30 protein-coding genes and 1 pseudogene are annotated in these 49,890 nt (G+C 40.1%); 3 read left to right on the top strand and 28 right to left on the bottom strand.

From position 1 onward, the window contains the following. The 3 genes from HMPREF9184_RS02085 to HMPREF9184_RS02075 all read right to left on the bottom strand — a co-directional run. Positions 1-7,798: SIALI-17 repeat-containing surface protein (locus tag HMPREF9184_RS02085; protein ID WP_232196693.1), on the bottom strand; the 7,798-nt coding region annotated here is incomplete at its 3' end. A 172-nt stretch (positions 7,799-7,970) separates the two neighbouring features. Further along, the gene (locus HMPREF9184_RS02080; RefSeq protein WP_001032522.1) at positions 7,971-14,426 is read right to left on the bottom strand and encodes a SpGH101 family endo-alpha-N-acetylgalactosaminidase; all 6,456 of its coding nucleotides are present in this window, start codon (positions 14,424-14,426) and stop codon (positions 7,971-7,973) included. Between the two features lie 283 nt (positions 14,427-14,709). Then, the gene (locus HMPREF9184_RS02075; protein WP_000842566.1) at positions 14,710-16,692 is read right to left on the bottom strand and encodes a peptide ABC transporter substrate-binding protein; all 1,983 of its coding nucleotides are present in this window, start codon (positions 16,690-16,692) and stop codon (positions 14,710-14,712) included. A gap of 245 nt (positions 16,693-16,937) precedes the next feature. Between HMPREF9184_RS02075 and rfbD the strand changes: the two genes are divergently transcribed. Then, positions 16,938-17,792, top strand: a complete 855-nt coding sequence (gene rfbD / locus HMPREF9184_RS02070; RefSeq protein WP_000600916.1) for a dTDP-4-dehydrorhamnose reductase — start codon at positions 16,938-16,940, stop codon at positions 17,790-17,792. A 60-nt stretch (positions 17,793-17,852) separates the two neighbouring features. Here rfbD and rfbB read toward each other — a convergent pair whose 3' ends face one another. The 20 genes and pseudogenes from rfbB to HMPREF9184_RS01970 all read right to left on the bottom strand — a co-directional run bounded on the left by rfbB (position 17,853) and on the right by HMPREF9184_RS01970 (position 43,320). Continuing rightward, positions 17,853-18,899, bottom strand: coding sequence for a dTDP-glucose 4,6-dehydratase (rfbB, locus tag HMPREF9184_RS02065; RefSeq protein WP_000141513.1), 1,047 nt, complete (start codon positions 18,897-18,899; stop codon positions 17,853-17,855). Between the two features lie 9 nt (positions 18,900-18,908). Next, positions 18,909-19,505 (bottom strand): dTDP-4-dehydrorhamnose 3,5-epimerase family protein, encoded by a 597-nt coding sequence (locus tag HMPREF9184_RS02060; protein ID WP_000131447.1) that lies wholly within the window; start codon positions 19,503-19,505, stop codon positions 18,909-18,911. Then, positions 19,506-20,375, bottom strand: a complete 870-nt coding sequence (rfbA, locus tag HMPREF9184_RS02055) for a glucose-1-phosphate thymidylyltransferase RfbA (RefSeq protein WP_000676119.1) — start codon at positions 20,373-20,375, stop codon at positions 19,506-19,508. 77 nt (positions 20,376-20,452) lie between these two features. Then, positions 20,453-20,987, bottom strand: a pseudogene (locus HMPREF9184_RS09885) (UDP-galactopyranose mutase). Positions 20,988-21,081: 94 nt separating this feature from the next. Next, positions 21,082-22,320: a nucleotide sugar dehydrogenase gene (locus tag HMPREF9184_RS02045; protein WP_000685093.1), complete on the bottom strand. Its 1,239-nt coding sequence runs from the start codon at positions 22,318-22,320 to the stop codon at positions 21,082-21,084. 35 nt (positions 22,321-22,355) lie between these two features. Further along, positions 22,356-23,765 carry a lipopolysaccharide biosynthesis protein gene (locus HMPREF9184_RS02040; RefSeq protein ID WP_000091277.1) on the bottom strand — a complete coding sequence of 470 codons (1,410 nt, stop codon included), beginning with the start codon at positions 23,763-23,765 and terminating at the stop codon, positions 22,356-22,358. Next, positions 23,762-24,919: a glycosyltransferase gene (locus HMPREF9184_RS02035; RefSeq protein WP_000167409.1), complete on the bottom strand. Its 1,158-nt coding sequence runs from the start codon at positions 24,917-24,919 to the stop codon at positions 23,762-23,764. Before HMPREF9184_RS02035 ends, HMPREF9184_RS02040 begins: the two co-directional genes overlap by 4 nt. 129 nt (positions 24,920-25,048) lie before the next feature. Continuing rightward, the gene (locus tag HMPREF9184_RS02030) at positions 25,049-26,269 is read right to left on the bottom strand and encodes an O-antigen ligase family protein (RefSeq protein ID WP_000859799.1); all 1,221 of its coding nucleotides are present in this window, start codon (positions 26,267-26,269) and stop codon (positions 25,049-25,051) included. Further along, positions 26,253-27,299 carry a glycosyltransferase family 4 protein gene (locus tag HMPREF9184_RS02025; protein ID WP_000700122.1) on the bottom strand — a complete coding sequence of 349 codons (1,047 nt, stop codon included), beginning with the start codon at positions 27,297-27,299 and terminating at the stop codon, positions 26,253-26,255. The genes HMPREF9184_RS02030 and HMPREF9184_RS02025 overlap by 17 nt, the downstream gene beginning before the upstream one ends. A gap of 15 nt (positions 27,300-27,314) precedes the next feature. Beyond that, positions 27,315-28,259 carry a glycosyltransferase family 2 protein gene (locus tag HMPREF9184_RS02020; RefSeq protein ID WP_152418609.1) on the bottom strand — a complete coding sequence of 315 codons (945 nt, stop codon included), beginning with the start codon at positions 28,257-28,259 and terminating at the stop codon, positions 27,315-27,317. Further along, on the bottom strand, positions 28,252-29,436 hold the full coding sequence (cps2T, locus tag HMPREF9184_RS02015; RefSeq protein ID WP_000750330.1) for a beta 1-4 rhamnosyltransferase Cps2T: 1,185 nt from the start codon (positions 29,434-29,436) through the stop codon (positions 28,252-28,254). Before cps2T ends, HMPREF9184_RS02020 begins: the two co-directional genes overlap by 8 nt. A gap of 31 nt (positions 29,437-29,467) precedes the next feature. Beyond that, positions 29,468-30,835, bottom strand: coding sequence for a sugar transferase (locus HMPREF9184_RS02010; protein WP_001013650.1), 1,368 nt, complete (start codon positions 30,833-30,835; stop codon positions 29,468-29,470). Positions 30,836-30,856: 21 nt separating this feature from the next. After that, positions 30,857-31,540 carry a tyrosine-protein kinase gene (locus tag HMPREF9184_RS02005; protein WP_001142535.1) on the bottom strand — a complete coding sequence of 228 codons (684 nt, stop codon included), beginning with the start codon at positions 31,538-31,540 and terminating at the stop codon, positions 30,857-30,859. Between the two features lie 9 nt (positions 31,541-31,549). Next, positions 31,550-32,242, bottom strand: coding sequence for a capsular polysaccharide biosynthesis protein CpsC (cpsC, locus tag HMPREF9184_RS02000; protein ID WP_000664158.1), 693 nt, complete (start codon positions 32,240-32,242; stop codon positions 31,550-31,552). An 8-nt stretch (positions 32,243-32,250) separates the two neighbouring features. Further along, positions 32,251-32,982: a capsular polysaccharide biosynthesis protein Cps4B gene (gene cps4B / locus HMPREF9184_RS01995; RefSeq protein WP_000565366.1), complete on the bottom strand. Its 732-nt coding sequence runs from the start codon at positions 32,980-32,982 to the stop codon at positions 32,251-32,253. 1 nt (position 32,983) lies between these two features. After that, positions 32,984-34,429 (bottom strand): LCP family glycopolymer transferase CpsA, encoded by a 1,446-nt coding sequence (cpsA, locus tag HMPREF9184_RS01990; RefSeq protein WP_000166972.1) that lies wholly within the window; start codon positions 34,427-34,429, stop codon positions 32,984-32,986. Between the two features lie 189 nt (positions 34,430-34,618). Continuing rightward, positions 34,619-36,580 carry a peptide ABC transporter substrate-binding protein gene (locus HMPREF9184_RS01985; RefSeq protein WP_033585907.1) on the bottom strand — a complete coding sequence of 654 codons (1,962 nt, stop codon included), beginning with the start codon at positions 36,578-36,580 and terminating at the stop codon, positions 34,619-34,621. A gap of 478 nt (positions 36,581-37,058) precedes the next feature. Then, on the bottom strand, positions 37,059-38,765 hold the full coding sequence (locus HMPREF9184_RS01980) for a CAP domain-containing protein (RefSeq protein ID WP_001080723.1): 1,707 nt from the start codon (positions 38,763-38,765) through the stop codon (positions 37,059-37,061). A gap of 808 nt (positions 38,766-39,573) precedes the next feature. Beyond that, positions 39,574-41,541: a peptide ABC transporter substrate-binding protein gene (locus HMPREF9184_RS01975; protein ID WP_001256756.1), complete on the bottom strand. Its 1,968-nt coding sequence runs from the start codon at positions 41,539-41,541 to the stop codon at positions 39,574-39,576. Positions 41,542-41,709: 168 nt separating this feature from the next. After that, positions 41,710-43,320, bottom strand: a complete 1,611-nt coding sequence (locus HMPREF9184_RS01970; protein ID WP_001156806.1) for a glycoside hydrolase family 13 protein — start codon at positions 43,318-43,320, stop codon at positions 41,710-41,712. 151 nt (positions 43,321-43,471) lie between these two features. Between HMPREF9184_RS01970 and HMPREF9184_RS01965 the strand changes: the two genes are divergently transcribed. Beyond that, positions 43,472-44,956, top strand: a complete 1,485-nt coding sequence (locus tag HMPREF9184_RS01965; RefSeq protein ID WP_000743584.1) for a DUF1846 domain-containing protein — start codon at positions 43,472-43,474, stop codon at positions 44,954-44,956. 134 nt (positions 44,957-45,090) lie between these two features. Here HMPREF9184_RS01965 and HMPREF9184_RS01960 read toward each other — a convergent pair whose 3' ends face one another. The 5 genes from HMPREF9184_RS01960 to HMPREF9184_RS01940 are packed head-to-tail and all read right to left on the bottom strand — an operon-like array spanning position 45,091 to position 49,019. Then, positions 45,091-46,122 (bottom strand): sensor histidine kinase, encoded by a 1,032-nt coding sequence (locus HMPREF9184_RS01960; protein WP_001007872.1) that lies wholly within the window; start codon positions 46,120-46,122, stop codon positions 45,091-45,093. Then, complete coding sequence (locus HMPREF9184_RS01955; protein WP_000404919.1) at positions 46,089-46,787, bottom strand: response regulator transcription factor; 699 nt, start codon at positions 46,785-46,787, stop codon at positions 46,089-46,091. The genes HMPREF9184_RS01960 and HMPREF9184_RS01955 overlap by 34 nt, the downstream gene beginning before the upstream one ends. A 12-nt stretch (positions 46,788-46,799) precedes the next feature. Further along, the gene (locus HMPREF9184_RS01950; RefSeq protein WP_000588333.1) at positions 46,800-47,522 is read right to left on the bottom strand and encodes a hypothetical protein; all 723 of its coding nucleotides are present in this window, start codon (positions 47,520-47,522) and stop codon (positions 46,800-46,802) included. Next, positions 47,522-48,310, bottom strand: a complete 789-nt coding sequence (locus tag HMPREF9184_RS01945; protein WP_000665369.1) for a lantibiotic ABC transporter permease — start codon at positions 48,308-48,310, stop codon at positions 47,522-47,524. Before HMPREF9184_RS01945 ends, HMPREF9184_RS01950 begins: the two co-directional genes overlap by 1 nt. Position 48,311: 1 nt before the next feature. Beyond that, positions 48,312-49,019, bottom strand: coding sequence for an ABC transporter ATP-binding protein (locus HMPREF9184_RS01940; protein WP_000400160.1), 708 nt, complete (start codon positions 49,017-49,019; stop codon positions 48,312-48,314). A gap of 296 nt (positions 49,020-49,315) precedes the next feature. On the opposite strand from HMPREF9184_RS01940, the gene HMPREF9184_RS01935 reads away from it, so the two are divergent. Beyond that, positions 49,316-49,798: an S-ribosylhomocysteine lyase gene (locus HMPREF9184_RS01935; protein ID WP_000032565.1), complete on the top strand. Its 483-nt coding sequence runs from the start codon at positions 49,316-49,318 to the stop codon at positions 49,796-49,798. The last annotated feature ends 92 nt before the right edge of the window (positions 49,799-49,890 follow it).

The raw sequence follows: 49,890 nt of genomic DNA, 5'->3' as shown, positions 1-49,890 counted from the left end.
TACCAAGTGGACCTGTGTACTCTGGTACTTCATGCACTGCTGCCTCAGCAGCATTCACACCACCTGTAAAGTCCGGTTTGCTCAAAACTGGTGGTTCTTCATCACCTTTGCTTGATTGAACAGATTCTTCTGTCAATTCTTGATAGAAGCTCGCCAATTCATAAAACTCAGCCTTGCCGCCTTCCCATACTAATTTGACGTCTAGAAGAGAGCCACCATTTCGGATAGCGAAGGTTTGGAGACTAGATGTAATGGCACCGAGGTCTGTCCAGCTGTCTTGACCATCCTTGAGTGTTCTAGCAAGAACACGTGCCTTCGCTCCTTCAGGAAGACTGGAAACGAGGCGAAGGTGGTTGGCATTGGTTGGCTCAGACAAGTGATACACCAACTCGCCCTTCTCTTTTTCAGACTTGTAGCTGGTCAAGACTTTTCCGTCTACCAGATTATTGTAGAGGTTGCCTTGGCTTTCTCCACCGTTTCCTTCTACTGTTGGATCATTGATTGGTTTGACAAATTCACCATCGTTGATGACCAATTCCGTAAATCCTACAAAACGGGCATCATAGTCTGCTGTATAGAGGACACGGAGATAGTTGGCTTTGACTGGTGTCGTCAATTCACCCTCGATGTAGCGATTTCCTGGCATCTTAGAATCATGAGTCCAGCCATCTGTCAGAGAATCATCGTGTTGGCTATTAGCCACACCATCTCCAACTGTGACAACATCTGTCCACGTTTTACCGTCTTGGCTGACTTGGATCTTACCATCACGAAGGTAGTTTTGAGTTCCGTCTTGGATATACGCTCTGATCTTCTTGATAGTGCGTTCGCTGCCAAGTTTCAAGGTCACGTGGCCATCTTTACGAGCATAGTCTGAAAACTCAACGAAGTTGTTGTAAACACCGTCAAATAATTGATCTAGATTGTTAATCTTACGAACGTCGTTGCTACCGTAAGCTGGGTGAATACCCATTGAGGTTGATTCCAATTTTGTTGGTTGCACTTCTTTGGTCGTCACAAGGAGAGAAGTCGCTGTAATAGCTTGTTCCTGATCTGTTTTGTTGACCAAACGCACATAACGAACCAAGTGAGTTGCGACAGATCTATCAGTCAACTGGCTAGCTGGCATCCATTCTTGCGCATTTGCAGAGTACTCAAGGCTAAGAGCTGGGTTGGCTTGGCCTTGGAGCTGGATGCTCTTGACCTGATGGATACGGTCAAGTTTCATACCTAGATAGCTATTTGCAGGAAGTTTGGTTCCAGCTGGAATTTGGAGCTCGTAACTGCCCAAGCTATCCACTACTGGCGTTTCCTTCAAAGCATCGACGTTGGTGTCCGTTAACTCACTATTTCCAGAGCGTGTCTCAACAGAGAAGTCTTGGATACGCCACCAGAGGTCGATTGCCTTAGTATTGCGTACTCGGATATAGCGAGCATTGATGGCTCTAGTCACTTCCTTGGTTTGCTCACCTGATAGGCGATCGAGTTCCTGCCAAGTAGTACCGTCTGTAGAATACTCAAGCACACCTGCAGCAAGTTTATCACCTGTTCCTTGACGAAGGCGAACTTTAGTGACTGACTTGACTTCACCGAGGTCAAGTTGTGCCCAGGCATCTACTGGTGTCGTATTGCTACCGTCAGCATTTGCCATCATGGCTTCTGTATTGTCCTTGCCATCAGTGATTTGACGAGCTGAGGTATTTAGTTTGTAAACTAAGTTTGAACTTAGACTAACTGTCGTTGCTTGTTGACTACGAGCTTTTTCAACTGGACGGTTAACTGCAATTTCCTGAACTGCAAACCAGGTATTTTCACGATCTGCTGTCGCAATCATACGAACTGCCTTAGCCTTGATATTGAGATTCTCAAACTTAAGAAGGGATTCATTTCCGACATAGCTTGGCTCTTTCAAGGTTACCCAGTTATCATTTTCATCTTGATACTGCACTTCTGCCTTACTAAAGGTATCACGTGGATTTGCCTGCGTTCCCATTGCAAAGGTCAAGGTTTGGATTGATACCGGCTTGTTGAACTTCATACCGATATAATCACCTGTCTTGATGCTGTTTGGTGATTTAATAATCGCATGGGTTGCCAAGTCGCCATCCGTTACTTCTGCCAAACCACCTTCTACACCTGTTCGATTGGTGATAAAGGTGCTGATGATTTGGTCTGGGTGCAAGACTTTTTGAACTTCAGACGCTAGAACTTCCTTCAAGGATAGGATAAATGGACGAATATGTTGAACACCCAATTCAGCTTTTTCCATATGATCTACATAATGGAAGGTATGAGTTTGAGACTGTTCGTAGAACTTCAAGCCTTTATAATAGCTGTTCCAAAGCTTAGCAGCATCGTTTGTAGCCATGGCTTCTGTTCCTGTAAGGAAGGCATCGAGGGCATTCATTTGGTCGATTGCATTATCCAACCAATAGTGGATTTGCGCAACCATCTTTTGATCGCCTGATGCCTTATAAAGCTCAGCTGCTTCTTTAATCTTGGCAAATTCAGCTCGCAGGGCTGCACGTTCGGCAGTCACATCCTGACCTGCTTTGAGCTTGGTCATGAAGTCTGTCAATTTTGGAGCCAAGTCTACAGATTCTTCTAGTTTAACGACACGGCCATCCATGTTTTGGTTGATCATGTGCTTACCAAGTTCACGGAAGGCTGCTGATACCTTGCTATCTTCAAAATGACCATTTTCAACAAAGTTGAAAGCAATGTCATTGATTTTCTTAGCTTCTTCTTCTGATTTCCACTGTTTCCATGAGTATTGAGCTCCTGAAAAGAGGGCAATCTTAGATGGTTCAGACTGTTGCATTGGGTTCAACATGATACCAGATAGCAAGCTTGGATCCACATTTGGATGAAGGAATTTCTCTCCACCACCTAGAATCAAGTGTTGTTTAGAGTTATCTGTTACAGGCCAGTTAATCCAAAGCGAAACTGGGCGATAGGTCTTACCACCTGCAGATAGATTGTTCTTGAGAGTTGAAAGGAAACTTTCAGAGACTTCACCCCAAATCTTACCACCCGTCAAGGTCATGGATGTTGAACTTGGGAGATTTTCATTGAGGGATTTCAACTCATCTTCACGTCCATTACCCCAATACTGACCAGGAACAAAGATCATTTCTTTGCGAAGACCACTGTAGGTTCCCTGCATTTCAGTCAACCACTTGGTCATATCTTGCATCAAGCGGTTGTAGCTATTGTAGCCTCCGACTGGGCTTGGAGCATCATCTGCAAGGATACCAAATTCGCGGACACCCACTTTCATCAACTGGGTAAATTTTGCCTTAATGGTTGCCAAATCTTCTTGATAATGCGCTTCATTGCCAAAGCGGATGCGGTTGTTCATGAATGGATGGATAGTCCAGACATAGCGGGTTTTACTTTGATTTCCGACACGAGCAAGTTCACGGATTTCAGCTAGTTTTTCTTCTGGATAGAGTTCACGCCATTTCTTGTTGTGGTATGGATCATCTTTTGGTGCAAAGAAGTATTGGTTCAATTTCAAATCGCCACCATAACGCATGAGCTCTGCACGATCGGCATTCGACCATGGATTTCCATAGTAACCTTCGATGAAACCACGGTTCTTGAGCTCTGCATAATCTTCTACTGTCACATTACGAAGGACTGGCACTTGGCTTTCCTTGAGCATGTGTTTCAAGGTTGTCAAACCATAGAAGACTGCATCTGTGTCTTTTCCGACGATGGAAATCGAGCTATCCTTGATGCTCAAGGCATAGGCGTCAATCTTGTCAAAGAGACCGGCTGAAACCTTGGGCAAGTTTTGCTCTGCTTGTGAGCCTTGTCCATGCACCCCAAGATAGATATTAGTTGCGCCAGCGATTGCCGCTTTACCAGTTGTATAAGATACTTGATTGTCCTGCAAGACACTCTTCAAGCGATTGCGAGTATAGATATCGAGTTGATCGCCCATGACCAGATTAACTTGCTTACGAAGGGCTGTGACTCCTTCTCCATAAGTCACTTTTTGTGGCGTTGGGAAGACCTTGTACTCTTTCTTGAGATAGTCTGCGCTCTTGCTGGCAGCTGCAATGCTGTCTTCGCTAGCTGGTTTACTTGCAGTAAATTGATCTGCCAATTCAACTGTTCCATCACCTGTTTGATCTACTTTTGGTTTTTCAGGTGTAGTTGGTTTTTCTGGTTGACTCGGTGCAGGCGTTTCTTGCTCTTCTTTGACAGGTTTCAATAGATGAACTTCAGCTGCACTTGCAAAACCACCAACGCCTTCCAATACTTTCAACTCAATCTTGTTGGTATGCACCGCCGCAAAGTTGACTGTTTTTTCTTGGGCGTTGTTGTCCCAGCTTCCTTCTGAAACCTTGACCATTTGGCCATCTTTTTGTGCGTAGATTTCGTAGCGCGTCACGACACCATTTCCACCACCTGGACGTGGAAGATAAGTCAAGCCATTGACTTTTTCTGCTTCTTTCAAGGTCATAGTAAGGGTGTATGGCGCAGTGTCACCAGTCCATTTAGTATGCCAGAATGTGCTCGGATCATTGTCAAAGGCTTTCTCAACAGCTCCTTCAGTCGCTGTTCCTGGCAATTCTTGGCTACTTGCAGTAGCAGTGAATTTGTCATTTGCAATCAAACGAGGATTTACAAATGGTTTGTCTGATAACTCTGCATTATGCAAGATTCCTTTGAAGCCACCGATGCTTTCAAGCGGTAGTACCAAGCTATTGTGGGCAAAACGAGGGTGTGCTGGATTTGCGATACGCTCAATCTTTTCACCATCCACATACACTTCAGTTGATTGTGGTTTGGTCACAATAGAGATTTGATAACGTTTGTTCTTTTCAAGTTTTTTCTTGAACTGGATATGGAACTGTTCAAATTGATAAGCAAGATAGCCATCTTTATCAGCTAGATAAAGACGATTGTCCCCACTTGTTGAGAAGGTTTGTTCACCGTCTCCAGTGACAGTCACATCAAACTTCAAGACATGACTTGGACCAACATCACCTGCTAAGCCTTCGATGCTGCTGTCTTTCTCAAAAGCCAATCCCTGCTCGCTTGTCTTCACTTTCTTACTTGCATAGTTCTTGATGGTTTCAGAATTGATGGTAAACAAGTCGCTTTGATCAATCTCTTTATCAGGATTTGACTGTGGCGCATAAGGGCTTGTTGGTAGGGTGCGTTCTGCAAAGGTCGCAGCTGCACGGTCAGATCCCCAAGTGCGCTCCGCAGTGGTTTGCATACTCTTGAAGAAGCGTTTAAAGATATCATAAGAGGTCAAACCTGTCTCATGAAGGTCGATATTGTCATTCCAAACTGCGTGCCCGCCACCAATAATGCTTGGATGAGAAGCTGCTAAAAGCGGACCTCCACCTGTTCTAAAATCATTCGGTGTCCAGCTATTGTACTGACGTTCGTAGTTAGCATAGTCCCCATAGGCTGCTTGACTATTGCTTCCACTTGGGACACTATATGTCGGAACATCCGTGATGTTGATAATCTTAGCTCCTTGGGCAATCGCTTCATTAGGACGTTGCCAATGAATACTCCAAATATCAACCTCAACACCTTTCCAGTCAACAGGGGTGCTTCCTCTTTTTGCACTGAGCGAACCCCAGATACGTGGTGTATAGCCCTTAGACTTTATATATTGAATCAAATCATTAACATAGCGACGATAGCTTTCTCTACTACCATAGTATTCATCCGTTCCGATATGAACAGTGGACACGCCATGCAAAGGAGCATCTGGTCCATCTAGGAGTTTGTCATAGACGGATTTGACAAAAGCGAGAGTTTCTTCGTACTTATTATCCAAGTCTAGCATGGCAACTCGTTCGACATTGTGCTTGCCTGCATAATCGCTCAAACTACCTTGATACATGAGGTCGGGACGAACTTTAACAAATGAAAGTGCGTGTCCTGGTGTGTCAATTTCAGGTACTAGGTTGATATGAAGAGCCTTGGCCAATTTAATCAGATTTTGCATTTCTTCCTTGGTATAATGCTCATCAGATGTTAATTTTTGACCATCCTTACCAACAATATCTGTCTCCAAACGGAAACCAGTCTTAGCGTGTTCAAGTACATACTTGAGTTGTTCTTCTGGTGTTAAATTCTTACCTGCCAAGTGTTCCTTGAGGAAGATATAGTTATCATTAAGGTGCAACTGCAAATCGTTCATCTTGTAGTAGGCCATGTTGAGCATGATGTCTACAAGGGTGTCATAAGGGATAAATTTACGACCTGTATCCAGCATAAAGCCACGGTGGCTGAAACTTGGAAAATCACGAATTTCGCCATTTTGTAGGTCTGTTTCTCCCATTTGAAGAAGAGTACGAGTTGCGTAGAAGGCTCCTGTGTTCGTTGCAGCTTCGATGGTAATGACACCATCTTGGATAGTGATGCCGTAGCCTTCCTTACCATAACCTTTGTTTTCAACCTTTTTAAATTCAATTCGTTTTTGAGCTTGCTTGTCACCTGTTGCAAGTTCCAATCCACGGCTTGCAAGGTCTGACTGGTAGAAGGTTGCAGCCTGATCAAATCCTGAATCACCTGTCGCAAGAACTGTATCTGAAGTGATAGAAGATTGGCCTTCTTTTCCATACCATTGTTGAACAGCTGGTGCTACTTTTGGTTTCACACCCACACCCTCGTCCTGATGTAGTCCCTTGATGACTACTTCAAATTCCTTAGTGAAAGTATGGCTGTCTTTGATTTGCTGCACCATAACCTTCACGCGTTGATCAGTAAGAGGTTGGTAGATGCGATTTTGAAGATCAATCACACCCTGCTTGTTACTGCCGATTAGACTAACCTGACCTGGTAAACTTGGTAGGACAAGAGACTTTCCATCTTCAGCTACATCCAACTGGTCTACTTGGCGGATATCCGTTACCTTACTATGGTCCGGAACGTTAGAATAAGCTCGAATTTCTTGGATTCCAACGTTTCTCCAGCCCATGGTTCCCGCTTGGTAATCAGTGACCTCAAGTTTGAGGTACTTCGCTTTGATACTTTCAGCTAGGTCTACTTTCTCGTCTAAAACTGGATCTCCAGTCTTGGTATGAGCTAGTTTCCATTGTTTTTCTCCATTAGCGCCCACGTCTTCTTGACCTGCGTAGTAGAGACTCCAAGATTTGATATTTGGGTCATTTTGCCCATTACGAAGACGACGATCCCAGTCAATTTCAACATGTTTGATAAGAGTTGTTTTAGGAAGAGTTAGTTCAAAAGTTGGTTTTACTGCGTCTCTATCTGTAGCCCAACGAGTATTGTCATCTCCGTCGATAGCTTTATCCGCAGTAAAGTTGGTACCAGTCTCATGATTGCTCGCCTGAGCAGTAGCACCTTCGAGATGGTTGACATCTTCTCTATCTTCGATTGGCTTTTCAGCTGGTTTTGGTGCGGGCGTAGCAGTTTCAGCTGGTTTATTGTCTGCCTTTGGTGTTTCAACCGGTTTCGGCGTTTCTACTGGCTTAGGACTTGCAGGACTTGTCTCTGGTTTTGCCTCTTCACTTGATGTAGGATTGCTTCCTTCGTCAGTCGCTGGAGTCTCTTCATGACTTGCTTCTGTTGCAGCTTCTGCATCCGCCTTTTCAAGCGCAGCTGCCAAATCATCTGGCAACTTATCCATTGGCTGAACCTGGGTGATGCTTCCCTCTGTTTCTGAAGGTGCTGCTGTTTCTGCTGCCTGAACCATATTGGCTCCAAAGATACTAGCACCAATCATGACTGAGGCTGCACCAACTGCAAATTTGCGGATACTATAATGACAGCGTTTCTCAAAAAAGTGTTTGTCCATATTTCTCCTATTTCCTTTCATCCGCTTACACCAGTAAGCGTTATCATTTCTCCTTTTAAAAAGGAGAGAACCAAGAGGTCCTCTCCAGGTGTTTGATTCATTTTCCGACTCTGACTCTCATAGCAGTCCAAGTCACTTATCCAAACAATGTAGTTGTGGAATAAATAAATATTTATTCTTTTTTACTTTTAATAGCAAAGAGGGCAGCTGACAATGCTAGGCTGATTCCTGCTAGGAAGAGGGCTGTATCAGACTGATCTTCTCCTGTTTCTGGGAGTGTCTTCTTGCTTTCTTCATTTTTCAGCCTATCTTTGATTTCTGATGTCTTTGTATCAGCTAGTGGAGCTGGTGTCAACTTATACTCTGGTTTCTCAACAGTTGGTGCGGGTTCATCACCTGCTGTACCTAGTGGGCCTGTGTACTCTGGTTTTTCATGTACGGCTGGCTCAACTCCATTCACACCACCAGTGTATTCTGGCAATTCGTGTACCAAGGCTTGAACTGCATTGACTCCACCCTTGAACTCTGGTAGGTTATGAACAGCTGCTTCAACCGCATTAACACCGCCTTTGAACTCTGGTACTTCATGTACAGCCACTTCTGCCGCATTGACACCGCCTTTGAACTCTGGTACTTCATGTATAGCCGCTTCTGCCGCATTGACACCGCCCTTAAATTCAGGAACTTCAAGAACTGGAGGTTGCTCTTCACCCTTGCTGCTTGTAGGAGCGTCTGGTTTAGCAACCTTATCTTGTAATTGGTTGAGATAGTCTGCGAAGTACTCGACCATTCTTTCAGTCAAGAGATGATTATCCGTCGCATATTTCATGCTCGCCTGAACTCCAGCCACTTCCTCTTGATTTTCTTTGTCTGTCAATTTCTGCGCCTTAGCTAAAGCTGCTTCATAGCCTGACAAGTCAAGAGGTTTTTCTGTTACCTGTGGACGATTAAAGATAAGTTCTGCTGCAGATTGGTATTTATCTCCACCATCTCCGTATGTCTTGGTACCAGTAAGGACAATCTTCTTAGCCTTGATTGTCCTACCAAAGTTAATGTCTTTTGGCTTATTGTTATCAGGCCAGTCCGTCGCAGTGAAAGTGTGCTCCTTGCCAGACTCATCTGTGACAACCAGTTTCACATCTCTCAGGTTACCGTTTGAACCTGAACCACGTGGTACATAGCGAAGTCCTGTGATTTCAGTAGGTTCTTTCAATACCATGGTGGCAGGCTTGCCTACATCTCCACCATTCCAAGATGTATGCCATAGACTAGACACATTACCATCAAAGGCATTCTCTAGACCTTCACCTGGTTGAGCTGGCGCATCCAAACTTTCAAAGTCTTCTGCTACCAAGGCTGTTTTCTTTTGAACCAAAGCATTCTTCAAAGATTCAATCTTGGCGATCTCTGCACGTGCTTCTTCGACACTGATATCATCATCGGCCTGACTGAGGTTAAAGACCGCTTCTTTCAATGCATCCATAGACTCTTTGGTGTAGTTGGTCATGGCAACCGTTGGCAAGTAGTTCTTCAGAGCATTTTCTGTCAACATCTTACCTGTTAGGGTAATTTCTTCGATTTGAAGATTATCCATCATGAAGTCGTTATATCCACGGAAGTTGGCATTTCCACCAGAATCACCACGAGTATTGCTTGCATTTCCAGTTGAGTAGATACCTACCCAAGTATCACCTGTTTCTGCACCAGTCACGAGGAAGGTTGCCTTCTTGGCTTTCTTAGAATCTGTCCAGGTATTTGGCAATTCATGCATTTCCAAGTTGCTTGCTTTCGTACCACGGTTACCAGATTGGAATTCTCCCTTACCAACTACAAAGGCGTAGGTATTATCTGATCCTGCTTCGTATTCAAAGGTTACACGGTAGGTCTTACCAGCTTCAAATCGGAAGTTTTGTGGGATGGTTTGGTAAACCAAGTTACGACGGCTCACTAGTCCATTTGTCTTCAATGACCAATTTCCTTCGATAACATCATCAACTTTCTTACCGTTCCAACCACGCTGTGTATATGGATCGTGTTTTTCAGACAAGTGAGTCCGGTTATCTTCAACACCTTCGACACCACCTACTACAAATGGAAAGATACCTTGAGCTACATTTTCAAAGTCTTGTTTGAAGGTTCCTTGACCTGTATCATGCTTGTCTCTGTACATGCTTGAATTGTTTTCGAAGGTACGAATTTCATCAAAGTATGTTGCTTCATCACCAGCTTCACGACTCAATGTCAGAGTGACATTTGATACGTCCGATCCAGTTGTAAAGAAGGCGTACATATTTTGGAAGTAACTTGTATCATCAACTGTAGCATTTTCACGGCGATTGTTATGAGCGTATGCTTTGATATAGTTGAGAGCCAGAGACTTATTGGTATAAGTAGTCACTTCTTTTTCACCAGTATTTACAGTGATACTTGCCTTGGCATTACTACGGTTATCGACACCAACATAAACGGCATATTTAGTATTTGGTTTCAAGCCAGTCAGTTTCTGAGTAAGACTGACCTTACTCTTATTACCTTGGATACGAAGCATTTCATTTGCGCCTTGTGATTTGACAATTTCTGCCTTGGAAGCATCACCAGAAATGGTCCAGTGTTTCAAGGTTCCACTGTTAAATCCTTGGTCATAGATATGCATGCCTTCGCTCCATGACATTTCAGGATTGGTTTGTTTTGAACGGTAGAGAACGTATGGTTGATTTGCTAGAAGGTCTAGGGTAATCTTGCCATCTTTTACAGTTAGTTCTTGCTCTTCTGTCTTACCTTGGTCAGTTAGCTTGTAAAGGTAAACCTTGCTATTTGCCCAATCGCTCGGAAGTGTCCAAGTTGTCGCACCAGCTTGCGTATTGAAGTAGTACATTTTTTCCTTATCAGTAGGAAGTTTCTTACCATTCGCATCCCAGTTCCAAGGAGTCAAGTAAGCTGAACCATCTTGGATGACACGTCCGTTGAGTGTTACTGTACGTTCGCGATATTGTGGGCTATTGACATCATTTGACTTACGAGTCACAACTACTTTATTCTTATCAGCATCTACCAATTCCACTCGCATTTCTGGAGTCCATTTATAGGTGCTACCGTTATCGGTCATGGTAACTGGTGTGCCATTTTCCCATTTGCTTACTGTGAAGTGTTGGAAGTACTTAGTCATGACATCATGGGCAAACAAGTTCGTTACATAGCCATTGTAGTCACTTCTTCCTTGCCAGCCTTCAAAGTCTTTCATGCTGTAGCCACCTAGAAGTGGATAATCTGCTGCACCACCGTAACTTCTGTAGTCCCCTACCCAAGCATCTTTTTGATGGTTACGGATAAATCGGGTGATGGCACTGTTGATACCTTTATTGGTGTAGCCACCGTAGGTCAAGTCAGCAGCCCAGTGATGGAAGGTAGAGTCGTACTCACCACCATGGCCCCACTCGATTGCAAAGCGCCAGCCTTGTTTATTGATTTCTTTGGCAAGAACGTGGGTAGCCCAGGCACCGTTATCACCTGATTGACCATTGCCCCAAACATCCACATAGATAAAGTCAAGGCCATCACCAAGTTTTTTCTTCAAGTCTTCCCAGCGAGCCAAACGTCCATGCGCCAAGTCATAGGCAGCATCAATGTTGATACCTTGGTCTAGCCAGTTCCAACCATAGCTATAGCTACCATCTGGATTCTTACGGAGGATTTTTTCATTGAAGTATTTAGACTCAGGATAAGTCTCAGAAGCGTTAACATGGATACCTAGATGAGCTCCATATTTCTTCGCTTTTGCAATCAAGGTCTTGAAGTCTTCAACACCACCAATACGTTTACCAATATCAGCATAGTTCAAGTGACCAGAGTCATGGCCTTCGCTACCATATCCTTTAAGGAGAACACCTTGTCCTAGACCATCTGTATGAAGATTGATCTTCTTGATACCATCCAACGTCATAAGGAATGGGTTTTGTGCTTGTGAACCAAAGTTCATCGCGATACGGTAAGCAGTGATATCCTTAACCTTTTCCCAACCTTGAGGGTTGTTCATGATGCTACGATAAGCAATGGCTCCATCTTGCCAATCGACCTTCTTATCCGCATTGGCATCTTCAGTAATAACAACCTTGGCACTTGGAAGTTCCTTGGTATACTCTGGGAAGACAATGCCCTTATAAGCTTTTTCCCATTGCCATTCAGAACTATGAATTCCGACATAGTTGGCATTTCCGACTGTTTCTTTGTAGGCTGTCAAGCGAGTCCAGTCATAAGACCCTCCACCGTAGCTGTTTTGAGAGTTACTCCAAACACCTGCAGCAAGTTTATCTGTAGAAACAAATCCATACATGTAACCCTTGGCTAGGTCTTTCATTGGATTGGTTACATCGATATGATCATCTCCGCTGACATGGGTATTGTTTGACATGGTTGCCCCATCAAACTTAGCACCAGCTTGATCACTCGAAACAGAGACTAAAGCATTGCCAAGGAAACTAATGGAAGAAAGCAGTTTTCTTTCATCATCAATCTTTTGACCTGGAGTAACTTGATTATGGTTGACAATCTTGGTCACATCAAAGTGCAATTGATTGTCCACAACTTGCAGACGAACTGTCATTTCCGCATTGATAAGATTAGCATCATCGCGAAGCTTCATCAAGTACTCTGCAGTTGTCTCATTGATTTTTTTGTAAGTAACTTCAGGTGTGACTTCATGTTTGTTGATAAATACTTTATTGAATTGTTGGACTTGTCCTGGCAAGGTATGCCCGTTCAAACTGTATTCTTTAATACGTGGGAAGGCTTGGTCAATCACTGCTTTGAGGACCTTAGACTGGATCGTGTCATAAGTCACCTTGCTATCATCAACTTCAGGACCTGTTTCTTTTTCAGCAGGGGTATCCTCTGTTTTTACCCCCTCTTGGTTATCCGTTTTAACGCTAACAACTGTTCGCTCATCGCCATAGGAGCCTGCCTTGAGAAGAATCTTCTTCTCATTTTTAAGATGATCATTGACCGCAGCTGGTAGAGTTACTGTATCAAAGAGCTTCACATCATTATTCGTTGCATTGAGCTGACCATCTGACTTAAGGGTAATTGATAGACGGTTGGTTAATCCTGTTTCAGGTGCAGCGACACGACTACCTCTATACCAAGTGCTAGTTGTTGGAGATTTATACTCCCAGAACCAGCCATCTTTGTCATAACCGACAAAAACATTATTATTGGTATCTTTAAATTTCAGGAAGACACCAAAGCGTGATTTGCCCTTTTCAGAATCTTCTTTGAAAGTTAAATCGACAGTCGCATTTCCATTGGCATCAACGGTCAAGCCCTTCTTTTCAAACAGGGCTGGTTTGCCTGCGTTATCATTTTGAGCAGTTGAGGATAGTTGGTTGTAGCGGACACCTTTTTCTTCTCGGATAGTGACTGTTCCCTGTTGTTCTTTTTTCGCTACCGTTTGCCATTCAGCTGTTACTTTTTCAGATGTTTCAGGTTTAGTAGCTGGTTTGTCCTCTTTTGGTTTGTCCTCTTTTGGTTTTTCTTCAGCTGGTTTTTCTTTCTCTTCCAAGTCTGCTGGTTTGACACTTGAAATTCCCTTCATATGATCTTGGATCCATTTCAATTGGGCAGGTGAGAAGAGAATACCACCACTACGTTGGCCAACAACTCCATTTTGATGAACACCGACGAGTTTTCCTTCTGTATCAAAGATACCGCCACCACTAGCACCTGGTTTTCCTCCTTGATAACCGATCCCTTGGACACCTTCTCCATATGGTTCTGCAAAATCAACTGTAGTATTGACAATCGGATTCAATTTCCCTTCTGGATAACCAAAGACATGGAGCTTATCTCCGATTTTCTTAACTACTGGCTTTTTGGTTACTTCAACAGGCGTATTTTCGAGAACTGTACGTAATCTCACAAGAGCCAAATCATTCTTGTAACCTTTTAGGAAACCTTCACGATCCCAGTGAATAATGTCTTTTTTACTAAATTTAACATCTGGTAGTCCTGGATAGGAAATGCTATAGATATCCCCATCACCCTTATCATTGTCAACAACCTTGCGATTATTGCCATCTGGAACGTCTTTTATAAAGTTATGGGAAACAGTTAAAACAAGATTTTCGCCAATGACAATCCCACTACCTTCACCTGATGGTGTCTTGATTTTGACAGTTGCTCCGTAGTTTAATTCACCATTCTTTGTTTTAGCTACATCTTCTGGAACGAGATTCTCAGTATCTTTAGCTAATTGATCCTTATCAACTTCTTTCCCTTTATCTTCAGCCTTATCTAATTTGCCCTCTAAGCCTTCTGGTAACTTATCTGAACTAGCTGATTTTTCTTTTTCAAGTGCTAATAGTTCTTCTTCTGTCTTAGGCCCATCCGTAACTTCTGGAGAACCTTGGTCTTCTCCTGCCTTAGGCGCTTCAAAATCACGCCCATCATTCTCTTTTGCTGTTGCAAGAGCAGTAGCTAAATCCGCTGGTAAGTTCGCCGTGGAGCCAGACTGCACGCTATCTGCAAGAACTGTACTTGTCCCAAAGAATGCAGCCCCAATCATAACAGAAGCAACACCTAATGAAAATTTCCGAATACTATATTTACAACGTTTTTCAAATAATCCTTTATTCATAAATTCCTAAATCCTTTCATTTTTGAGTAAGCGTTTACATTTCCTTTTTAAAAAATACTCCTTCCTCTGAAAGTGCAATGCTTAACCCTGATAAATAAAAAATAATTATGTTTTTAATATAACAAATAATATCTGAGAAAGCAATAGGAAACAAGTAAAATTAAGGAAAATTTTCTCTATTCTGACAAAAAGAGGCTCCAAATTTAGAATCTTTCTTTACAAATGTAAAAAAGGACTCAGCATCCAAGAGGAATACTAAATCCTTCCTTATATTTTGCAACAGTTATTTCACATGTTTTGCAAGATCTTCTTGAGCCTTTTTATTCGACTCTTCTTTTTCTTTCATCCATTTTTCTTGGGCTTTTTGGTATTCTTCTGTTGTTACTGGCTTATCTTGTACTTCTAGATATTTGTACAAAAGGGCTTCGCTCATACCTTTGTTACCTGAGTAAGCAAACGGAAGAGTAAATGGTACCATCTTAGACAACATTGGACGACCAGTTTGAGAAGTTGTTGGGATGATCAAGGCACTATCTGTCAACCAAGCTTGGGCAGCAGCATATTTTTCATAACGTTTTGAAACGTCAGTAGTTTCTTCCCCAGCTTCCACAACCATTTTTTCGTAGTCTTCCAAACCAACTTGCTTGGCAGCAGCGTTGTTGGTTCCAGAGTCAAATCCTAGGTAAGTCTTTGTATTTTCTCCTACAGATGGTTTGATAATATCAAGGTAGGTAGATGGATCCGCAAAGTCTGGAGACCAACCAACGTTATCTGAGATATCCCAATCTTCACCAGCAGCAGTCTCGGCAAAGTAGGTGATGTTCAAGACATCGTCTTTTTGAAGTTGTTGGATATCCACAACTACATTATCTGTTCCCAAAGTTGCTTCAAGTGACTGTTTCAAAGATTGCACACGTTGAACTTTCGTTGTGTTTGTTTGGTCTACAGGCATATCCAAGTGGATTGGGAATTTCACACCTTCTGCTTGAAGAGCTGTCTTAGCCTTGGCGAATTCTGCTTTGGCTTTTTCTGGATTGTAAAGTCCATCTTGAGCATCATCCAAGTTCACGTTGCTCCACTCGTCACCGTATGTCACCAATTTTTCTTTGACCAACTCACCAAAGTTTTTACCATCTGCTTGAACAAATGTAGGTGGGACAAACAAGTTGCGAAGCAGTTTAGTCGCACCACTTGCACCGTTTACTTGAGAGGCATAGGCAGTTCTATCAAAACCAAAGGCAAGTGCTTGACGGAAATCTTTATTTAGAAGAGCTTTCTTGGTAGATGTTTTTTGTTCATCAGCTGTCTTAGAAGTATGTTGATAAGACTGACGGTCGATATTGATACCAACTAAGAAAGTTGTTGAGTCTTGTTGTGTGTAAACAATATTGTCTTTAAAGGCTTTTTCAGTCTCTGGGTAGCTCGCGCTTGTTGGGAAGAGACGTGCCATTGTAAAGCTGCCATCTTTGAAGGCTTCAGTTGGTTTGTTGGTATCTTGGCCATCCCAGTATGACAATTTCACCTTGCCAATGTGGACATTATCTTTATCCCAATAGTTTGGATTCTTTTCAAACTCAACAGAAGATTTGGCTACGATTGATTTGAGCAAGAATGGTCCATTATAGAGAATACTACTAGGATCTGTCCCTTTGGCGAAGTCATCCCCTTTGGAGTTCAAGAACTCTTCATTTACTGGAGCCAAAACTCCCATCGTTGTCTTAGAATTCCAGAAGCTTTCTGGCTTGTTCAATGTGTACTGAACTGTATAATCATCAAGGGCCTTGATTCCTACTTGAGAGAAGTCTGTAATTTCTCCTTTAACATAGGCGTCCAATCCTTTGATTGATTCTTGAACTAAATAAAGACCATCAGATTTTTTATCAGCAGCATATTTAAGTCCTGTTACAAAGTCTTGGGCTTTGACTGCCGCGTATTCTTCACCTTCAGAAGTATACCATTTTGCATCCTTACGGATAGTATAAGTGTAAGTCAATCCATCCTTGGATACTGACCAATCCTCAGCCATAGACGGCACAAAGTTCCCGTAGCGGTCATTTTCTAGCAGACCATCAACCACGTTGCTGGTAATATTTGCTGTAGCTGCTTTATTAGTTGTCAAATAGTTCAGGTTATCAGGATCCGTCTCATAAATGTATGAGAATGTCTTCTCACCTTTGGCGCTTGAACCTGATCCAGAGCATGCAGCTAAAGTAGTCGCCGCCAATAATGTCACGCCCGCAAGGGCAAATAGTTTTGAACTTTTCATCATTTTCTCCTTTAAAACTTTCTCTCCATTATAGACTCTTTTCAAAAAGATGTCAACAGAATTTTCAGAATTTTTGTGTTAATTTGGTATATTCTGAAAAATAATTTTAAGGATATTCTAAAGTAATAATTATTCGTCTCTCTTGGGCTTCACTAACAAAGTTTATACCGAAAAAGGGGGCACTAAAAACCGATTTTTCTATATTTTTGATATAATTAAGTATAAGAACAATCAAGGAGAAAGATATGATCTTAATTACAGGTGCAAACGGTCAACTCGGTACCGAACTACGTTATTTACTAGATGAACGAAATGTGGACTATGTTGCAGTGGATGTGGCCGAAATGGATATCACTAATGCTGAAATGGTTGAAAAGGTTTTTGCTGAGGTTAAGCCAACTCTAGTCTATCATTGTGCAGCCTACACTGCTGTGGATGCAGCTGAAGATGAGGGGAAAGAACTGGATTTTGCCATCAACGTAACTGGAACTGAAAATGTAGCCAAGGCCTCTGAGAAATACGGAGCTACTCTCGTCTATATCTCGACAGACTATGTCTTTGATGGAAAGAAACCAGTCGGACAAGAGTGGGAAGTCGATGACCTACCTGACCCGCAAACAGAGTACGGACGAACCAAGCGAATGGGTGAAGAACTTGTTGAAAACCTTACGTCACAGCATTACATCATCCGGACTGCTTGGGTCTTTGGAAATTATGGAAAGAACTTTGTCTTTACCATGCAAAATCTTGCCAAAACCCATAAAACGCTCACCGTTGTCAACGACCAACACGGTCGCCCAACTTGGACACGTACCTTGGCCGAATTCATGACCTACTTGACTGAAAATCAAAAAGAGTATGGTTACTACCATTTGTCAAATGACGCATCTGAAGACACCACTTGGTATGACTTTGCTGTCGAGATTCTTAAGGACAGTGATGTTGAAGTGGTACCAGTAGACTCTAGCAAGTTCCCTGCTAAGGCTAAACGTCCCCTCAACTCAACCATGAGTTTGTCCAAAGCGAAGGCGACAGGTTTCGTCATCCCAACCTGGCAAGATGCCCTTAAAGAGTTTTATAAACAAGAAGTAAGAAAATAAAAGATTACTACATACATAAAAAGCGAGAGACCTTGGGGTCTCTTGCTTTTTAGTATCTGATTATTTAATCACTTGTTGCGTCTTAGCATAGTTAGCCTCTACCACCTCTTTCTCAGATTGCCACCAGTCTTGGTTGTCTGTGTACCACTTGATGGTCTCTTTTAGACCTGCTTCAAAGTTGGTGAACTCTGGCTTCCAACCTAGTTCATCACGAAGTTTGCTAGCATCGATTGCATAACGGAGGTCGTGACCAGCTCGATCTGTTACGTGGTCATAAGCATCAGCTGGCTGTCCCATTTCCTTGAGGATGAGTTCCAACACTTCCTTATTGTTCTTCTCACCGTCAGCACCGATCAAATAAGTTTCGCCGATTTGTCCCTTGGTCAGAATCGTCCAAACCCCTGATGAGTGGTCATTGGTATGGATCCAGTCACGGACGTTTTTACCTTCACCGTAGAGTTTTGGCTTGATACCGCTCAGGATATTGGTGATTTGGCGCGGAATGAACTTCTCAATGTGTTGGTAAGGACCATAGTTGTTTGAACAGTTAGAAATAGTCGCTTTAACACCAAATGAGCGCACCCAAGCTTTAACAATCAAGTCTGAAGCTGCCTTGGTTGATGAGTAAGGCGAACTTGGATTGTACTTGGTTTCAGCGGTAAATTTCTCACCTGGGCCTTCCCCATGACCTGGCAAATCTTCACGCAGAGGCAGATCGCCATAGACTTCATCAGTCGACACATGGTGGAAACGAATGTCGTATTTACGAGCCGCTTCCAAAAGTGTGTAGGTCCCAATGAAGTTGGTATGGATAAATGGACTCGGGTCGTTGAGCGAGTTGTCATTGTGGCTTTCTGCCGCATAGTGAACGATAGCATCAGCTTCGGAAGCCAGCTTATCTACCAAGGCTGCATCAGCAATATCTCCAACAACTAACTCAACACGGTCCCCCAAAATTTCTTCAATATTGGCACGATTACCTGCGTAAGTCAGCTTGTCCAGCACTGTCACATGGACATCTGGAAAGTTTTTGTAAACATAGTGGACAAAGTTGGAACCGATAAAACCAGCCCCACCTGTCACGATGATATTTTTGTATTCAGTCATATTATTTCCTTATTCCAAATCTTCTTTTTTCAAAGGCTTCACGTCCTTAAGCAATGGATGATTCTTGTCTGCCTCTGAAACCTCAGCTTCCGCTAGGTTTTCCCACTCAATTCCCAAGCCTGGGTCCGCATAGTTGACAAAGGCATATTTAGGCTTGAGTTCCAATGCCCAGTAGTCATTCACCAGATAGCTATAAGAAACTGTATCAGATAGGACTTGAAATCCGTTGGCTACGCCACGAGGAACAAAGATTCCCTTGCTCGCATCGATCACTGTCTGATAAATATTTCCAAAAGACTCACCTTCACGCAAGTCCACCCAAGACCCTAGGACCTTGCCATCATCTGCAACCGAGATATACTTGTCCCAAGGCTCAGCATGGAGACCTCGAAGAACATTTTTTCGAGAGAAGGATACATTGTTTTGTAATTTTCCTTCTGCAAAGAAAGACTCTGGAAAGCCAAGTGGCACCATCTTTTCCTTCTGGAAATTTTCCTTAAACCAACCACGATTGTCACCATGAACTGGAATATCAAACTCTAACATACCTGGAATGGCATCAATTTTACGCACCGCAAGTATTTTTCCGAAAAAATTATCTGTCATCTAGATTTCTCCAATCAAACGGAGCAAGTACTGCCCGTATTCATTCTTCTTAAGAGGTTGCGCTAACTCCAGCACATTTTCACGGCTAATATAACCCATTCGATAGGCAATTTCTTCAAGATTAGCTACCTGAAGATTTTGCATCCGTTGAACCGTTTCGATATACTGAGAAGCTTCTAGCAGGCTTTCATGGGTTCCCGTATCCAACCAAGCAAAGCCTCGGCCCATCAGCTCAACAGAAAGATCACCACGATCTAGGTAAGCCTTGTTGATATCTGTAATTTCTAACTCGCCACGTGCACTTGGTTTAATACCTTTAGCAATTTCTACAACATCATTATCATAGAAATAAAGACCTGTCACTGCATAGTTGGAGCGAGGATTCTCCGGTTTTTCTTCAATAGAAATAGCGTTCATATCCTTATCAAATTCTACGACTCCAAAACGCTCCGGATCCTTCACTTGATAGCCAAAAACAGTCGCACCTTTCTCTTTCTGGGCTGCCTTTTGAAGCATCTTGCTGAGACCAGGTCCATGGTAGATATTATCTCCTAAAATCAAAGCAACACTATCGTCACCGATAAATTTTTCACCGATGATAAAGGCTTGCGCTAGTCCATCTGGACTAGGCTGTTCGGCATAAGAAAGCTTGATTCCAAATTCAGAACCATCCAAGAGTAAGTCCTTAAAACGGGGTAAATCTTGAGGTGTTGAGATAATCAAAATATCTTTAATTCCAGCCAACATTAATGTTGACAAAGGATAATAAATCATAGGTTTATCATAAACCGGCATAAGTTGTTTAGATGCAGCTCGTGTAAGGGGGTACAGTCGGGTACCTGAGCCGCCTGCAAGAATAATACCTTTCATAACGGAATAACCTTTCTTCGTTGTTTTTTAATTACTAAATTCTTCCTCTACTACACTAAGTATCCGTTCAATCACCACTAATATTTATAATCTGCTAAACGTCCACAGAAGATAACCTTATCATTCTGTGAAGCTTCTTCGTGGTATTTAGAAAAGATAGCATTATTTTTCTCAAATTGGATAATATGGTTCATCTCCACGTTTCCAGTCAGCTGGATATTCACGCGTGATGACCGTCTTAGGCTGCAGAACATACTCAAATTTTTTATGCTCAATGATACGAGTATAAGGAATCTCACGATCTGTATAGCTCACTACAGCATTTCCTTGGTGATTTTCCTCATCAAGCACTTCGTGCTTAAAACGTAAACTGCGATACTCTAGCACACCATGCTTATAATCAAAATACTGGTCAATCATTCCTGTAAAAGCAACTTTGTTAGCAGATGCTTCCAGCTCTTCACGATAATCAAAGCAATCCACTCCTAGCCCAAGTTCTACGTCTTTAAGTATATTTTCAATAATCACATTGTATCCACCAATAGGAATCACTTGATAACGGTCGTTAAAATAATTATTATCAAAGGTTAAACGAACTGGAAGGCGTTTAATGATAAATGGAGGAAGTTCTGTCGCTGAGCGTTCCCATTGCTTCTCAGTATGGACCGCTTCTAATAATTATTTTTTTCATTTTTATTATACTAAATTAATCTCTTTCAAAAATATCACGTGTATAGACTTTTTCCTTGACATCTTCTAATGAGTTATCATAGCGATTAGCAACAATGGCATTACTCAGTCGTTTGAATTCCTCTAAATCATTGATAACGGAACTTCCAAAAAATGTACTCCCGCTTTCTAAAGTGGGTTCATAAATAACTACTCTTACTCCCTTAGCTTTTATACGTTTCATAATACCTTGAATAGAGCTTTGACGAAAATTATCGCTATTACTCTTCATGGTCAATCTATAGATGCCAATAATAATATCTTTTTCTACTCTCTCATCGAAAATATTATGGGCTGAATAATCATAATAATCTACCATCTTAAGAACCTGATCAGCAATAAAGTCTTTACGTGTCGAATTGCTCCGTACTATGGCTCCTATAAGTTCTTCTGGTATATCTTCATAGTTGGCAAGAAGTTGCTTGGTATCTTTAGGAAGACAATAGCCACCATAGCCAAAGGAAGGATTGTTATAGTGGGAACCAATCCGTGGATCTAAACAAACTCCATCAATAATAGCTTGAGTGTCTAGCCCCTTCATCTCAGAATAAGTATCTAGCTCATTAAAATAAGAAACACGCAGAGCAAGATAAGTATTCGCAAAAAGCTTTACTGCTTCAGCTTCTGTAAAGCCCATATACAATGTATCAATATCTTCTTTTAAAGCTCCTTCTTGAAGAAGCCCTGCGAAAGTTTCGGCAGCACTTACCAAGCGCTCATTATTTTTATCTGTTCCTAAAATAATTCGACTCGGATACAGATTATCATAAAGGGCTTTTGACTCCCGCAAAAACTCAGGGCTAAACAAGATATTTTCAGTCTGAAACTTTTCTCGTACTGACTCTGTATAGCCCACAGGAACCGTACTTTTAATCACCATGATTGCCTCAGGATTATATTTCAGCACTGTTTCAATAACAGACTCTACGGCAGATGTATCAAAGAAATTCTTTTTCGGATCATAATTAGTTGGAGCTGCAATAACAACAAAATTTGCATCCTGATAAGCTTCTTCTGCATTCAATGTAGCCACTAAGTTTAACTCTTTTTCTGCAAGATATTTCTCTATATAGTCATCTTGGATAGGGGACTGTTTTTGATTGATTAAGTCGACCTTCTCAGGAATGATGTCCACCGCCATTACTTGATGATGCTGAGCCAATAAAACCGCAATGGATAAACCAACATATCCTGTACCTGCTACTGCTATTTTCATACTTTTTCTCCTTTCAATACTCGTACTTATGGTTCTTATGTTAGAAACTTTTTTAATTCACCAATAATGCTCTTTATTTCTTTATAAAATAACACAACTAATAGTAGGAATAGCACAACTTGTATAGGATAAAGAATATAACTATTTTCCAACCATAAGACTATTGACTGAAAAATAAGCAATACATAGGAAAATACATCTCTTCTAATAAAAATTTTTAACTTTATATATTTTCTCATTGTATGAACACGTATTATCCAAACAACAAAGTAAGATATCATAGTGGCAATAGCAGCACCTATAGCTCCATAATAATATACAAAAACAAATGTGAAAATAATATTCACTATCGCTCCTACTAAGGTTGACTGACTATATATTTTTGAATCTTTAACCGCGGAAAAAATTCCACCAGCAAATCCTGAAATAGCACCAAAAACATTTGCAATTAGTAAAAACGGAACAAACTTCCAAGCATCATAAAATTCATTCATATATAGAAACTTAGCAAGTATTTTACTACAAGAAATTAGTAGCCCGGAAATTAATACCATAATCATGTTATACTTATTATAAACTTGAGAAAAGAAATATTCGCTATCTTCATCACGATAAGACTTTACAGATGATAATATCCACGCTTGGTTAAATATATTTGCAAAAATATTTAAAATTGATGGAATTTTATAACCAACTGAATAAATGCCATTCACCGCTACACCACAAAATGCAATAACTACGTATCTATCTATTGCATTATTAATCCACCAACCTAATGAATTTAAGATTAAGGGAATACTGTAACTAACAAGTCTTTGCTGTAACTTTTTATTCTGAAGGTTAGTGTACTTAATGTTATATTGAGATATCTTATATATCAAGTATAAACTAGGTAGCACCAAACCCAATATATTAGACCAAAAATATCCAGCCAAACCTAGAGGTATAATTATAAGAAATAGAATGTTAAACCCCAATATAGAAATTGTATTGAGAATAGCAGCAATTGATAATATAGAAACTTTATCTATACCTCTAATAAATGAAGAAAGAAATTGATAAACAACAGTTGATAAATAAAGTAATAAAAAAGTTATGGAATTTTCTTTAAGTAATGGGAATATATTAAAGATATTATTGAAAATAATTCCTAATACTACAACTAAGAAACCTTTTATTATAATATTCCAGCCAATTGAATATACTATACTACTGTCATTTTTTTCATCTAATGCAAATCGAAGAACCCCTTCAGAAATATTAATTGAAATAATTGGAATTAGCAATGAGATTGTCGTATTAAATAAGTCATATGTTCCATAATCAGATGTAGATAGTACGCTTGTATATAACGGAACCATTAAAAAGACTAAAATTTTAGATCCAAAGTTGCTTAAAGTTAGTAATCCAATATTTTTTAGTAAGTAATTATATCTTCTACTCAATTTTCTAGTTCCTTATATAGTTGCATGATCTGCATGGCATTATTTTTATCTGAAAAACGTAATGTAGCCTTCTCTTGTCCTCTCAAAGCAATTTCCAAGATGGAACTCCTATTGTTTATTATAGTTTTTAAAATTTCACTAAGCTGCATATAATCTCCTGGTTCATACAGATATCCTGTTTCTCCTGTAGAAATTATCTCTTTTGTACCACCTGAATTTGTCCCAATAACTAACGCTCCAGACAACATTCCCTCAACTGTAATACGACCGAAAGCTTCTTTTTTGGAACACACACATACGATATCACATTTTCTGAAAAAATCAGTTGGATCAGATTGAAAACCATGAAACTCAATACCGTCAAGTTTATAATTTGAAATAACTTCTTTTATTTCTTTAAAATATTCTTCGCTTTCAACTATTCCTATAATATCAACTTTAAACATCTGTTTATATCTCTCAGGAAGATTAGCTATCGCTCTAACTAAATCAACCTGCCCTTTTCCAGGCGTAATTCTACCTGAAGATAAAATGTTAATCTTTTGGTTCTGAAATGCGACTTTATCTATAAAATAGTCATCAATTGATAAACCATTATGAATGACTTTTTTATAAACCAAAACTTCGTTGGAAAACTTTTTAGAAATTGAATCAGATATAGAAATTACACATGTTGATTTATTTATTAAATCAATTGCTTTTTTTCTATTACAAAATTCAATTCCTAAGTCCTCTTCCATAAACTCCCTTATATGCCATATTAATATTTTTCTCTGTTCGATTGCTGCCTGAGCTCCTAAAAAAGAAGTCAACGTATTCATATGAATAATATCAACTTTTTCTTTTTTTATAATTCTGTTGATTTTGTGAAGCGATATTCTGTTTAATAAATACTTTAACGGCAATTTCAAATAGTAAAAAATATTTTTAGTATGACTGAGATATTTTATCCAATAATTCCAAATATATTGTTTTACAACATAGTATTTAATTCCTTTGTTTACAAGCTCATCTTCCACATTTCCATGTTCTGGTAAAATGATAATAACCCTAAAGTCTGAATCCTCAACTATCGAAACTAATCGTAACAATGACCGGGTAGCTCCCGATGATATATCAGATGTAGATAAAAAATATAAGATACTTTTTGTCATATTGTCCTTCTTTAATTTTAGATAAAAACAGAAAATTATTTATTAAAAAATAAATTAAAAATCTAAAAAACAACTATTCCATATGCCTTCTGCACATTATCATACGACCTTGAATTTCCCCATCCAATTTTATTTTTCTTGCTTAGTCAATCTCATTCCTATAAATGCACAGATAATAACCACGTAAAATATATGAAGAATAACATAATTTGCCCAAAAATCAATTGTTAAACTAACTATAGAAGAAGCTACAATAGTATATAACGCTAATTCTCTAAAAATTCCTTTTCCTTTTACCACTATTACTAATATCTGAAACATAGATAATAAAAAGATAAATAAGCCAATAACCCCAGTATCAATAAGGAAACTTGTCACTGTTGAATCAGCTGTAGTATAGCCATTAAAAAATGAATAAGTACTCAAGTAATTATTGACACCACCAAATCCTGACCCAATAATAGCCTTTATAATATCAGAGTCTAAATAATTTCCCCAATTTCTAAGAGTTCCAATACGTTGACCTAGAGAACCGTCAGCCATTCCATAACGATAAAGTGAAGAAAATCTTAAACCTATATAATTAGAAATAAACGCAAACACATCAAAATATAGGCAGAGAGAGACTACTATAATTAAAATAAGTACTATAACACTCAACTTTCTATAGGTCAATATCCCATGTCTATTTAGTATAAACGAAAGAATTAAAATTACCCCAAAAGCTATCCAAACTATACGAGATTGGGTCAAAAAAATTGAAATTGCAATAAGTGTTTTATAAACTAAATTTAACACTCGGTTCTTATATGGGATAACAATTACCAAAATAAAAGCTAGCAACAAAACATATGCAAAATAGGTGTAGTGGAGAAATATTGAACTGGGATAATACAAACTATTCAAATTCATCGTTTGTATCCATTTAACTGCATCTATTTTTACAAAATTCACCATAAGATTAAAATGTTGCATATATTCATATAATCCAAAAATAGCAGTAAAACCAATGAAAGATTTAAAAATAGATAGTATTCTTATAACGCCATTTATATTTTTAGGTATTATATAATAAACAAATATTGGAAATAATATAAATTTAGAAGTCATCACCAATAAATCTTGTGTGAATATAACTGTTAATAACAAATAGTAGGCTAAAAAAATATATATAAACAAAAAATTTAAATTTATACTTAATTTGCTTTTTCGATATAAAGAATACAATGCCGACAAAAAAGATAAAATAACAATAACAGGAGTAACACCATTTCCTGTATATAGAGAGAGCATTATAACTATCCATACTAATAATAAAATATAATTTGTTATACTATTTACCGTTTTCAATATATACCCCTGATATAATCTTCTCAAATTCTAAACAAGAGTTACTCCAATTTAGTGGTATAACAGTTTTATACCCTTCATTTTGAACTTGTGCCAACAATAATCGATCCTCTTGTAAATGTACTACCTTATTATATATTTCTGATAACTCTTCTACAACTATAGTATTCTGACCATTTGAGAGTTCCAACAAAGCTCCTCGACTTCTACCAACAACTGCACATTTATTTGCCATGGCTTCTACAATAGGTAGTCCCCATGCTTCAATTTCACTTGTAAAAAGATAGACATCCGATTCCTGATACATCTTTAAAATTTTTTCTCTTTCAGGATTAATCAACACATTATAGGTATCAGGTAACTTTTCTGGAATACGGCGTCCAAATATATTAATCTTCATATCAGGATATCGCTTCTTTAATTTTGCGATGATTTGTAACCCCTCTTGACTTTTCTTATGCTCACTTTCATGATACATCATCATCAAAGTGAGGTCCTTATGACTAATTTTTTCTGTATGAAGATACTCGTTGTCAGAAAGACCATTATATACAACATAAATAGTTTTATCTGTAAACTTTTGAATAGCTTTTTTTAAACTCCTCGTAACAGTAATTAATGTAAGTGGCAAGCGATACGATGCCTCCACCTCTTCCTTTCCTCCATTGAAGATTTCATAATCTTGAATAAAATAAAATTTGTGACCTTTTCTTGATGAGAAATTTGCGACATCATAGGCTGTTTGCCAAGCTGTCGCAATTACTACATCTGCATCACGTATATATTTTTCTGATACCACTGGTATCCGTTTTAAATCAAACTTCTTATCAAACCAATTATCGTTTTTTAGAGTATTCCCCAAAGAAGCTTTTATCCGATAAAAAATTGTCTGGTTTCTACCTCTATAACTAATCATAGGAACATAACAAACCACATCATGTCCTTGATCAATAAGGTAATTTGCATAGGTATAGATAACTCTTATTCCACCTGTCATTCTCTTAAATGGAAGGATAAAATTAATTTTCATTTTTTCTCCAAAAATCTAAATAAACATTAACTCACCGATTACTTGCACCACACTTTGCTTTAGATAGCCTCCTTTTATAACAGTGCTTATTCGCGCCAATTTATGCTTATGTGGAATGTTGATAAATTCACGAATAATATCTATCTCCTCATTACTTAGAGAATTCTGATAAACTTTTAAAAATGATTCTGCTTGATCAAATGATAGCTTCAAAGTTTCCTTGACATGAGAATTTCCTAACAACCTCTTGATAATAAAACCTAAAGTATTGACTTGTGTCGCCCCCACAACATTCCCACCGTGTTGACGATATTTAATTGTTGGTTCTTTAAGGCAAACAATTTTCCCAAAGCTAGCAGCAACTAAACTTATCCACCAATCATGCATAGCTACTGCATTACTATTCAAATCTAACAGATTGTTTAAACTTCTATTCCATAACATTGTACAACCCGTAATGTTATTTTGTATAAGTATACGATTCAATTCTGTCACATCTACATCTAAGGCACGATATTCGAAGAAAGAATCGTTAATTATATTTAAATTATCATCAACAACTTCTAAATCAGTATGAACTAAAATAGGTAAATCATCCTTTTCTGATTCTTTCATTTTATAAAGTGAGCGCTCAATCTTATTTGGAAACCAAAAATCATCTTGATCTGCAAACATAAAATAAGAAAAATCATGATTATTCGTCACCCATTTTTGAATAGCTGCAAAATTTTTCTCTGAGCTCCCCCCTATAACAGAGGAATCTGTGATAACCTTAATTTTTTTAGGGTATTTTTCTTGGTATTGCTGAAGGATTTGAAAAGTAGCATCATTTGAACAATCGTCATGGATAAATAATTTCCAATCTTGATAAGTTTGCCTAAGAATAGAGTCTATCTGTTCTCCAATGTATTTAGCTCCATTATAAGTTGCCATCATAATTGCAATTTGCTTGTTACTCACTTTTTCCCCCTTCAAACTCTTCCTCATAATCCGACACAATCTTTTCCCACGTAAATGCATCCGCAATTCGTTGGCTAGACTTTTCGTCTAATTCCGAAATAGCACCTTCATCAAATCGTTCCACTTCTTCGATTACATGCGCTAGCTCATCTTTTTTCCAATAAATGGCTCCATCCTCACCGACTTCACGGTTAAAACCAACATCTAGCAACAAATTTAGTTTTGTTGAAGCAAGAGCTTCTAAAAGCGATGGGTTTGTCCCACCAACTTCATGGCCATGGAAGTAGGCAAAAGCATTCTCTCGGATGTATTTGAGCAATTCTTGGTCATAGACAGTCCCAACAAATTTGACTCTCGGGTCTTTGTCGAAGCCTGTATCCTTGAGCAACTGATCGTAAAACTTATTTTGTTCCACATTTGTAATGAGAACAAAGTCTTTTTTAGAATTAGACTTCATAAATTCACGAATCATGGTCTCATAGTTGTTTTCGGGAACGAATCGTCCCACAACTAGATAATATCCGTTTTCAGCAACACCCTTTTCGTGATACCAAGTACGAACTTTTTCGTCCTCAGGTTTTAAAACAGACTTACTTGTGTCTGTCCCGTAGGCGATATAAGTCGTCTTTGGCTGGTACTGTTTATAGTCTTCTTGGATATATTTTTCGATATTTTTACTATCGCAAACCAATAAGTCCGCATGCTTGACCATGAGTTGCTCTGAGTATTTCCAATACTTACGGACGGGTAAGCTCCATTTTGCTCGGAGCCACTCATGCCCATCAGGATTGACAAATAAACTGCCTCCGATAGCTTTGATTTTTTTCTTGAGTCCAGCGATAAAAGGCCCAATACGACAAGCTAAAATATAGAAAATGGGAGCCTCGTCTTTATTTGCTTTAGCGATTTCAATCGCCCTATTTACAGCAGCAATATCATAGGCAATGGCTCTAGCTGGCCCAATATTAGGCACATCAATATTGAAACAAATTGCCCCGTTATGCTCAAACTGGTCATCTGTGATCCCAGACTTAGCTGAATTTTCACGCATACAGGCTACATAGTACTGTATACTCCTATCTTGCTGATATTCTGTTAATTTCTCAACAAAAGTTTCAAAGCCCCCATACTTAGCGGGAATTCCTTTTGAACCTATGATATAAACTGACTTCTTCATTTTTCTCCTAGTAGTCTGAAACAAAAGTAAATTATTTCGCTCCATCTCTCATAAATACAACCTTAACTGTCTTCAATAAAATTTCAATATCTTTCCAGATTGTCCAACCATCAATATAGGCCACATCTAATTTGACAACTTCATCGAAATTTTTGATTTCACTTCGTCCGCTGACCTGCCATAAACCTGTTATACCAGGTTTAAAACTTAGACGGCGTTTTTGTTCTGGGGTATAGTGCTCATACTCGTCCACTGTTGGTGGTCGTGTACCAACTAAACTCATATCTCCCTTTAGAACATTGTAAAATTGTGGCAACTCGTCCAAGCTCGTCTTCCGTATAAAACGACCAATTTTCGTGATACGTGGGTCATCATCCACCTTAAACATTCCACCCTGCATGGTATTTTGTTCTATGAGTTCTCTTTTTTTCTCCTCAGCATCTACACACATAGACCGAAACTTATAAAAAGTGAACTGGCGACCATTTTTTCCTATACGCGTCTGAGCAAAAATAGCAGAGCCCCCATCCTTTCGAATCAAAGGGACCAGTACAATACTGACTAGACCACATAGTATCAGCCCTACTAGAGAACCGATAATATCAATAACCCGCTTAGCAATCACGTGGCTAGTCTTATAAAATGTCGTAGAAAAAGTCACAACGTTTAGTCCCGCCATCTCACGAATTTGCTTGTTGCGTGCCAAACTGCGATCAAAAGCATTTAGATTGACTGTTACATCAATTCCCATCGTTTCAAACTGAGAGACGAATTCACCAATATTGTATTTTTCACTTGGAAGATTGATAAAGACTTCATCAACCACCTCATGAGTCGCAAAGTCTACTATCTCTCCCTCTGCTACTACCTTTAAATAATCATGCTGAAAATCTGGTTTGTCTAAAACACTGACGGCTACCAACTCCCCAACAACATCATCTGATTCTATTAGTCTATCCAGTACCTTTTCGACACGAGAAGTTGCTGTAAGTAGGAGAATTTTCTTACTTCCTTTAAAGTTGGGATAAGCCCGCTTCCAATACCACTTGATAAATAAGTTTAGCACATAGACTAAGAGAGCGTGTAATATGAGGAAGTAAATCATGCCTCGTCTGGAAATACTAAACCGATCTTCTAAGAAGAAATTAGAAATACTAATCGCTAGCGCAAAGAATAGGATATATTTCAATGTCTGGACAAGTTCAAGCAAATATCCCCTTTTAAAGAAATCTTGTCCATAATCACTGATATAAAAGACAAAATAATGGAGGATATAAAGTGCAATAGCTGTTGTTGAAACAATCTCCGTTTCTCTCACAGCGCTAAGTAGATAAGTCAATAAAATAACAAGAAAACTCTGGATTATGGCCAATGAAGGCTTTACTACTTTTCCATTCATCTCTATCCCCCAACCTATTTTTTATTTTTTTCCGTAATCTCCATAATTTCCATAAGGACTGTGTTTGTATACTGAAGTGTCGAATTTATTCAACACAACTCCTAAAAACGGCTTCCCTGTGTGTTCCAACTGTTCCTTCGCTTTTTGAATATCCCGTCGATTTGTTTCACCTGCTGCTGTCACTAAAATAGAAGCATCGCATTTTTGTGTAATGATAGCCGCATCAATCACAACACCGACAGGAGCAGTGTCTACAATGATGTAGTCAAAATATTTACGCAAGGTTTCAAGCATTGTACTGAAATTCTTACTTTGAAGAAGAGCTGTCGGATTTGGTGACACAGAACCAGCCTGAATGACAAAGAGATTTTCAACATTGGTATCACAAAGCCCCTGTGACAGGTCTGTAGTTCCTGATAGAAATTCTGTCAGACCTGTAATCTTATCCCTTGCTTTAAAGACACCTGACATAACCGAATTGCGAATATCTCCATCAATCAGCAGCGTTTTGTAACCTGCACGCGCAAAAGCCCAAGCGATATTGGTGGAAGTCGTTGATTTTCCTTCTCCTGCTTTCACAGAAGTGATAGAAAATACTTTCAAATCATCTCCACTTAACTGTAGGTTCGTGCACAAAGCGTTATAATATTCCTCTGCCTTTTTTACAAGATCCAATTTTGCCTGTGAGATTTCTAACGTTGGCATAACTTCCTCCTATTTCATTTTGTCCAAATCTGGAACGACCCCTAGAAGTGGAATTTGCAGTACATCTTCGACATCTTCAGGACGTTTCACACGGGTATCGAGTAACTCAATCAAAAGAACGGTAATTACTGTTACGACGACTCCTCCAAGAAAACCAAACAAGGTGTTGCGTTGAACATTTGGAGAAGAGGGAGTCGTAGCTGGTCGCGCTTCTTCAAGCGTCGTTACATCAGATACTCGCGTTACAGCGATGATCTTTTCTGCAGCAACTTCTCGTAGAGAATTAGCGATGCGACTGGCTTCCTCTGGCTGTTTATCCTTGACAGAGATTGAGACGATACGAGTGTCAGCTGGTACAGTCACTTGAACTTTGCTAGCTAACGTTTTTACTGGCATATCCAATTTCAAATTTGTCGCTACCTTTTCCAATACATCCTGCGAAAGGATAATCTCGCGGTAGTCTTTTACCAGATAAGATCCTGCCTGCAAATCCTGATTTGTCAGCCCCGGCTTATCTCCTTGATTACGGTTGACCACGTAAATTCGCGTGGTACTCGTATATTCTGGGTTAACAATAAAAGTGCTATATGCAAAAGCCCCCGCACCTGTCACAAGTGCCACTAATAAAATTATTAGCTTGCGTTTCCACAAGGTTTTAAGTAATTGAAATACATCGATTTCTATCGTATTTTGTTCTTTCATCATTTCTCCTAAATTAGTTGATCCATTACAATTTTTCGAGGATTATCTATAAAAAGTTCCCGAGCCTTCGCTTCTCCGTATTTTTGGGCAATAAGGCCATATGCTTCTGCCATATGAGGAGGTCTACCGTCTAGATTGTGCATATCACTTGCAATCACATGAACCAAATCCTGCTCTAAAAAATACTGAGCTCTTTTTTTCATGAATTTATAACGTTCTCCAAAAAGTTTGGGTTTGAGGATGTGTGAACTATTTACTTGCGTGTAACAGCCCATATCGATCAGCTCTCGAACGCGTTTTTCATTATTTTCAAGAGCATCATAGCGCTCGATGTGGGCAATGACTGGAGTAATTCCCAACATCAAGATTTTACTCAAGGCGCTATGAATATCGCGATAAGGGGTGTTCATACTAAACTCTATCAAGGCATAACGACTATCATTAAGAGTTGGAACTCGCTTTTTTTCCAGCTTATCCAGAACATCTGGTGTGTAGTAAATTTCAGCCCCATAAGCAATGACCAAGTCACTCGCCACTTCCTTAGCTATTTCCCGAACCTGAAGAAAGTTTTCTGCTATCTTCTCTTCTGGAGTTTCAAACATGCCCTTGCGACGATGAGAGGTAGAGACAATGGTTCGCACCCCCTGCCTGTAGGCTTCTGTCAAGAGAGCCTTGCTTTCCTCTCTTGACTTGGGGCCATCATCTACATCAAAGACAATGTGCGAATGAATATCAATCATTTCATTTTCCCTCCAACACGTCTTGAATAGCAGCTTTGACAGATGCAAGGCTACTGTCGTCAATTTCCATCATATAGAGGTTACTATCTGGCATCGCATAGGAAGGAAGATCCATCCGTCCTGTACCTTTCAAGTCTTGCGAATTCACTTTGTAAGTTCCACCACTTTCTAACTGAGCATTGACCAAATTCATCATGGTCTCAAGTGGCATATTTGTTTGGATAGAATCTTGCAAGCTATCAATGATCGTACTATAATTTTTCAGTGCTTCGGTTGACGTTAATTTTTGAAGGATAGCCACAATCACCTTTTGTTGATTACGCCCGCGGTCACGGTCACCATCTGCCAGGGAATAGCGCTCACGAACAAAACCGAGGGCCTGTTCTGAATCAAGATGAACATTGCCCACAGGGAATTGAAACTTCCCGTGTAGTGCTGTGAATTCCTGATCATTATAAACATCTACCCCACCCAACAAATCAATCAATTTCAAAAATGAAGTGAAGTTCAATCGCACATAGTAATTGATATCCACTCCATAGAGATTTTCTAAGGTGTGAATGGACGAATCAACTCCATAAATGCCCGCATGGGTCAATTTATCTTTTTGATTATTTCCACCATCTGCGATTGGTACATAGGCATCACGTGGCGTTGTGGTCAAGAGGATTTTCTTGGTATCTCGATTGACAGTCATCAAGATATTGACGTCTGACCGCGAAACCGAACTAATAGGACCATAGGTATCAATTCCACTAACATAGATATTGAAAGACTGACTCTTAGACGTCTTAGGAGCTTCTACTTTTTTAGTGAATCCCTTAGTATAAATCTTTTTTATCTTTGATGCGTAGTCTGGATACTCTGACTCGATGATATTTTCAAAGACGCTATTTAGGACAATGGCTTTGGTATCTCCTGCAATCAAACTCTTGTAAGCCGCCAAGTAAGACGAACTCTGATCGACCGTCAAATCGGTATTCTGACTTGATTTGATATCAGCTAGTAGTTTTTGGATGTTTTCATTATCAGTCCCAGTCGGTGCTGTCACACTCTTCAGTTGCGTAACATTCCCAATCTCACTATCTGCTAAAACAGCAACACTGATCGAATATTCTGAGTAATTAGAAGTCGCATTTAAACGATTGGTCAGTCCAACAAACTGCTGCACCGCAAAGAGCGACACAGAGCTCACAAGGATAGAGAACAGCAACAGAAAAATGGTAAATTTTTCAGCTTTTTTATAGATAATCAAGAGCAGCCCTGCTAAGGCAACTAGTAGAACTACGGCAGTTGCCACTAGATTAAGATATCTAAAAGCAAGGATATGGTATTTAAAAATCAAAAACAATAAAAAGCCAGCCAACAATAGATAAACAGCTAACAAGGCTATGTTAACGCTTCGCTTTACTTTCCCCGAGCGAGATCTCTTTGAACGTTTCGTCATGACACTCCCCCATACTATAATAATTAAAGTAATTATATCACAAAAGTAGGGTAAATTCCATTTATTCCCACAATTCTTAGCGTTTTCATTCATTTTTTCTTAGCTATATCTCGAAGTGACCGCTTTCATTATTTAGGAGCTTGAGCAAACAAAAATAAGATCCCTTGCAAGAGATCTTATTTCAACTTTTTATTTAATATGATTTTCAAATTCTTTTTGACTCTTTTCAATAGCCTTTTTACTTTCTTCTTCCCACTTAGCCTTGGCTTCATCAAATTGTTTCTTGGTAACAGGATCTTTTTGGAGTCTCATGTACTTATAATTATTCCCGTCGCCCTTAATTCCCACTAGAGAGTAGGCACGTGTAAACGGAGTTACTTTAGTTACAGAGGCTGTTCCACCATTTGACATAGCTGACATGACCAGAGAATTGTCAATCATCCAAGCTTGAGCTTCAGCGTATTTTTCATAACGCTTAGCGATATCTTTATTCTCAGCATCCGCTTCTTTTAGAAGTTTTGTATAGGTATCTAGCCCTAGACTCTTGATGAGTTCTTGGTCTTCCTTGGCATCAAGACCAAAAATCTTGAGATAAAAGCCTGTTTCAGCATTGAAGGGATCTAGATAAGTGGATGGATCCTGGTAATCACCAACCCAACCATCAAAGTTTAGGTCGTAGTCACGAGCTGCTGGATTTGGCGCTAGGAAGGCAACATTTCCAAAGTCATCCGTAGAAAGCTGTTGAACATCAATGATGATATTGTCAGAACCTAGTACTGTTTCAAGGGTTTGTTTAACCGAGTTCATACCAGACACCGCATTTTTATTCGTCTGATCAACAGGAACATCCAAATGGATTGGGAAAGTCACGCCTTGGGCTTCCAATTCCTTTTTAGCTTCTGCAAATTTTGCTTGGGCCTTTTCCTTGTTAAAGTATCCATCTTGGGCATCCGCCAAGTTAATTCCTGACCATTCTGTTCCATACTGAACAAGTTTAGATGCTGTCACTTCTCCAAAGGTTTTATCTCCAACCTGGACAAATGTAGGGGGGACAAGGGTATTACGAAGGGTCTTACTTGCTGCTTCTTGTCCGTTAGATTGAGCAGAGTAGGCTGTACGATCGATGGCAAAGTTCAACGCCTGACGGAAATTTTTATTTAAAATCGCTGTTTGCGTTGATTTCTTTTGCTGGTCTGAGTTTTTTGCAGTATGGTTATAGGCTTTACGGTTAACGTTAAAATTGAAGTACCAAGAAGTCTTGTCTTGTAAGCTATAAACGATATTGTCTTGGTATTTTTCTTTTGTCTTGGCATAGCTAGAGCTATTTGGATAGACTCCCGCAAGCGTATAGGCACCACTTTCAAAGTTTCGAATGGTCATCTCCTGATCTGCCCCATCAAAGTAGGCCAGTTTAACTTTCTCAATGGTCACTTTATCATGATCATAGTAGTGTGGGTTCTTCACATACTCGATTGAAGATTTTGATGTGAAATCTTTTAACAAGTAAGGGCCATTGTAAAGGATGCTGTTTGGCGTCAAGGTTCCAAATTCTTTATCCTTGGATTTTAAAAACTCTTCGTTAACTGGGAAAAGGATACTGTTGGTTGTCTTTGAGTTCCAGTATGGCTCTGGTCGAGTCAAAGTATACTCAACCGTATAGTCATCCAAGGCTTTTACACCAACTGCTGTGAAGTCATTGGTCGCACCTGTCACATAGTCATTCAATCCCTTGATAGAGTTTTGGATGAGATCCATGGCTTGACCCTTGTTGTCCGCAGCATACTTAATCCCGGTGACAAAGTCTTGGGCTTTGACTGGAGCGTACTCTTCTCCATCAGCAGTGTACCACTTGGCATCTTTTCTGAGTTTGTAGGTATAGGTCAAACCATCTGCTGAGACAGACCAATTCTCAGCTAGAGCTGGCGTTAGATTTCCATAGCTATCATTTTCTAGCAAACCATCCACAAGATTGGTGATCACCGCAGTGTTATCTGCATAATAGTCTAAAAAATAGTTAAATGTCGTCGGATTTGCACCAAATGTTGATGAGAAGGTGCTTGTATCTGTATTGGACTGCCCACAAGCTGTCAGTAAAATCCCTGTAGCTAGGACAAGACCAGTTCCGATGAGTCTTTTTTTCATGTTCGTCATCCACTCCTTTATGTCACTTTTTATAACATAGGCATATTTTATCAAATTTATCCTGAATTGTAAAGTTTATGGTTTTCCAGCAAATGATTAACCTACACTAGCATTGACAGCTCTAGAATAAAATTAGCCACCGGGTGTACGAGAATAAATAGGCAATCAGTTTGGTTCTCAAGAATCTATTTGGACTGATGGAAAATAAAATCCAAGACATCCCCCTTTTCAAACCTTCCTATAAGATAAAAATAAGATTAGCAACGTCTTCGATCGCCTAATTCTAAAGTAAAACCGGAAACTACTAACAGCCTTATAAAAGCCAGCAAACGCAATTCCTTTGATTTCCGTGGCTTTCATAATTCTAAGAAACAAATCTTTATCTCTCTGAATAAAAATGGAGAGGATAGTGATTGTCCTCTCCAAATCTTAGCTAACATCAATCCGCTACAATTAACACAGAGCTTGATGAAGTTAGAAATTCATTTTATTTGTAATTATAAGCCCAGTAATAGTCCCCGTTTCCACTAACTACTGCTGCTACAGCTCCTTCTGTCGCATTTGGATCCAAAAGCAATTCTCTCAAACCGCCATTTGCCCATTTCTTGACAACAGCAGCTGCATCTTGATCGCGACGACCAACAAAACCTGAGCTGTCGTATTGGCGAGAAATCTGGTTTGCTTTTGGTAGAGCTTGATTTTGATAAATCTCATCTGACCAAGTCAACTCTTTCAAACCCTGTTCTTTACGAATTTCATTGATCGCAGCGAATGCTTCTTTGGCCTTTTCCATATAGTAATAATTCGTATCATCCGTCGCAGCGACGCGGAAGACAAATTTTACATAACCAAACTCTACATCGCGGTATTTTTCTTCATCCACTCCACTCTTAAGGTTGGCGACTAAAACATAATCTCTAGCCCAAGGATCATTTTTGGTTTTCTCAAAGATTTCCTCGTCTTCAATTTCCCAAGTGACCTTCGCATCCCAACCCGCGTTATCTAGAAACCTAGGATTTAATTTTTCGATCACATAGTTTTTGAATTCCTCGACATTTTTGAAAGGAAGTGCTTGTCCTGCTTTGGCAGTTTCGACCAGATTAGTCGAATACAGTTTCACGCTAGAGTTTTGATCGCTATAGCTATACTCATCATCTACGGGATTTGAGTGTAAATTCGGATCCAATGCCGGATCTGTTGGGTCTGTCATTCCATGCAACTTCCACGCATCCCCCATCCACTTCCAATAAGCTGTGTAACCTGTAACTTCGGCGTTTGATTCAACATAGTAATAATGATCAGTACCATAAAATGCATACTTTGGATCATCCTCCAGGATCTTATCACCTGGTTTTCCTGGCGGAATGACTAATTTGGGTTTACTTCCATTTGGAGCCCATAGTAAGTGCTCTAAACCTGGTGCTGGTTTTTCAACATACGGAGGAATCTGATTTTCACTCGGCTCATCTGTTGTTGTCAAACCTGGGGTCTCTGGACCAGAGGGATTGGTTGAATTATCTGGTTTTGGTGTAAAAGGATCCAACTCACCATCTGCTCCATTGAATGGTGGATTTTCTGGAAGTTCGATTGTCCCCAAGTCAAAAGGAGCATATTCGCCATCCGCACCTCCGTAAGACGGAGTCTCTGGAAATTCAATAGTGCCTGAATCAAAAGGTTTAAATTCCTCATCAGCTCCATTGAATGGTGGATTCTCTGGAAGCTCCACCGTACCTGGATTTTCTAACTCCAACTCTTTGTTATTATCCGCAGATTTCTTGACAAACACCCAACGACCATTTTGGTAGTAGTAATAATCCCCATTTTCTAATACATAGTAATGGTAGCCATTCTCGTAACGATAGTGGCTATCATTTACTAAGTTGTTAGTTGAAGAATTGTTGTCACGATTGTTTGTCAGTGGTTTCCACTCACCATCACGGTAAATATAGTAACTACCATCACTCATACGGTAGTAGTAGCTACCATTCCAGTAGAAATAGCGACCGCTATCTGGCTGTCGGTAGTTGTTTCGATTCCAATAATTATAACTATAATCCCAATCATCAAAATCATAGTCCCAACTATGACGGGAATCCCAACGATTATCCGCATGAACCGTTGGTGTTACAGAAGCTGAAACTGCAACTGCTGTCGCCAGAGCCGCTCCCGCCAAAAGACCATATTTTCTATTCATTTTAAATTAAACCTCCAAAAAAGAACCGTTGGTCATAACGTTCGGAAAACTTTTGTGCACTATTCGTTTTTCGGACTATAAACAAGGAATATATTTTATAAAATATAAATTGGATTTATTGAACACTTTTTTTATATTTATTGCGTTCAATAACAATTATAGCACTTTCATAATTTAAAATCAAAAAAAATAACATAGTTACTATTATTTTTAAAAAACAGTAGTTTTACTTGTTAAAATAAGCATTTTATAGTTTTAGGTTTAAAACTATAAAATACTAGATGCTCACTTAAAAATTATTTCAAATTCATCTGTATTGTATAAATATACTTAAATTAATTTGTTGTATAAATATTAAAGTTCGTTTTTTGAGGTTTCTACTTGCCCTGCTTGTGAAACTCAAATGGAGAGATAGAATAATCTATAGATGACAGGAACAACTATAATTATTTTCAAAGAGCATCAGTTTAAGTGTTATAACCGTTCAAAAGCCAATTAAAAAACTTTTATAGCCGTGACCTGCTTATCAGTTTTTCATTTCAACTTCAATTGTCATTCAAAAACTCAATGACTTTCATTTTGAATTTGGCTCTCTCCATCTTTCTGAAATCATGTTCTGAGCCATGGAGATAATCAAAAAACTTAAAACAACACACACTATCTGGCGATTCTTGCTTTTCACTTTTAAAACTGAGGAATTCTTAGCTCATCAGAAATACAATTAAAGTTTCTGGTTTTACGACTACTGCTGTCTCAAAAACAAAAAAGGAAGTACAGATTTTCTGCAACTTCCTTTTCTTTTTATAGACTATTTAACGTGTTTTTCTAGCTCTTTTTGGTATTTGGCATTTGTTTCAATCTTTTCTTTCTGCCATTTCTTGAGAGCTTCTTCATATTCTTTTGTAGTTACGACATCATTTTGCAACTCCAAACCTTTGAAGACAAATGGGTCTCCCTTGATTCCGACTTGAGAGTATGCTTTTGAGAATGGTACAGTACGGCTAACAGTTGGAGAACCACCTGAAGAGGCAACTGGAATCAAGAGCGAACTATCCGATACCCAAGCTTGAGCTTTAGCGTATTTCTCGTAACGCTTATTGAGGTCGCTTGTTTCAGCTGCGGCATCATCCAAGAGTTTCTTGTATTCGTCTAGACCAACTTGAGCCATCACTTCTGGATCTTTGCCACGAGTGATACCCAAGTGCTTGAGGGCAGAACCCTTCTTAGCATCAAGAATGTTTAGATAGGTAGCTGGGTCTTGATAGTCAGGTCCCCAACCAGTTCCGTTCAAGTCATAGTCTTTTTGAGATGGCACCTTGGCTTGAGACGTAATGCTCATTTTCTCATTATCTGTCATTTGAAGGACATCGACAATGACATTCTCCGTACCAAGTGATGATTCGATAGACTGCTTGAGTGAGTTGGTTTGTTGAACGGCGATGACATCGGTCTGTTCAACTGGAACATCCAAACGGATTGGGAAGGTCACACCCTTAGCCTGCAATTCTGCTTTAGCCTTTGCAAAGGCTGCCTTGGCTTTTTCAGGACTGTAAAGCGTATCCTTACCATCAGTAAGGGCTACATCTTTCCATTGGTCTCCATAAGAAACCAGCTCTGCTTGTGCCAACTCTCCAAATGTCTTTTCACCTACTTGAACGTAGTCATGAGGTACTAGACTATTACGGATAATTTTATCCGCACCTTCTTCACCATTCAACTGAGCCGTGTAAGAATGACGGTCAAGGGCAAAGTTCAGCGCTTGACGGAAGTTCTTGTTGAGAAGAGCTTCTTTTGTTGATGTTTTTTGAGCTTCGTCTGTTTTAGCTGTTTTATTGTAAGACTGGCGGTTTACGTTAACAGTGAGATAGTAGCTTGTCGCTTCTTGTGGACTGTAGACAATCTTATCTCCGTACTCTTTCTTAGTTGACTCAAAGTTTGAGCTTGTTGGGAAGAGACGAGCTGTTGTATAGGCACCTTGTGTAAAGCTACGAATCAAGGACTCTTGGTCGGAACCATCATAGAAGGTTAGTTTGATGTTGTCAATCTTAACATTGTCCTTGTCCCAATAGTTTGGATTCTTTTCATATTCAATGACTGATTTTGAAGTCAATGATTTCAAGAAATAAGGACCGTTATAAAGGATACTTGATGGGGTTGGCGCACCGTAGTCGCTCCCTTTAGAATTCAAGAATTCTTCATTAACTGGAAGCATGGTAGCAGTTGTAACTTTAGAGTTCCAGAAACTTTCTGGTTTGTTGAGCGTATATTCAACCGTGTAATCGTCAACAGCCTTGACTCCTACAGTAGAGAAATCATTGCTTTCTCCACTGATATAGGCAGCCAAACCCTTGATAGAATCTTGAAGAAGAGAGAGGCCGTCTGATTTACCATCAGCTGCGTGTTTCAGACCAGTAACAAAGTCTTGGGCTTTGACCTCAGCATACTCTTCTCCTTCAGAAGTATACCATTTTACACCCTTACGAAGTTTGTAGGTGTAGGTCAAGCCATCTTTAGAAACGGACCAGTCTTCTGCAAGCGACGGAATCAAGTTCCCGTATTTATCGTTTTCCAAGAGGCCATCGACAACGTTGGCTATAACGTCAGAAGTTGAGCTCTTGCTCGTCACGCTGTAGTCCAAAGATGATGGATCTATTGCATAGACATAAGAAAATGTCTTGGGAGCATCAGCCTTCTTTTCACTTTGCCCACAAGCAGTTAACAGTAGGGCCGCACTCAAAACAGCACCTGCTCCTAAGAGCCACTTTTTCGATCTCATAAGTAATCTCCTTAAAGATAGTATTTTCACCATTATACCCTATTTTTTTAGAAAAGCAAGAACTTTCGGATAATTTTTTAGAAAATTCTAACAAATATTTTTTAAAGATTTTCCTACACAATTTTTAGTAAAAAACCTCAAGCTTTTATAGCTTGAGGTTCGCTCATTTTAGTCAGTTATTTCAACACAGAAAGCATCCCATGGAGCCAAGACCTGTTTCTCAACTGTTTCTTGGGTCACAGTGTTTTCAATCAAGACCGATTTAACTTTTCCTTCTACTGAAAATTTTTGTTTTTCATTGGACAAATTAACCACGACTAGGAAGCGACGGTCACCGTCCTTACGGATATAAGCAAAGACCTTATCCGCCGTATCGAGTAATTCAAAATCAGCTCGAATCAACCAGCTGTTTTCCTTACGGATTTGGATGAGTTTCTGATAGGTATGGAAAATAGAATCTGGGTTTGCCAGTGCTTCTTGAACGTTGATTTCTTCGTAGTTTGGATTAACGGCTAACCAAGGTTGACCTGTTGAGAAACCAGCATTTTTGCTCTCATCCCATTGCATCGGAGTACGGGCATTATCACGTCCGATGACACGGATACTGTCCATAATTTCCTCTAGTCGAACGCCTTTTTCAAGAGCCTCACGCGCATAGTTAAGGGATTCAATATCTTCTACTTGATCCAGTGTTTCAAAAGGATAATTGGTCATTCCAATCTCCTCACCTTGGTAGATATATGGAGTCCCTCTCATGAGATGAAGCAAGATTGCAAAGGCTTTGGCTGATTTTTCGCGGTATTCTTGGTCATTTCCCCAGATAGAGACGATACGAGGAAGATCGTGGTTGTTCCAGAAGAGGGAATTCCAGCCGTCTTCAACTCCTAACTCTGTCTGCCATTTATTGAAGATTTCTTTCAACTTACTGATATTCAGCTCTTTTTGATAGTGCCACTTAGGTTGCCCTTCCTGATACTGAAGACAGATGTGTTCAAACTGGAAGACCATAGACAATTCTTGACCCTTCGGATCAGAGTAGAGCTTGGCAATTTCTGGCGTTGCCCCCCATGTTTCCCCTACTGTCAAGAGATCCTTATCCCCAAAAGTCGCCTGATTCATCTCTTTGAGATAGGGATGGAGCATGGGACCGTTATTGACTACCTTCTCATCAGGAATCTTGCCAATCATGTCGATGACATCCATACGAAAGCCACCAATGCCTTTATCAATCCAGAAGTTCATCATCTCATAAATTTTCTGGCGCAATTTTTCATTTTCCCAGTTGAGATCAGGCTGTTTCTTGCTGAAAAAGTGGAGATAGTATTGACCCGACTTTTCATCGTATTCCCAAGCAGACCCACTAAAGATAGAATCCAGATCGTTAGGCTCATCCCGCCAGATATAGTAGGCTCGCTCAGGACTGCCAAGATTTTCACAGGCCTCAACAAACCAGGCATGCTCATCCGAGGTATGATTGACCACCAAGTCCATGATGATACGAATATCACGCTTCTTAGCTTCTGCGATCAGTTGGTCCATATCCTCCATAGTCCCAAAAATACCAGCAATCGCTTGATAATCAGCAATATCATAACCATTATCATCCATAGGACTGTCATAAACGGGAGAAAGCCAAATCGCTGTAATCCCTAGTTTGGCTAGATAGTCTAATTTACTAGTAATTCCTGGCAAATCGCCAATTCCATCTCCATTACTATCCATAAAACTCTTTGGATAGACTTGATAGACTACGGCATTATGCCACCATTTTTCTTGCATCTTTTTACCTCATTATTTTAATATTCTATAGTCTATGATAGCGCTTTTTAAAACTTAGTGCAAGCGTTTGCCTAATTTTTTGATTCCTTTTTTACCTTTATAGTTTCCTAACTTCCAATTTTTTATTATAATGGAGGTCAGAGGTAAAAAAATGAAAAAACAAGCTTTTAGTTCTGAACAATATTTGAATCTACAACGCGATCACATTTTGGAGCGTATTAACCAATTTGACGGCAAACTCTACTTGGAGTTTGGTGGCAAAATGTTAGAAGATTTCCACGCTGCTCGTGTTCTTCCTGGTTATGAGCCTGATAATAAAATCAAGCTCTTGCAAGAATTGAAAGAGCAGGTTGAGGTTGTTATCGCCATTAATGCTAGCAACATCGAGCATTCCAAAGCACGAGGTGACTTGGGCATTTCCTATGACCAAGAAGTTCTTCGTTTGATTGACAAATTCAACGAACTGGGAATCTTTGTCGGCTCTGTTGTCATCACACAATACGCAGGTCAACCCGCTGCAGATGCCTTCCGCAATCAATTAGATAAAAACGGCATTGATTCCTATCTTCATTATCCGATCAAAGGATATCCGACGGATATGGACCACATCATCTCTCCAGAAGGCATGGGAAAAAACGACTACATCAAAACCAGTCGCAACTTGATTGTCGTAACCGCTCCTGGACCTGGTTCTGGAAAATTGGCAACTTGTATGTCCAATATGTACCATGACCAAATCAATGGTATCAAGTCTGGCTACGCTAAGTTTGAAACCTTCCCAGTCTGGAACCTTCCCCTTCATCATCCGGTCAACTTGGCCTACGAGGCTGCCACAGCAGACCTTGACGATGTCAATATGATTGACCCTTTCCATCTCCAAACCTACGGAGAAACCACTGTCAATTACAACCGTGATATCGAAATCTTCCCAGTGCTCAAACGTATGCTGGAACGCATTCTCGGTGAATCTCCATACGCTTCACCAACAGATATGGGTGTCAACATGGTTGGCTTCGCTATTACAGATAATGAGGCTGCTATCGAAGCCTCTAAACAAGAAATCATCCGTCGCTACTATCAAACTGTTCTTGATTTTAAAGCTGAAAAAGTCGGAGAAACTGCTGTCAAGAAGATTGAACTTCTCATGAACGACCTCGGTATCACACCTGCAGACCGTAAGGTTGCTGTCGCAGCACGCCAAAAGGCTGAAGAAACCGGCGGACCTGCCCTTGCTCTCGAATTGCCATCTGGTGACATTGTCACTGGTAAAAACTCAGAACTCTTTGGCCCTACAGCTGCCGCCTTGATCAACGCCATTAAGAAATCAGCTGATATCGCTAAAGAAGTAAAACTAATCGAGCCTGAAGTCGTCAAACCAATCCAAGGCCTTAAAATCAACCATCTCGGTAGTCGCAATCCACGCCTCCATTCAAATGAAATCCTGATTGCTCTTGCAATCACCGCTATGGAAAATCCTGATGCTGCGCGTGCCATGGAAGAACTTGGTAACCTCAAAGGAAGCGAAGCCCACTCAACCATCATCTTGACAGATGAAGACAAGAATGTCCTTCGCAAATTGGGCATCAACGTGACCTTTGACCCTTACTACCAATACGATCGCTTGTATCGCAAATAAATGAACAATGCTGGGAAAAAACTCAATCTGAGGGAAAATCCAGTAAATCTTTACACGATAAAACATAAAACGCATAATATCAAGTTTTTTTGAACACTTGGTATTATGCGTTTTATGATTTTTTCCAACCTCACTTATTTCAATGAAATTGTCAACTCGACACAGGCTCCTCCTTGGTCTGGATTGAGCAGGGTCAGACGACCACCATGCAAGAGAGCCACCTGCTTAGAAAAGGCTAAGCCGATACCATGATGGGGATTAGCTGAATTGCGACTTTGGTCATTCTGGTAAAAAAGCCGTTCCGCTCCCAGCAGCATCTCCTCTGAAAATGAAGGGCCGTTGTTCCAGATCGCAAAAACCAACTGGTCCTGCTGCACTGATACCATCAACTTGACTTCCTTTTGATCTGGGTCAGCATGTTCAAGCGCATTCAGTAAAATATTGAGCAAAGCCCGTTTAAGATAGTCCAAATGAATCGACAAAATCAGACTGAGATCGCAATCTTCTTGGAGATAAAAACAATAGCTTTCCTGTTTGCTGAACAGTGCCCAATCGTCCTGTAATTCAGCCAAAAAGTCCTCTAAGGAAAGCTGACTGAACTGATTAGCATCAATCTGAAAAGTCTTAGCGTAATCAATCAAAGAGCTACAATACTCTTCCATCTTGTAACTAGCCCGCAAAATCTCAGCAGCATAGTCTGCCTGTGGCTGGCCCAACTGCGCCAACTCCAAGAGCTCAGCATTCCCCTTAATCACAGTTAGGGGCGTCTTCAAATCGTGCGACGTCGCTGATAGCTGTAAAATCAACTCCTGATTATGCTGCTGCTCTTTTTCTAGAAGACGAGCATTTTCTTGGTGGCTGCTCCGTAAATCGTTATAGACTTCTAGCATTTCCTCAATCCGAAAAAGCTGACTTTGATTTTCTTCTAAAAGCTTCTTGCTCATTAGCATTTTTATTTCCCTGTCGATTTTTCGGAGCAATTTCAAAATATGATAAAAAGTAATCAGCAGCAAACTCCCTGCCCAAAAGAACAAGGTGAAAAGAACGTGATCACTTCCTTGCGTAAATTCATAGCCTATAAGCACAAAAATCAAAACATGGAAAAAGACGATTTTTAAGCTAGTTGTCCAGACTAGGCTTTTGAAATTTCGTGTTCTAATTGCCATCTATAGCCTACTCCTCTCACTGTTGCGATTACTTGTAGTCCTTCTTGTTTGCATTTTTGGCGAATTTGATATACGTATTCTGAGATGGAGCGAAGCTGTGTTTCTGAGCTTTCTGGGTAAAGCAAGGTATGCAGGCGTTCAGCTGAAAAGGTCTGCTTGGGATTGCTAGCTAGTAAATGCAGCAACTTAAACTCTCGCTCTGAAAATTTCAAGACTTTACCAAAACAGGCAACTTCATAGCGCTCTGGATAAAATTGACAAGAAGCAATTTCAGAATAGCGCTCCTCCCGTCTTTCCTCCCGCCGAAGATGAGCTCTGACACGCGCCAGCAATTCTTTGGTCCCAAAAGGTTTGACAATATAGTCATCTGCTCCGCGAAAGAGCCCTTCCACCTTGTCCGCCTCCAATTCCTTAGCCGTCAGAAATATGATGGGGCACGAAAGATGAGGACGAATGTAGGAACACAGCTCAAAACCATTTACAGGCTCCATCATCACATCCAGTAGAATCAAGTCATATCCGACAAAATGCGTCAGCTCTAGCTCTTCTATCTGATCAAGCGTCGTCACATCATAAGCATCAAGCTCTAGGACGCTTTTCACCAGCCTCAAAATGCTCTGGTCGTCATCAACCACTAAAATACGATACTGTCTCATGATTTCCATTATAGCATACCTCTAGCGAACATCTCGTTTCAAGGTTAAGAATATAGCAGAGCTCCAAACCAAAGCTAGCCAGAACAGCTGTATTCCCAGCCCTGATAGATCTATTGAATGCTGAAGTCCTTCATACTCAAAAAGATTGAGCGTAGCCAGATCGGGCAGGTATTTTGCTTCCTTGATGAACGTTGCCAATAAACGGCTGAGTCCAATCAAGAGAGGAAAGAGCACCGACACCGGCACAATCCAAGATTGAAAGAGCAAAGCGAGTCCAGCTGCTAAAAAAGCCAGAAAAAGATTGCTGAGAAGACCAAAAGAGCTGTAATAGAGGAAGTTCCCCAGTAAGGACCAGCTAAAGTCTAGGTCAAATCGAGCCAGCATAACAAAGAAACAGCTACTTATAATGACACTGTAGAGAACCAAGAGCAGCAAGAACAGAAAAAGGAATTTCCCCGCCAACCAAGCCTTTCTATTTGATACGATTAGAAAATTCGTTCGCATCCCTGACTTGACAAACTCCTGGGCAAAATAGAGGGAAGTAAAGATGACGATGACAGGTTGCGCTAGATAGAGGGCATGCAAAGCCTCACTCAGAGCCTTTGTCTGGCCAACTGCTGTTTGACTATAGTCAAGATTCATCAGAAAAAATGGAACGACTACCAGAGCCATCAAGGCGGCACCAAGAGCGAGATAGTAAGAACGGAACTTAATCCATTCACTTCTAAGCATAGCTTTTATCATTAGTATCGCCCTCCTAAATCCGTCTTCAAAAAGCGCAGAGAAGTCATGCCGCCGATGACTAGTAACCATACGCCTAGTATCAATAGTCCTTGCAAGGGATTGTTGGCATATTGGGAAGTTGGCGTTGCCACAAACAACTCTCCTGCTGGCTGTGGCAAATAAGCCCCCCAACTCGTGTGAGCTGTCAGGTAGTTTCCTAGATTATAGATCTGTGGCACGAGAAAAAGCAGCGGAACTAACATGGTCCGAGCCAATAAACCTAACAAAAATGAAAGGATTCCCAATAAGGTCAGAGATAAGGTTTTCCACAAAATCAGACTCCAAGCTGCCTGATTGAGCAGAATCGGATCAAGCCCTTCCTTTCCTAAAGCCAGGTGCATGACCATATAACTAAAGTAAATCGATAAAAAGCTACTGGCAAGAGAAAAGCAAGCAAAGGTCATAAGTTTCCCCACAAGCACCTTCAGGCGGTTATTACAGGTCAAAAGACTGGTTCTCAAGCTATGAGACTGAAATTCCATAGCCCCCAAAATTCCAGCTAAGATGACTAAAACCATGCCTGCCATAGAAGCCCCATTGAGGCCTAAATATTCCAGCGGGTCAATGGCTTCTGCCAGGCCGGGAACCGTCTCAGGCGTGGCATCCAAGCCGACAGATAAATACTGTCGACCCTCCAGCCAAGATACGGCAGGCACCAATAGCAGCATGAAGGCCATACTCACTTTGAAAGCTTTGGTTGAGCGGATTTTCAACCATTCTGAATGCAATAAGGACAGCGTTTCTTTCATCTTAAACCTCCTCTGTCAAATCAAAGAAGAGTTCTTCTAGACTGTCTGAATCTTGCAGCACCTCTTCCAATCGTCCCTGCTCAATAATTCGCCCATGATGAATCAAGACTACATCATCAGTCACCATTTGCACCTCTGACAGGATGTGGGAGGATAGAAGTACCGTTTTCCCTAAATCAGCCTGCTGACGGATGAACTTTCTAAACCACTTAATCCCACTTGGATCCAGTCCATTGGTCGGCTCATCTAATATAAGAAACCGAGGATCACCCAGCAAAGCCGCTGCTAAACCCAACCGCTGACCTTCCCCCAGAGACAGGCTTGACAAGAGGTCCTTCCTCTTATGAGCAATTCCTGTCATCTTCAAAACCTCATCAATCCGAGGCTTGGGAATAGCATTACTCGCCGCAATAATCCTCAGGTGGTCATAGACCTTTCGATTTGGCAGACCTCCAATGCCATCAAAGGCTGCACCTACCGTTCTGAGCGGATAGGTCATTGACTGATAAGTTCGCCCATCAAAAGTCGCCATCCCTGCTGTCGCCCGATCTAACCCCAACAAAATCCTCAAGGTCGAACTTTTCCCTGCACCATTTGGGCCCAGAAAGGCTGTAATCCGACCACTTCTAGCTGTAAAAGAAATATCTTTTAAAATCTGCTTGTTACCCTGCTTTTTGCAGACTCCTGCTATTTTCACTATATGTTCCATACTGAACTCCTTTATCTTTATTTTCTCCAGTATATCCAATCTAGTTCAGAATTAGTTCAGAGATTAAACAGAAATTTCAGAAAAAATTGATCCACTTTTCAAAAATCACCTTAGTTCCACTAGAAAAAACTAAACTTTTCTTTCACAAGGTATTCTTCTCTCCATTCTTTCTTTATAATTCTGAGGTTTATGTATGGAGACTTTATTATCATTCTAGTATCAAAAAGTCATTTATCAAACTCCATCAAGAACAGGCTTTATGATATAATGAAAGAAGAAAACTGAAAGGAACTACCATGTCAAAAGAAGTTATTGTTGAAAGTTTTGAACTTGACCACACCATTGTTAAAGCACCCTATGTTCGCTTGATTGGGGAAGAAACAGGGCCAAATGGAGATGTCATTTCCAACTTTGATATTCGCTTGGTGCAACCAAACGAGGACTCTATCCCTACCGCTGGCCTTCACACTATCGAGCACCTCTTGGCCAAACTCATCCGTACCCGCATTGACGGCATGATTGACTGCTCACCCTTCGGTTGCCGTACTGGTTTCCACATGATTATGTGGGGACGTCACACCAGTGCTGAGATTGCGACCGTTATCAAGGACTCGCTCAAGGAAATTGCTGAGACTACTACTTGGGAAGATGTCCCTGGAACAACTATCGAATCTTGCGGAAACTACAAAGACCACAGCCTCTTTTCTGCTAAAGAATGGGCTAAACTCATCCTGGAACAAGGTATTTCAGATGATGCCTTTGAACGTCATGTCATCTAAACAAAAAAAAGGAACCAGTTTTTCAGCTGGTTCCTTCTTTTTTTCTCAAAATTTTGTCTTATACTCAATGAAAATCAAAGAGCAAACTAGAA

Origin of the sequence: Streptococcus sp. oral taxon 058 str. F0407, from assembly GCF_000235485.1 — a bacterium.
Classification (GTDB): domain Bacteria; phylum Bacillota; class Bacilli; order Lactobacillales; family Streptococcaceae; genus Streptococcus.
The sequence above is the reverse complement of the archived record's forward strand: the minus strand, read 5'-3'. Positions and strand labels throughout refer to the sequence as shown.

Coding starts and splice junctions, on each gene's coding strand:
- HMPREF9184_RS01945 (WP_000665369.1), bottom strand. CDS start 48,310: ATGAAAGAAACGCTGTCCTTATTGCATTCAGAATGGTTGAAAATCCGC.
- rfbB (WP_000141513.1), bottom strand. CDS start 18,899: ATGACTGAATACAAAAATATCATCGTGACAGGTGGGGCTGGTTTTATC.
- HMPREF9184_RS02025 (WP_000700122.1), bottom strand. CDS start 27,299: ATGAAAATTAATTTTATCCTTCCATTTAAGAGAATGACAGGTGGAATA.
- HMPREF9184_RS02060 (WP_000131447.1), bottom strand. CDS start 19,505: ATGACAGATAATTTTTTCGGAAAAATACTTGCGGTGCGTAAAATTGAT.
- HMPREF9184_RS01980 (WP_001080723.1), bottom strand. CDS start 38,765: ATGAATAGAAAATATGGTCTTTTGGCGGGAGCGGCTCTGGCGACAGCA.
- HMPREF9184_RS02075 (WP_000842566.1), bottom strand. CDS start 16,692: ATGAAAAGTTCAAAACTATTTGCCCTTGCGGGCGTGACATTATTGGCG.
- HMPREF9184_RS01970 (WP_001156806.1), bottom strand. CDS start 43,320: ATGCAAGAAAAATGGTGGCATAATGCCGTAGTCTATCAAGTCTATCCA.
- HMPREF9184_RS01985 (WP_033585907.1), bottom strand. CDS start 36,580: ATGACGAACATGAAAAAAAGACTCATCGGAACTGGTCTTGTCCTAGCT.
- HMPREF9184_RS01965 (WP_000743584.1), top strand. CDS start 43,472: ATGAAAAAACAAGCTTTTAGTTCTGAACAATATTTGAATCTACAACGC.
- HMPREF9184_RS01960 (WP_001007872.1), bottom strand. CDS start 46,122: ATGGCAATTAGAACACGAAATTTCAAAAGCCTAGTCTGGACAACTAGC.
- HMPREF9184_RS02010 (WP_001013650.1), bottom strand. CDS start 30,835: ATGAATGGAAAAGTAGTAAAGCCTTCATTGGCCATAATCCAGAGTTTT.
- HMPREF9184_RS02045 (WP_000685093.1), bottom strand. CDS start 22,320: ATGAAAATAGCAGTAGCAGGTACAGGATATGTTGGTTTATCCATTGCG.
- HMPREF9184_RS01940 (WP_000400160.1), bottom strand. CDS start 49,019: ATGGAACATATAGTGAAAATAGCAGGAGTCTGCAAAAAGCAGGGTAAC.
- HMPREF9184_RS01975 (WP_001256756.1), bottom strand. CDS start 41,541: ATGAGATCGAAAAAGTGGCTCTTAGGAGCAGGTGCTGTTTTGAGTGCG.
- cpsA (WP_000166972.1), bottom strand. CDS start 34,429: ATGACGAAACGTTCAAAGAGATCTCGCTCGGGGAAAGTAAAGCGAAGC.
- HMPREF9184_RS02080 (WP_001032522.1), bottom strand. CDS start 14,426: ATGAATAAAGGATTATTTGAAAAACGTTGTAAATATAGTATTCGGAAA.
- HMPREF9184_RS01935 (WP_000032565.1), top strand. CDS start 49,316: ATGTCAAAAGAAGTTATTGTTGAAAGTTTTGAACTTGACCACACCATT.
- HMPREF9184_RS01955 (WP_000404919.1), bottom strand. CDS start 46,787: ATGGAAATCATGAGACAGTATCGTATTTTAGTGGTTGATGACGACCAG.
- cpsC (WP_000664158.1), bottom strand. CDS start 32,242: ATGAAAGAACAAAATACGATAGAAATCGATGTATTTCAATTACTTAAA.
- rfbD (WP_000600916.1), top strand. CDS start 16,938: ATGATCTTAATTACAGGTGCAAACGGTCAACTCGGTACCGAACTACGT.
- HMPREF9184_RS02005 (WP_001142535.1), bottom strand. CDS start 31,540: ATGCCAACGTTAGAAATCTCACAGGCAAAATTGGATCTTGTAAAAAAG.
- HMPREF9184_RS01950 (WP_000588333.1), bottom strand. CDS start 47,522: ATGATAAAAGCTATGCTTAGAAGTGAATGGATTAAGTTCCGTTCTTAC.
- cps4B (WP_000565366.1), bottom strand. CDS start 32,982: ATGATTGATATTCATTCGCACATTGTCTTTGATGTAGATGATGGCCCC.
- HMPREF9184_RS02035 (WP_000167409.1), bottom strand. CDS start 24,919: ATGACAAAAAGTATCTTATATTTTTTATCTACATCTGATATATCATCG.
- cps2T (WP_000750330.1), bottom strand. CDS start 29,436: ATGAAGAAGTCAGTTTATATCATAGGTTCAAAAGGAATTCCCGCTAAG.
- rfbA (WP_000676119.1), bottom strand. CDS start 20,375: ATGAAAGGTATTATTCTTGCAGGCGGCTCAGGTACCCGACTGTACCCC.